The organism is Seonamhaeicola sediminis (genome assembly GCF_004358095.2).
Taxonomy (GTDB): domain Bacteria; phylum Bacteroidota; class Bacteroidia; order Flavobacteriales; family Flavobacteriaceae; genus Seonamhaeicola; species Seonamhaeicola sediminis.
Genome location: NZ_SMZJ02000010.1, coordinates 1 through 57,671, shown reverse-complemented (window position 1 = coordinate 57,671; position 57,671 = coordinate 1). Strand labels below are relative to the sequence as shown.

The 57,671-nt window shown below is 32.2% G+C and carries 51 protein-coding genes (1 of these 51 running past the window's edge); 19 read left to right on the top strand and 32 right to left on the bottom strand.

The annotated features are described in order from the left end of the window. Positions 1–910: the 3' portion of an NAD(P)/FAD-dependent oxidoreductase gene (locus E1J38_RS13245; RefSeq protein WP_133357281.1), read on the top strand. It extends 200 nt beyond the left edge of the window; 910 of the gene's 1,110 nt are visible here — the last part of the coding sequence; its start codon lies off the left edge, out of view; its stop codon occupies positions 908–910. Beyond that, on the top strand, positions 911–1,360 hold the full coding sequence (locus E1J38_RS13240) for a 3-oxoacyl-ACP synthase (protein WP_133357282.1): 450 nt from the start codon (positions 911–913) through the stop codon (positions 1,358–1,360). On the opposite strand, the gene E1J38_RS13235 is transcribed toward E1J38_RS13240, so the two are convergent. The 6 genes from E1J38_RS13235 to E1J38_RS13210 form a co-directional block, all read right to left on the bottom strand. Continuing rightward, complete coding sequence (locus E1J38_RS13235; protein ID WP_133357283.1) at positions 1,361–2,275, bottom strand: ABC transporter ATP-binding protein; 915 nt, start codon at positions 2,273–2,275, stop codon at positions 1,361–1,363. 70 nt (positions 2,276–2,345) lie between these two features. Next, the gene (locus tag E1J38_RS13230) at positions 2,346–4,502 is read right to left on the bottom strand and encodes a prolyl oligopeptidase family serine peptidase (protein ID WP_133357284.1); all 2,157 of its coding nucleotides are present in this window, start codon (positions 4,500–4,502) and stop codon (positions 2,346–2,348) included. 81 nt (positions 4,503–4,583) lie between these two features. Further along, positions 4,584–5,573, bottom strand: a complete 990-nt coding sequence (locus E1J38_RS13225) for an aspartate-semialdehyde dehydrogenase (protein WP_133357285.1) — start codon at positions 5,571–5,573, stop codon at positions 4,584–4,586. Positions 5,574–5,707: 134 nt separating this feature from the next. Next, entirely contained in the window at positions 5,708–6,112 is a 405-nt protein-coding gene (gene mscL, locus E1J38_RS13220) for a large-conductance mechanosensitive channel protein MscL (RefSeq protein WP_133357286.1), read from the bottom strand. A 64-nt stretch (positions 6,113–6,176) separates the two neighbouring features. After that, a complete protein-coding gene (alr, locus tag E1J38_RS13215; RefSeq protein ID WP_133357287.1) occupies positions 6,177–7,283 on the bottom strand; it encodes an alanine racemase in 1,107 nt (368 codons plus the stop codon). Next, a complete protein-coding gene (locus E1J38_RS13210) occupies positions 7,276–7,923 on the bottom strand; it encodes a thymidine kinase (RefSeq protein WP_133357288.1) in 648 nt (215 codons plus the stop codon). The genes alr and E1J38_RS13210 overlap by 8 nt, the downstream gene beginning before the upstream one ends. Positions 7,924–8,033: 110 nt before the next feature. On the opposite strand from E1J38_RS13210, the gene E1J38_RS13205 reads away from it, so the two are divergent. From E1J38_RS13205 to E1J38_RS13170, 8 genes are all read left to right on the top strand, one after another. After that, on the top strand, positions 8,034–8,777 hold the full coding sequence (locus E1J38_RS13205; RefSeq protein ID WP_133357289.1) for a DUF8457 domain-containing protein: 744 nt from the start codon (positions 8,034–8,036) through the stop codon (positions 8,775–8,777). A gap of 100 nt (positions 8,778–8,877) precedes the next feature. Further along, a complete protein-coding gene (rsmI, locus tag E1J38_RS13200) occupies positions 8,878–9,552 on the top strand; it encodes a 16S rRNA (cytidine(1402)-2'-O)-methyltransferase (RefSeq protein WP_133357290.1) in 675 nt (224 codons plus the stop codon). A gap of 1 nt (position 9,553) precedes the next feature. Then, positions 9,554–9,898 carry a HopJ type III effector protein gene (locus E1J38_RS13195; RefSeq protein ID WP_133357291.1) on the top strand — a complete coding sequence of 115 codons (345 nt, stop codon included), beginning with the start codon at positions 9,554–9,556 and terminating at the stop codon, positions 9,896–9,898. A 65-nt stretch (positions 9,899–9,963) separates the two neighbouring features. After that, positions 9,964–10,899: a 2-hydroxyacid dehydrogenase gene (locus E1J38_RS13190; RefSeq protein WP_133357292.1), complete on the top strand. Its 936-nt coding sequence runs from the start codon at positions 9,964–9,966 to the stop codon at positions 10,897–10,899. A 55-nt stretch (positions 10,900–10,954) separates the two neighbouring features. Beyond that, on the top strand, positions 10,955–11,410 hold the full coding sequence (locus tag E1J38_RS13185; RefSeq protein ID WP_133357293.1) for a DUF1801 domain-containing protein: 456 nt from the start codon (positions 10,955–10,957) through the stop codon (positions 11,408–11,410). A gap of 95 nt (positions 11,411–11,505) precedes the next feature. Beyond that, positions 11,506–12,270 carry a sulfite exporter TauE/SafE family protein gene (locus tag E1J38_RS13180; protein ID WP_133357294.1) on the top strand — a complete coding sequence of 255 codons (765 nt, stop codon included), beginning with the start codon at positions 11,506–11,508 and terminating at the stop codon, positions 12,268–12,270. 89 nt (positions 12,271–12,359) lie between these two features. Then, a complete protein-coding gene (locus E1J38_RS13175; RefSeq protein WP_116039596.1) occupies positions 12,360–12,779 on the top strand; it encodes an NINE protein in 420 nt (139 codons plus the stop codon). 282 nt (positions 12,780–13,061) lie between these two features. Continuing rightward, positions 13,062–13,688, top strand: a complete 627-nt coding sequence (locus E1J38_RS13170; RefSeq protein ID WP_133357295.1) for an arsenate-mycothiol transferase ArsC — start codon at positions 13,062–13,064, stop codon at positions 13,686–13,688. A gap of 11 nt (positions 13,689–13,699) precedes the next feature. On the opposite strand, the gene E1J38_RS13165 is transcribed toward E1J38_RS13170, so the two are convergent. The 20 genes from E1J38_RS13165 to E1J38_RS13070 all read right to left on the bottom strand — a co-directional run bounded on the left by E1J38_RS13165 (position 13,700) and on the right by E1J38_RS13070 (position 40,450). Beyond that, positions 13,700–16,840 (bottom strand): efflux RND transporter permease subunit, encoded by a 3,141-nt coding sequence (locus E1J38_RS13165; protein WP_133357296.1) that lies wholly within the window; start codon positions 16,838–16,840, stop codon positions 13,700–13,702. A gap of 88 nt (positions 16,841–16,928) precedes the next feature. Next, the gene (locus tag E1J38_RS13160; protein WP_186525870.1) at positions 16,929–18,824 is read right to left on the bottom strand and encodes a transglutaminase-like domain-containing protein; all 1,896 of its coding nucleotides are present in this window, start codon (positions 18,822–18,824) and stop codon (positions 16,929–16,931) included. A gap of 345 nt (positions 18,825–19,169) precedes the next feature. Then, a complete protein-coding gene (lepB, locus tag E1J38_RS13155; protein WP_133357298.1) occupies positions 19,170–20,273 on the bottom strand; it encodes a signal peptidase I in 1,104 nt (367 codons plus the stop codon). 142 nt (positions 20,274–20,415) lie between these two features. Continuing rightward, on the bottom strand, positions 20,416–20,757 hold the full coding sequence (locus E1J38_RS13150; protein ID WP_186525869.1) for a DUF1573 domain-containing protein: 342 nt from the start codon (positions 20,755–20,757) through the stop codon (positions 20,416–20,418). A gap of 16 nt (positions 20,758–20,773) precedes the next feature. Then, a complete protein-coding gene (locus E1J38_RS13145) occupies positions 20,774–21,955 on the bottom strand; it encodes a DUF4934 domain-containing protein (protein WP_133357300.1) in 1,182 nt (393 codons plus the stop codon). Between the two features lie 55 nt (positions 21,956–22,010). Continuing rightward, positions 22,011–22,268 (bottom strand): hypothetical protein, encoded by a 258-nt coding sequence (locus E1J38_RS13140; RefSeq protein WP_133357301.1) that lies wholly within the window; start codon positions 22,266–22,268, stop codon positions 22,011–22,013. A gap of 488 nt (positions 22,269–22,756) precedes the next feature. Next, on the bottom strand, positions 22,757–23,470 hold the full coding sequence (gene lepB / locus E1J38_RS13135) for a signal peptidase I (RefSeq protein WP_255449899.1): 714 nt from the start codon (positions 23,468–23,470) through the stop codon (positions 22,757–22,759). 700 nt (positions 23,471–24,170) lie between these two features. After that, the gene (locus tag E1J38_RS13130; RefSeq protein ID WP_133357303.1) at positions 24,171–25,418 is read right to left on the bottom strand and encodes a DUF4934 domain-containing protein; all 1,248 of its coding nucleotides are present in this window, start codon (positions 25,416–25,418) and stop codon (positions 24,171–24,173) included. Between the two features lie 85 nt (positions 25,419–25,503). Next, positions 25,504–25,836, bottom strand: coding sequence for a hypothetical protein (locus tag E1J38_RS13125; RefSeq protein WP_133357304.1), 333 nt, complete (start codon positions 25,834–25,836; stop codon positions 25,504–25,506). A 280-nt stretch (positions 25,837–26,116) separates the two neighbouring features. Beyond that, a complete protein-coding gene (locus E1J38_RS13120; RefSeq protein ID WP_133357305.1) occupies positions 26,117–26,317 on the bottom strand; it encodes a DeoR family transcriptional regulator in 201 nt (66 codons plus the stop codon). A 12-nt stretch (positions 26,318–26,329) separates the two neighbouring features. Beyond that, entirely contained in the window at positions 26,330–27,844 is a 1,515-nt protein-coding gene (locus tag E1J38_RS13115; protein ID WP_133357306.1) for a TolC family protein, read from the bottom strand. Further along, entirely contained in the window at positions 27,841–30,909 is a 3,069-nt protein-coding gene (locus tag E1J38_RS13110; RefSeq protein ID WP_133357307.1) for an efflux RND transporter permease subunit, read from the bottom strand. The genes E1J38_RS13115 and E1J38_RS13110 overlap by 4 nt, the downstream gene beginning before the upstream one ends. A gap of 16 nt (positions 30,910–30,925) precedes the next feature. Then, the gene (locus E1J38_RS13105) at positions 30,926–32,029 is read right to left on the bottom strand and encodes an efflux RND transporter periplasmic adaptor subunit (protein ID WP_133357308.1); all 1,104 of its coding nucleotides are present in this window, start codon (positions 32,027–32,029) and stop codon (positions 30,926–30,928) included. A gap of 37 nt (positions 32,030–32,066) precedes the next feature. Then, positions 32,067–32,669: a hypothetical protein gene (locus E1J38_RS13100; RefSeq protein WP_133357309.1), complete on the bottom strand. Its 603-nt coding sequence runs from the start codon at positions 32,667–32,669 to the stop codon at positions 32,067–32,069. Then, complete coding sequence (locus tag E1J38_RS13095) at positions 32,669–33,943, bottom strand: DUF4934 domain-containing protein (protein WP_133357310.1); 1,275 nt, start codon at positions 33,941–33,943, stop codon at positions 32,669–32,671. The genes E1J38_RS13100 and E1J38_RS13095 overlap by 1 nt, the downstream gene beginning before the upstream one ends. Before the next feature lie 59 nt (positions 33,944–34,002). Further along, positions 34,003–34,371, bottom strand: coding sequence for a hypothetical protein (locus E1J38_RS13090; RefSeq protein WP_133357311.1), 369 nt, complete (start codon positions 34,369–34,371; stop codon positions 34,003–34,005). Positions 34,372–34,524: 153 nt separating this feature from the next. After that, a complete protein-coding gene (locus E1J38_RS13085; RefSeq protein WP_133357312.1) occupies positions 34,525–36,405 on the bottom strand; it encodes an O-antigen ligase family protein in 1,881 nt (626 codons plus the stop codon). A 337-nt stretch (positions 36,406–36,742) separates the two neighbouring features. Next, positions 36,743–38,566, bottom strand: coding sequence for a GNAT family N-acyltransferase (locus E1J38_RS13080; protein WP_133357313.1), 1,824 nt, complete (start codon positions 38,564–38,566; stop codon positions 36,743–36,745). A gap of 133 nt (positions 38,567–38,699) precedes the next feature. Further along, on the bottom strand, positions 38,700–39,965 hold the full coding sequence (locus E1J38_RS13075) for an aspartate kinase (RefSeq protein WP_133357314.1): 1,266 nt from the start codon (positions 39,963–39,965) through the stop codon (positions 38,700–38,702). Between the two features lie 2 nt (positions 39,966–39,967). Beyond that, positions 39,968–40,450, bottom strand: a complete 483-nt coding sequence (locus tag E1J38_RS13070) for a GNAT family N-acetyltransferase (RefSeq protein ID WP_133357315.1) — start codon at positions 40,448–40,450, stop codon at positions 39,968–39,970. Between the two features lie 126 nt (positions 40,451–40,576). On the opposite strand from E1J38_RS13070, the gene fbp reads away from it, so the two are divergent. Continuing rightward, positions 40,577–41,587, top strand: a complete 1,011-nt coding sequence (gene fbp, locus E1J38_RS13065) for a class 1 fructose-bisphosphatase (protein ID WP_133357316.1) — start codon at positions 40,577–40,579, stop codon at positions 41,585–41,587. 13 nt (positions 41,588–41,600) lie between these two features. Here the strand turns inward: fbp and E1J38_RS13060 are convergent, their stop codons facing one another. Then, positions 41,601–45,089, bottom strand: a complete 3,489-nt coding sequence (locus tag E1J38_RS13060) for a T9SS type A sorting domain-containing protein (RefSeq protein WP_133357317.1) — start codon at positions 45,087–45,089, stop codon at positions 41,601–41,603. A gap of 3 nt (positions 45,090–45,092) precedes the next feature. After that, positions 45,093–45,608, bottom strand: coding sequence for a hypothetical protein (locus E1J38_RS13055; protein ID WP_133357318.1), 516 nt, complete (start codon positions 45,606–45,608; stop codon positions 45,093–45,095). A 113-nt stretch (positions 45,609–45,721) separates the two neighbouring features. Here E1J38_RS13055 and E1J38_RS13050 point away from each other — a divergent pair, with 113 nt between their 5' ends. From E1J38_RS13050 to E1J38_RS13035, 4 genes are all read left to right on the top strand, one after another. Next, positions 45,722–46,312 (top strand): HupE/UreJ family protein, encoded by a 591-nt coding sequence (locus tag E1J38_RS13050; RefSeq protein ID WP_133357319.1) that lies wholly within the window; start codon positions 45,722–45,724, stop codon positions 46,310–46,312. 252 nt (positions 46,313–46,564) lie between these two features. Continuing rightward, a complete protein-coding gene (locus E1J38_RS13045) occupies positions 46,565–46,996 on the top strand; it encodes a deoxycytidylate deaminase (protein ID WP_133357320.1) in 432 nt (143 codons plus the stop codon). Beyond that, complete coding sequence (locus E1J38_RS13040; protein ID WP_133357321.1) at positions 46,996–48,588, top strand: S41 family peptidase; 1,593 nt, start codon at positions 46,996–46,998, stop codon at positions 48,586–48,588. Before E1J38_RS13045 ends, E1J38_RS13040 begins: the two co-directional genes overlap by 1 nt. 118 nt (positions 48,589–48,706) lie before the next feature. Then, positions 48,707–49,165, top strand: coding sequence for a globin family protein (locus E1J38_RS13035; protein ID WP_133357322.1), 459 nt, complete (start codon positions 48,707–48,709; stop codon positions 49,163–49,165). Positions 49,166–49,205: 40 nt separating this feature from the next. Here the strand turns inward: E1J38_RS13035 and E1J38_RS13030 are convergent, their stop codons facing one another. Genes E1J38_RS13030 through E1J38_RS13020 form a run of 3 tightly spaced genes read right to left on the bottom strand, consistent with a single transcriptional unit; the run spans position 49,206 to position 50,600 of the window. Continuing rightward, complete coding sequence (locus E1J38_RS13030) at positions 49,206–49,811, bottom strand: FAD-dependent oxidoreductase (protein WP_133357323.1); 606 nt, start codon at positions 49,809–49,811, stop codon at positions 49,206–49,208. Between the two features lies 1 nt (position 49,812). Further along, entirely contained in the window at positions 49,813–50,016 is a 204-nt protein-coding gene (locus tag E1J38_RS13025; protein WP_133357324.1) for a hypothetical protein, read from the bottom strand. A gap of 2 nt (positions 50,017–50,018) precedes the next feature. Then, a complete protein-coding gene (locus E1J38_RS13020) occupies positions 50,019–50,600 on the bottom strand; it encodes a MarC family protein (protein WP_133357331.1) in 582 nt (193 codons plus the stop codon). Between the two features lie 97 nt (positions 50,601–50,697). On the opposite strand from E1J38_RS13020, the gene E1J38_RS13015 reads away from it, so the two are divergent. From E1J38_RS13015 to E1J38_RS13005, 3 genes are all read left to right on the top strand, one after another. After that, positions 50,698–51,261, top strand: a complete 564-nt coding sequence (locus E1J38_RS13015) for a DUF3109 family protein (RefSeq protein WP_133357325.1) — start codon at positions 50,698–50,700, stop codon at positions 51,259–51,261. 407 nt (positions 51,262–51,668) lie between these two features. Continuing rightward, on the top strand, positions 51,669–52,943 hold the full coding sequence (locus E1J38_RS13010; protein WP_133357326.1) for a ribonucleotide-diphosphate reductase subunit beta: 1,275 nt from the start codon (positions 51,669–51,671) through the stop codon (positions 52,941–52,943). Positions 52,944–52,946: 3 nt separating this feature from the next. Then, the gene (locus E1J38_RS13005; RefSeq protein WP_133357327.1) at positions 52,947–54,740 is read left to right on the top strand and encodes a ribonucleoside-diphosphate reductase subunit alpha; all 1,794 of its coding nucleotides are present in this window, start codon (positions 52,947–52,949) and stop codon (positions 54,738–54,740) included. A gap of 85 nt (positions 54,741–54,825) precedes the next feature. Here E1J38_RS13005 and E1J38_RS13000 read toward each other — a convergent pair whose 3' ends face one another. After that, complete coding sequence (locus tag E1J38_RS13000) at positions 54,826–55,542, bottom strand: DUF6503 family protein (RefSeq protein WP_133357328.1); 717 nt, start codon at positions 55,540–55,542, stop codon at positions 54,826–54,828. A 187-nt stretch (positions 55,543–55,729) separates the two neighbouring features. Here E1J38_RS13000 and E1J38_RS12995 point away from each other — a divergent pair, with 187 nt between their 5' ends. After that, on the top strand, positions 55,730–57,496 hold the full coding sequence (locus E1J38_RS12995; protein WP_133357329.1) for a Na/Pi cotransporter family protein: 1,767 nt from the start codon (positions 55,730–55,732) through the stop codon (positions 57,494–57,496). Positions 57,497–57,671 lie beyond the last annotated feature (175 nt).

The following is a 57,671-nucleotide window of genomic DNA, read 5'->3' as shown; positions in this document are numbered from 1 at the left end:
AAGCGAAATTCTAGACGATTTAAAAATCCATTCTGAAGAAGAGGTTGTTAAACTTTTACAAAAGCGTGTAGATGGTTTGCATCTATTACGAGATACATTGAGCGACTCTAATATCGACTTTCAACAAAACGGAGGCTATGAATTGTTTTTTAAAAATGACGGGTTATTAGATACGTGCCTGTCTAAAAAGGAATATGTCAATGAACTTTTAAAACCTATTTTCAAAGAGGATGTATTTACAATAAAAACCAATAGGCTAGGTTTTAAGAATATTGAGGAGCAGTATATTTTTAACTCTTATGAGGGGCAGATAGATACTGGTAAAATGATGGTATCCCTCCTGAATTTAGCACTTAATAAAGGCATCAAAATACTTAATAGTATATTGGTTAAGTCTTTTTCAGAGGATAGTAATTCTGTCAAAATACAAGCCAATCTGTTTGAGTTTTCCTCATCAAAGTTATTATTAGCAACCAATGGTTTTACATCAGAAATACTCAATGAAAAAGTTACACCTGCAAGAGCACAAGTTTTAATAACCAAACCCATAAAAGATTTGCATATTACAGGAACTTTTCATTTGGATAGAGGTTACTACTATTTTAGAAATTTTAAAAATAGAATTTTACTAGGAGGAGGTAGACACTTGGATTTTAAAGGAGAATCTACAACTGAATTTGGTCAGGCATATCATATTCAAGAGACGTTAGAAAACCTTTTAAAAACAACCATTTTACCAAACACCAATTTTGAAATTGATCATCGTTGGAGCGGTATTATGGGTGTTGGAAATAAAAAGGAAGCTATTGTAAAACAATTAAGCAATAATGTGTTTTGTGGTGTCAGACTTGGAGGTATGGGTATTGCCATTGGAAGTTTAATTGGAAAAGAATTAGCAGATTTAGTTTAAATGAATATCAAACAACAACTATACAAAAAGTGCGAAGTGTTTATTGCAAATAGATTACAAACGGTTAAAAGCACTATTAATGAAATACAAGAATCATTAACTACTGAAACTAAAAGTTCTGCAGGAGATAAGCATGAAACAGGTAGAGCAATGTTGCAATTAGAGCGTGAAAAAGTTGGTAATCAATTATCCGAAATTCAGAAAACACAAGAGGCGCTTACTAAAATAGACATTACTAGAACATCAAATGCTGTTAGTTTAGGCAGTTTGGTTAATACATCAAAATTGAATTATTTTATTGCTATTAGTGCTGGTAAATTAAATATTGAAAAAGAGACTTTTTATGCAATCTCACCAAGTACACCTATTGGAGAATTATTGATGGGTAAAACAGTTGGAGATTTAATAAGGTTTAGAAATCAGGAGTTTATAATCGAGAAAATAGGGTGATTATTTATGAATACTCAAAGCTACTTCTTGCCCTTTTTTAAGCTCTTTATAATATTTGAATAACAGGTTTTGTTCATTCATATTAGCTTCAATTAAATAGTAATTTCCTTTATAGTAGGATTGCTTTACTGTTGCTTTTAGACTAGAATTTTCTACCACTTTAATTTGATGGGAATATACAATACCATAGGGTTCTATAACATTAAATTCGCCAAAAAAGGATGCAATTAATGGTGTTTTAGGGTTATTGTATAATTGCTGGGGTGTATCGCTAGCAATAATTTCGCTATTGTGAAGTACAATCATTTTATCTGAAAAAGATATGGCATCGTCTTTATCGTGAGTAGCAACAATACAAGTGATGTTTTTATTCTTTAGGTATTTGAATAAACTTCGCCTTAAAGATTGCTTTTTAAAGTTATCAATATGGCTAAAAGGTTCATCAAGCAAAATAATTTCAGGTTGTTTTGCTATAGCTCTAGCTAAAGCTACTCGTTGCTTTTGTCCACCACTTAATAGTTTTACTTTGGTATTTGCAAAAGTTGATAATTGAACAACTTCTAATAATTCTTCAACTCTTTTTTGTTTTTCTTCTGGGTAGAAATTAGAAAGAAATTCACCAATATTTTCGGCTACGGTGGTAAATGGCATTAAATCAAACTCCTGAGCGACGTATTTCATGAAGTCATAACCAACAATCAAATTGAATGCTGGACCAAGAATTTTAGTTTTGTTCCAAAATATTTCGCCCTCATTTAAATCATATTCTCCGTACAGTAATTTTAACAAAGTACTTTTACCAGAACCACTTTCACCAATAATAGAGAGATGTTCTCCTGTATTGATTGTAAAGTCTATATTTTTTAGAACTTTCTTTTTGTTGTAACCAAACGATATGTTTTTTACCTGAAGCATAAAGTTGCAAAAATAGTATAAAAAAAATCTGCCCAAAATTTTAGCAGATTTAGGGTTTGCGGTTTATAATTTATCCTTTAATTTTTTTCTTTGGTTTGTATGGTAATACTTCAAAACCCATGTTATACAGTGTGAATCCAAAAATATCAGCATATTGTTCAATGGTTTTACTTACTGGGGTTCCTGCGCCATGACCAGCGTCGATTTCAATTCTTATCAAAGTTGGGTTATTTCCCGCTTGTTTACTTTGTAATTCGGCAGCAAATTTAAAACTATGTGCTGGCACAACACGGTCATCATGGTCGCCAGTGGTTATTAAGGTTGCTGGATATTTGGTCCCCTCATTTATATTGTGCAGGGGCGAATAAGCTTTTAAGTATTCAAACATTTCCTTACTGTCTTCGGCAGTTCCATAATCATAGGCCCAACCTGCTCCAGCAGTAAACGTGTGGTAGCGTAACATATCTAGTACACCCACAGCTGGTAATGCTATTTTAGCTAAATCGGGTCTTTGTGTCATAACAGCACCTACCAAAAGGCCACCGTTAGAACCACCACGAATAGCTAAATATTCTGAAGAGGTATATTGGTTTTCAATTAAATATTCTCCAGCCGTAATGAAATCGTCAAACACATTTTGCTTTTTAGTTTTAATACCAGCATCATGCCATTTTTTGCCATATTCACCACCACCACGAATATTTGGGACCGCATAAATACCACCCTGTTCCATCCAAACAGCCATAGCAATACTAAATCCTGGGTTTAAACTAATATTGAAACCACCATAACCATAAAGGATTGTTGGATTTTTACCATTGAGCTCTATACCTTTTTTATGAGTAATAATCATAGGTATTTTAGTACCATCTTTAGAGTTGTAAAACACTTGATTACTTTCATAGTCATCACTGTTAAACTCTATAGAAGGTTTCCAGTACAATTCGGTTTCACCGGTTTCTAGATTGAACTTATAAATACTTGATGGTGTGTTATAGTTTGTAAAACTAAAGTAATCAATAGACTCTTCTTTTTTACAACCAAATCCATTTGCTTTTCCAACTCCAGGAAGTTTTATAGTACGAATAAAGTTCCCGTTGTAATCGTATTGCATTACTTTAGAAATAGCATCAACCATATATTCTGCAATAATATATTTTCCAGATGTTGATGGTTGTAACACAAAGTTAGTTTCTGGGATTATGTCTACCCAATTTTCAGGTGCTGGGTTTGAAACATCAACCTTCACAATGCGTTTGTTAGGTGCATCTAAATTGGTAACTAAATAGAGTGTACTTCCGTCATTGTTTAAAACAGAAGTATTACTTTTAGTATGATCTAAAATGGTTATCCAAGAACTGTTCTTTTTAGATAGGTCTTTTATATAAAGTTTGTTTCCAGTAGTAGAAATTCTGGGTGAAATAAATAAACAGTTATCGTCTTCCGTTACACCAGCGTAAATATAGCGGTGTTTCTCATCGGGTGTTCCACCAAAAACTAATTTATCATCTTTTTGAGACGTTCCTAATTTATGATAGTAGACTTTGTGCTGGTCTGTTTTTGAAGACAGTTCACTGCCTTCAGGTTTATCGTAACTAGAATAGTAAAATCCTTCATTTTTGTACCATGAAATCTGTGTGAATTTAACATCAAAAATGGTGTCTCCAATATTTTCTTTAGTTTCAGTATCCATTACGATAATCTTTCTCCAATCACTTCCATCTTCAGATATTGAGTATGCAAGGAAACTTCCATTTTTAGAGAAACTAACTGCATCCAAAGAAGTTGAACCATCTTTGGAAAAAGAATTTGGGTCTAAAAATATATCTTCCCCACCATTTTCTTTCTTCTTGTAGAGTACATAATGGTTTTGCAAGCCATTGTTTTTGTAGTAGTAAATATTGTTTCCTTCTTTGAATGGCGCACTAATTTTTTCATAATTCCAAAGTTCAGAAAGCCTTTTTTTAAGTTTATTTTTAAAAGGAATTTTATTTAAATAGTTCTGGGTAACTAAATTTTGAGATTCAACCCATTTTGTAGTTTCCTCACTCATATCATCTTCTAGCCAGCGATATGGATCTTTAACTTCAACTCCAAAATAGGTGTCTACTGTATTAACAGTTTTGGTTTTAGGGTAATTCAGAACAATAACATTTTTTTCTGAAGTTTGATTTTTGCATGCCATTAAAATAATAAGACATAATACAATAATTATTACTCTTTTCATTGATTGATGTATTTATTTTACAAAAATAAAAAGGCCCCTGCGGTCAACAGGAGCCTTTAACAATCTTTTAATGAAAAGTAATTATACTAAATTATTTTCAACTAAATATTCGGCAATTTGAATAGTGTTTGTAGCAGCACCTTTACGCAAGTTGTCTGCAACTATCCACATATTTAATGTATTTGGTTGCGATTCGTCTCTACGGATGCGACCAACAAAAACATCGTCTTTATCATGTGCATAAATTGGCATAGGATATGAATTGTTTGCTAAATCGTCTTGTACTACAACACCAGGGGTGTCACTTAATAGCTGACGTACTTCGGCTAAATCAAAATCATTTTCAAACTCAACGTTTACAGATTCAGAATGTCCACCGGCTGTTGGAATTCTTACAGCAGTTGCAGACACAGAAAATGATCTATCGTCCATAATTTTTTGAGGCTCTCTGGCTAATTTCATTTCTTCTTTGGTATATCCATTCTCCAAAAAAACATCGCAATGAGGTAATGCATTTCTACCTATTGGGTAAGGATAAGCCATCTCACCTTCAATACCAGCAATTTCGTTTTCTAATTGACGAACAGCTTTTACACCAGTACCTGAAACGGATTGGTAAGTAGAAACAACTACACGTTTCATGTTGTACTTTTTATGAAGCGGATTTAAAGCCATTACCAACTGAATGGTTGAACAGTTTGGATTCGCAATAATTTTATCTTCTTTAGTTAAAACATTGGCGTTTATTTCGGGAACCACCAATTTTTTAGTGGGATCCATTCTCCAAGCCGATGAGTTATCAACAACCGTGGTACCTGCTTCAGCAAATTTAGGTGCCCACTCTAAAGATGTATCACCACCTGCAGAAAACAAAGCGATATCTGGTTTCATAGAAACAGCTGTTTCTAAACCAACAACGGTATAATCATTTTCTTTATAAGTAATGGTTTTGCCCACAGAACGCTCTGAGGCAACAGGAATTAATTCAGTGATTGGGAAATTGCGTTCTGCAAGAACTTTTAGCATAACTTCGCCTACCATTCCAGTGGCTCCAACTACAGCTACTTTCATTTCTATCTGTTTTAAAAATTATGGCGCAAAACTAAGTATTAATTGTTGTTTTAAACGAAAAAAAAGACCTTGAATTTTCTAAAACAAGGTCTTTTTAACAACAAATAACAGAATGTTATTTATTTAACAATAAGTTATTTTTTAAGCAAATCTCTAATCTCAGCAAGTAATTCTTCTTGACTAGGTCCTGCAGGAGCTGGTTCTGGTGCTGGTTCTTCTTTCTTTTTCATTTTATTAATGCCTTTTATAATCATGAACATTACAAAAGCCACAATAATAAAATCAATAACATTGGTTAAAAATTCACCCCAAAGCACAGCAACTTCACCTACTACTTCGCCAGCATCATTGGCAGTACCTTGTGTTATAATCCATTTTTGGTCTTTAAAATCAGATTTAAAAATTAGTCCAATTAAAGGAGATACAATACCTCCAGTAAACGATGTTACTACTTGTTTAAAAGCAGCACCCATAACAAAACCAACTGCAATGTCAACTAGGTTGCCCTTCATTGCAAATTCTTTAAACTCTTTAAGCATAATTTATAAGTTATATAATTAGTGAAACACTAAAATAAGAAAAAGTCACTTTGTAATATGTTTTCTAACGAAAAAAGATACGTTTAACCCGTTGTGAAATACCTGTAATGAGTTCATAAGAAATAGTACCAGTGGTTTGGGCTAAATTTTCGGCAGTTGCTTTCGCATCAAAAACAATAACTTCATCTCCTTCTTTACAATCAATATTGGTTACGTTTACCATAATCATATCCATACATACATTACCTAGTATAGGGGCTTGTTTTCCGTTAATGGTTACATAACCTTTCTCATTACCGTATTGTCTACCTATGCCATCGGCATGACCAATGGGTAAGGTAGCTGTTTTTAGACCCCCATCACTTTTATAAGCTCTATTATAGCCAACAGATTCTCCTTTTTCAATTTTGTGTATTTGAGAAATAACTGTTTTTAAACTAGCAATGGGTATTAAATTTTTATTCTCTTTTTCAGAATTCCCAAAACCATAAAGTCCAATACCACTTCTAACCATATCAAAATGAGCTTCAGGATAGTTTAAAATTCCAGACGTATTGCAGGTATGTAGTATTGGTTTATAACCAATGGCTTCAATGAAATTTTCTGAAATAGTTTTAAACGTCTCAATTTGATTTAAGGTAAACGCTTTTTCGTTTAAATCTTCACTTGCAGCTAAATGCGAAAAGATTGAAGTTACCCTTACCGATGAAGTAGCCATTAATTTAGAAACCACTTGGTTTACATCGTTTTTAGAAAACCCCAGTCTGTTTAAACCTGTATTAAATTTTATATGAACAGGGTAAGCAGTTTGATTTTCCTCAATGGCAACTTCAATAAACTCACTTAAAACTTTATGGTTATATATACTAGGTTCTAAGCAATGTTCTAAAATAGTTTTAAAGTTTGATGTTAACGGGTGAAGTACTAAAATAGGAGCGGTGATACCAGCTTTACGCAAATCTACACCTTCATTGGCATAAGCTACGGCAAAATAATCAGCATCTAAATCTTGTAGGTATTTGGCAATTTCAATAGCATCACTGCCATAACCAAAAGCCTTAACAACCGCTAAAAATTTGGTGCTATTGTTTAGTTTAGATTTTAAATGCTTAAAGTTGTGTTTAAGCGCTTTTAAATCTATTTCAAGTACAGTTTCTTGCGCTTTAGGCATTGGAGTTCTTTGATTTTGCAATCACTTCTTCAGCGTCGTTCACTTTCATATTTCTTACTTTGTCTCGCATCATAGCTTTATAAAAAGCAGCCCTACTCAATGGTTCGTATTCATCAATTTCACCAAGCATAACTAAATTGTTGTTTTGTGCTTTGCGATAGCTATATTGTGCTAAATTTCCAGTTCGGGTACAAACAGCATGTACTTTTGTAACATATTCTGCGGTTGCCATCAGATAAGGCATGGGGCCAAACGGATTTCCTTTAAAATCCATGTCTAGTCCTGCAACAATAACTCTAACACCCTTATTAGCTAAATCATTGCAAACTCTTACAATTTCATCATCAAAAAATTGAGCTTCATCAATACCAACTACATCACAATCATCGGCTAAAATAGGAATATTTGCTGCTGCTGGAACTGGCGTAGAGCGTATTTGGTTTTCATCATGAGACACTACCATATCTTCATCATAACGCACATCAATAGCAGGCTTAAAAATTTCAACTTTTTGTCGGGCAAATTGCGCACGCTTAAGTCTGCGGATTAGCTCTTCGGTTTTACCAGAAAACATAGAACCGCAAATAACCTCAATCCATCCAAATTGTTCTTTATGATTTACCGTATTTTCAAGAAACATTTCGTAATTTTAACACTAATATCAAGCAATTTTTCGTTTGTATAAAGGTGGCGCAAATTTTTTTAAAATCAAAAGCCTAAAATAGATTAAATTTTAAAAATTTTGAATTGATGAAGAAGAAGTTAGAATCAGAATTAGTTAGTATTGCCCATAGAATTCTAAAACTAAAGGGGAAAGAAGACATCATAAAAATGCATGCAGAGGTTATGGCTTTATATGAGACACTTACTGTTTTAAAATTTGCTCATGAAAATTTTGATGATGAGATGCCAACTATTGGAAGTGATTCTTCTTTTTTTGGGATGTTAGATACAGCTTTTAATAACAAAGTAAGTGATAATATTGAAGTTGAGGACAGGATTTATATCAACTTAGATGAGAATGAAAAAGAGGCCATTTCAGAGCCACTCATGGAGACCATAAAAGATATGGTAGCACAGATGCCTCAAGAAACCGAGCAGGTTGATGCCTTTTTTGAAGAGTCCATGTCCGAAAGAATTAGCAAGAAACATGATTTAGACGAAATCACCGCTGGTTTTGAAGAAATGCCTGTTTTTGAACCTGTGTCTAAGATAAATGATCATGAAAACAGTGCAAAAAAAACATTGAATGATAAGCTCAAAAGTGGCGGACTTAACATTGGATTGAATGATAAGCTGGCTTTTATAAAGCATTTGTTTGATGGGAAACCAGAAGATTATGATCGCGTAATTTCACAAATAAATACTACAGCTACTTTTCACGAAGCCCATCAATTTATCAATGATATAGTAAAGCCAGACTATCAGGACTGGGTTGGGAAAGAAGAATTTGAGGAACGTTTTTTACAAATCATAGAAGCTAAATTTCAATAATGTTTGGGTGTTCTTGCGCCTTAGCGCAGTCGTGCTTTTCGTTCATAGTTTTGGCTCAATGCTCGTCTCGCCAAAAGCTAACCACTGCAATCACTAACACATGAGTAAACTATACATAGTTCCTACCCCTATAGGGAATTTAAACGATATCACGTTAAGAGCCATTGAGGTTTTAAAACAAGCCGATTTAATTCTTGCCGAAGACACGCGTACTTCAGGTAAACTCTTAAAACATTTTGAAATAAATACACCAATGCAATCACATCATATGCACAATGAGCATAAAACGGTTGATAGTATTATTCAAAAGTTAAAGGCAGGAACTAAAATAGCTCTAGTAAGTGATGCTGGGACACCTGCTATTTCAGATCCTGGATTTTTGTTATCAAGAGCGTGTGTAGAGAATAATATTGATATTGAATGTTTACCGGGAGCAACGGCCTTTGTGCCAGCACTAGTAAATTCTGGTTTGCCAAATGATAAGTTTGTGTTTGAAGGGTTTTTGCCTGTAAAGAAAGGTCGTCAAACAAGACTTTTACTATTAGCAGAAGAAACCCGAACCATGATTTTTTACGAAAGTCCGCATAAATTGATTAAAACCTTAGGGCATTTTTGTGAGTATTTTGGAGAGGACAGACCCGTTTCGGTTTCCAGAGAGCTAACCAAACTGTATGAAGAAACCATTCGCGGAACCGCAAAAGAAGTTTTAGAATATTACACTAATAAACCACCCAAAGGAGAAATAGTTATAATTGTAGGTGGTAGAACTAACTAAAATGGACATAGACGAATTTAAAAATAAACTAAGAAGTAATCCAGAAAAGATTGCCTTTTCTGAAACAATGGATGTCATAGAATTAAACTACGATTTTGTACCAACAGCCTTTAAAAATGGGTCTTTAGAAAATGGCAAAGGACAAAACTCAGGCTCTTGCAAGTTATTTGCTTTTGCCAAAATGCAAAACCTAACTAAAGAAGAAACCTTGGCATGTTTTGGAGAGCATTATTTTGAAGATGTTTTAAAAGACTTCAATGGAACTGGGCATCAAAACATAAGAAACTTCATGAAAACAGGTTTTGAGGGTTTGTTTTTTGATAAAGATCCTTTAAAGACAAAATAACTTATTTTCCTGCATTTGTTTCGGCAACGCATTATTTTTACTTTTGAACCCTTATTTTGTTGTAAATGAAAATTCTCCATCTCGACACCAATCATGAGTTACTAATAAATCAACTAAACGATTTAGGCTATACAAATCATGAGGATTACTCATCTTCAAAAGAAACCATAGAAGCTAAAATTTCAGCATATGATGGGATTGTTATTCGCAGCAGATTTACCATAGATAAACAGTTTCTCGATGCCGCTACTAACCTAAAATTCATTGGTAGAGTTGGCGCTGGTCTAGAAAATATAGATTGTAGTTATGCAGAAACCAAAGGAGTGTACTTAATATCGGCGCCTGAAGGCAATAGAAATGCTGTTGGAGAACATGCTTTGGGTATGTTGTTATCGCTGTTTAACAAACTCAATAAAGCGGATGCTGAAGTTAGAAACGGAAAATGGTTAAGAGAGGAAAACCGTGGTGTTGAGCTAGATGGAAAAATAGTTGGATTGATTGGTTACGGTAATATGGGAAAAGCTTTTGCAAAAAAACTAAGAGGATTTGATGTTGATGTATTGTGTTATGATATTAAGGATAATGTGGGTAATCAAAATGCCAAACAAGCAAGTTTACAAGAATTTCAGGAAAGGGTAGATGTGGTTAGTTTACATACCCCACAAACACCTTTAACATTAAAAATGATTAATGCTGATTTTATAAAGGCGTTTAAAAAACCTTTTTGGTTAATTAATACCGCAAGAGGTAAAAGTGTAGTAACTGAAGATTTGGTTTCAGCATTAAAAACAGGTAAAATTCTTGGTGTAGGATTAGATGTGTTGGAGTATGAAAAAGCATCTTTTGAAAGCCTATTCACTTCAGATATGCCAGAAGCCTTTCAGTATTTAATTCAAGCTGATAATGTTATTTTGTCACCTCATGTAGCTGGTTGGACGATTGAGAGTAAGGCAAGATTGGCGCAAACTGTTGTAGATAAAATTAAGGCTAGATTTCACTAAATATAATTAAGACAATCGTTTTAAGTTTTGATGTACTTCACAAAAAATAAATAGTATGCAATCAAAAGCAATAACACCACAAGAGTACATAGACGAATTACCTGCAGACAGAAAAGAACCTTTTTTGAAATTAAGACAACAAATTTTAGCCAACTTACCTGAAGGCTTTGAAGAATGTATGAGTTATGGTATGTTAGGCTATGTAATTCCTCATTCGGTGTATCCAGATGGGTATCATTGCGATCCTAAATTACCATTACCATTTATGAATTTATCATCACAGAAAAACTTTATTGGGGTTTATAGTATGGGTATTTATGCTAAAAAAGAATTATGTGATTGGTTTACTTCAGAATATACAAAACGCTGCAAGTATAAACTGGATATGGGAAAAAGCTGCATAAGATTGAAACGAATGGACGATATTCCTTATGATCTTATAGGTAAGCTTGCCGCTAAGGTTAGTGCAGAGGAGTGGATTCAGATTTATAAAGATTCGTTAAATAAATAATAACATTGTAGTTGAAAATTTCTCAGGCAAATCCATAACGATGGGAATAAAATAGCATTATGGGAACCATTTAAAACTAGATTTAAACAATTATTTTGGGAATAACCGAGCTTTTTCAATCATACAATCTTTCATCATTTAATTGGTTAGCCGTTGGGTTAGCTGCTTTTGTTTTAGGTATATCTAAATCGGGTATCAAAGGCATCGGCATTCTTATAGTTTTAATTTTAGCCTTTGTTTTTGGTGAAAAGGCCTCTACAGGTATTCTTCTGCCCATGCTAATAAGTGCCGATATTTTGGCAGTAAGTTATTACAATAGGCACACCCAATGGAAATTTATTAAAATGCTTTTGCCTTGGATGATTATTGGTGTTTTGGTAGGTGTTTGGGTTGGTGATGCTATTTCAGAAGTTTTATTTAAACGTGTTATGGCAGTCATTATTATTGGCTCTATTCTTGTTATGTGGTTCTTTGAAAACAGAAAGTCTACAACCGTTCCAGGCAATAAGTTATTTTCCTATTCTACAGGTTTTTTAGCGGGGTTTACAACAATGATTGGCAATTTAGCAGGGCCTATTTCTAACGTATATTTCTTAGCAATGCGATTGCCAAAGAACGAATTTATAGGTACAGCAGCATGGTTGTTTTTTATTATTAATGTGTTTAAGCTACCCTTTCATTTTTTTGTTTGGAAAACAGTATCAAAAGATACATTGATGATTAATTTAGTATTGTTTCCACTTGTGGCTATTGGTTTTTTTGCAGGCGCCAAGGTGGTTAAGCTTATCTCTAATTCTAATTATAGGCGTTTTATAATAATAATAACGGCTATAGGAGGTATCCTTATGCTGTTTAGATAAAACTGTAACAGAATCAAAATTTAACATACTTATAATATAAACTGAGTTTTAATTTATAATTTTATAATCTAACTGTAAAACAATAAAGAATGTCTGACGAGAAAAGTTTAAGCGATGACCTCAATGAAATGCTAGGTGACGCCAAAGAAGGTGCCAAAAAAGCAGCCGATAAAGCCAGTGAAATGGCCGGAGAAGCTAAGGAAAAGGCTAAAGAATTTGCTAGTGAAGCCAAAGAATCTGCTACGGAGTTTGCAGAGAGTGCCAAGGAGTCACTAGGAGGAGAGAATAAAAAGGTTTTAGCTGGAGTACTAGCTATACTTATTGGATCTTTGGGAATCCATAAGTTTATTTTAGGCTATAATAAAGAAGGCATCATTCAATTGATTGCCACATTTATAACTTGTGGTATAGCCGGAATAATACCATTTATAGAAGGTATTGTTTATTTAACTAAGTCTGATGAAGAGTTTTATAACACCTATCAAGTGGGCAAAAGGCCTTGGTTCTAGAATGATAAAATACCAAATCCTTACATTTGGTATTTTTTAACAACTCATTCATTGTTATATTACGATGAAATAATGTTTTTACTTAATTGGGACGCTTTAATTTTACTAGTAAACAAATTACATGGAGTCTTTGTTTTTTAAATTTGAAGTTATGTTTAAATTCAACCGTTGTTTGTTAACGATTTTGAAATACAGAATAAGATTCTAATTCTTAAATTAGCTGCCTCAAAACACACTGGTATACTGTAACTATTAATTAAGCCAAGGGTATTAACAGATAATATGAAAAACGCCTTATTTAAAACTATTTCTAGAACTATAGAAACTTTAGACGTCAATACAATCCCAGAAGAGAGAAAGGATACTCTAAAACCCTTAATAGCATATTTAAAAGTCAAAATTGAAGCTAAAGACCCTATCCGATTAAATTTTATTTGTACACATAATTCAAGAAGAAGCCATTTGTCTCAAATTTGGGCACAAACCATGGCAGCTTATTTTAATATTCCAAACGTATCATGTTATTCTGGAGGGACAGAAGCCACGGCCATGTTTCCAAAAGTAGGAGAGACTTTAATGAATCAAGGGTTTAAAATCGTTAAATTATCTGAAGGCAATAACCCTATTTATAGTGTTAAATATTCACAAAATGAACCTGCTGTGATTGCTTTTTCAAAAACGTATGGAGACACTTTTAATCCTACTTCAGAATTTGCTGCAATCATGACCTGTTCGTCGGCTGACGAAGGTTGTCCCATGGTTTTTGGCTGCGATAAACGTATGGCTATTACCTATGAAGATCCTAAAAAATCTGATGGAACTACTCACCAAACAGAAACTTATTTAAACCGAAGTTTGCAAATAGCTACGGAAATGAAGTTTGTGTTTGAAGAAATAATAAATTCATAACTCTAAAGAAGTTATGAATTACGAAATTTTAAAATAAACAAGGGTAAATACAGGAAAATCCCTAACAGCGAAAAAATCAAACCACCTATAGACCCTACTGCAAAGGAGAACCAAAAGGCTTCGTTTTGCCCATACCATACAAAAGGAATTAAACCTACAATAGTTGATACTATAGTCAAAACAACCGGAATAATTTTATAGTTAAATGCTTTAAAATAAAGTTGTGTTATATTTCTTTTTGGATAGGTGGTTTTCAAATTATTAAAGTCATTAACAATATATAGTGCTGAATTAACACTAATACCACAAAGGAGAATAAAAGAGGCATAACCTCCTTGGTCGAAATTAAAATTGAATATATAAAACGTCAGGAATACACCTACAAAAGATATGGGTATCATACCTATAATTGCTAATGGTTGTTTCAAGGACTCTAATAAAATACTACAGATAAAAAGGATGATACCCACTACAATAAATAAGTAGTAATATTGACTTTTATCTTTTTTATTCCACCGGTTGTATTTTTGTTGAAAGATTTTGTAGCCTAAAGGCAATTTTGGTTCAAAATCTTCAATAGCTTTTTCCCTTACTTTTTGCGCCAGTTGTGTTGAACCCAGAAAATCATAAGCTACAGTTAATGTGTATTGCTGATTGTTCTTCTTGATTGTATTGCCTGTTTTCTTTTTTTCTATTGAAGCCAGTTGGTCTAACTTACACGTTTTGTTACGGATAAAGATAGGTATGTTTTTTAAATCCCAAGCAGTAAAATATTGATATTTATCAGAAACTAATTTCACATGCTGTAGTTCATTATTTTGGATAACAGAGGAAAGGTTTCCTGAATGCACCTGATTTTTTAAATACCCATAAAGTTGTTGCTGTGATACATTGGCCACTGCTAACTTATAATCATTAAAGTCTAAGTAATATTCGTAAAGAGCTTCGTCTCTCCATCCGCCACTGGTTATTTCTACATCCTTAACTCTTGAGTTTGAACTGTCAATAAGCTGCGTTTTCAGTTCTTCTGCGTAAGCATAAAGCTTGTTGTAATTGTAACCTTCCAAAACTATTCTGTTTTGTTTATAGCCATTGCCCAAAGCATTAGAAAAGCCCCTGCCTACACCACTCACTGTCCAATCTAAACCTCCTAAACTAGTAACCTTAGATTCTAATAAATTTTTTAATGTATGGGGAAATCCAGAAAACTCAAAACCTTCCTTAAAGAAAATGGAAATGTTAGAATTTTTATAACTGGATATTCTGGTTTCAAAAAGTTCAATTTCATTAAACTGACTCAAGTAAGATTCCATTTTTAGAATAGCCTCATTCAATTGTTCCATCGTACAGCCTTCAGGCATAGTACCGGTGACGCGTAATGTGGTGCGTTCGGGTTCGGAATAATAAGCATTTTCAAAGACATCTTCGGTAAATAAGCGTAACGAACCACCAATTACTTTTTCTAAAGTGGGTTTAAGAGTACTAGTAAACCATTCTGAACCAATACTTTTATTATATAAATTAGCTAAAGTATCTTCACCTTTAATTTTATTTGGCAACAAATGAATTGGTAAGCCGAATCCCAAAATGAAAAACACAATGAATAGCCACTTTACCCTTGGCCTATTCATGAAATAAAAAATGGTGCTGTAAATATTTGTAAACTTTACAATGCGTTTTTTTCGCTTTCTAGAAAAACGTGTTTGTTTTTTAGAAAGTTTCATTTTATTTAAAAGCGCTGGAATGTAATACATAGACACAAATAGTGACACTCCTATGTTTACTGCAATGACTAATGCAAAGTCCAATAAATCGGCTTGTTGGTTTTCATCTAAAAATATAATGATTAGTAAAGCCCCAATAGTGGTTAAAGTAGCCGCTAGAATGGCTAAAAAAGCTTTCTTATTACCTTTATTTCTAATATGATCTATCATTATAATGCTATTATCGATAATAATACCGAAGGAAATAGTAATACCTGCGAAAGAGTATAGTTGTAGTTCTACATTAAACAAATAATAAAAGATTACTGCTATTAACAAATTTGTAATAATGCTTAGAAATAGTATTATTAAGTATTTAAAACTTCTATTAATTATTAGAATCAGCAATAATAAAATTAGTAACGCATACAAGGTGCGTTTTTGTATTTTTTGTAGTTCCTCAACAATATATTCAGTACTATCTTGTGTGAGTTTTATACTATAACCCGTATCCAATTGTTTACCCAAGCCAACAACTTGAGCTTTAATAGATTTCGCCAAGTCTATGGTATTAACACCTTGCTCAGCGTAAACAGTCATATTAACAATATTTAAACCGTTTATTCTATAATACCCTCTTGGTTTAGCCTCTTTATAATCAACATTTGCAATATTTTCTAAATAAATTATTCTAGTTCCTACTTTTTTTATAGGTATCTCCTTCCAATTTATTGTTTTTTCAAGATTGAAAGTTAATTTGAGATTTATTTCGTTATCTGCTTTATTTAAAGTTTGAACTAAACCATTTCCTAGTTCCTGTTCTCTCAAATAACTATCTATGGCATTTTCTATATCACTTACAGATAAATTTAATTCTAGTAATTTATTTGAATTGTAAGTTATAACCCACTCAAAAGGAGCTGCACCATAAATGTTAACGTTATTAACCCCTTTTATAGTTGAAAGTTTGGGTAATATGTGCTTTTCGGCGTATTTTTTTATGTAGTAGGGGCTTTCGTTGGCGTGTATGCTATAAGACAGAATAGGCGACTTATTTTCATTAGTAGCGCTTAAAGACAAGTTGGGATAGCTAACGCCATCGGGTAATTTAGAATACGACTGTCTTATTAGGTTTGCTAGCTCAAACCGAACAGCATCCATATTTGTATCGTCTTTAAACTTTAAGCTTATACTTCCCGTTCCTTTATCAGAGCTAGAGCTAATATTTTTAACACCTTTAACTGTGTTAAAAATACCTTCTAACTCCGAAGTGACTTCTTGTTCAATAACCTTCGCTGAGGCATCTTGCCATCTGTAATTCACATGAATGGTAGGTAAAGACTCAGAAGGTTTTAGCTGTACACTTAACAATGGTACTAGGCTTAACCCTATTATTGAAAGGCATATAAAAACAGTAAGTATAGAAAATGAAGACAACTTAAAAGTCATATATCTTAAACCTGATTACATTTTTAAATCTAATTGATTAGCAATACTATTTTTTTAGCAATAGTTTAAAGCAACAAATAATTTAAATTTACAAAAATGAGTCATCATTTTCATATTCTGAGCACCCTACCCAAAACTGATTTCCATTTTCGTCAAATTTAAAGACAAATTCTTCCTTGCCTCTTGAGTTATTCTTTAGTAGATATAATAAATTTTTTGGAATTTTATTATATACCAAAACAGTATCATCTGCTTTTTTCACTCCTAAAGACATCCATTTTTTATCCCAATAATGCAACTCGTAATTATCTCCAATATTAACATGATTCTGGTCATTTCTAGCTTGAATTTCGAAACCATAAACTTTCTTAGGTTTGTTAAAGGCATAAGTAATCGATAAAAATTTTCGTTCTACGTATGATAATTGATTATTATCAACAATGTTAGTATAATCCTCTGGTTTTTCTTCATCGTTAATTAGTATATTACTCCAATCTGTTGCGACTTTTCCCGTCTTATCCTCTATTAACTTAAGAGTAGCAATACTAACTTTTCTACCATATCTCTTGGCTTTAAATCGATAAAATTTATACGCACAGGGGTTTTCAAAATAAATTTTAATGCTTTGTGTACTTTTAAAGGCGGTAATTTCATCAATATCAACGGAATGTTCATCAGCATCAATATTCGAACCTTGAATTAATATGCCATTTAAATCTTCAATTCTTTGAAGCTTTTTCATTTTATTTATTACCATAAAGGGCGGAAACTTTCTTAATACTATGGCTTTATCGAGGATAGTAGTTGTATCATTAAAAAACACAGTTTTTCCTTCTTTTGTAAGTTGAAAAGGGTAGTTAATTGGTGTATTGGCACTTTCTACATAAGGGAAGTAAATAATATTATTTCCCATATTTTTAAAAAATGCGCTGTTATTGGTAACTATTTCTGCTGTAGCAATCTTAAATAACGATTTACTTTTGTCGTAAATACCCAAAAAAACATTGTCGTTACCAAGTTTATCTAAATTCCAAATAGCCGGAATAGTTACATCAAACACATCTCTATATAAATGGGTTACATCTAAAGCTGGTGCTGTTTTTTGATGGTACTGCTGCCTAAATATTTTTGGAATACTACTTATTTTATACAATGGTTCTAAATCGGCATACACAGGGCCACTATTTAGAGACCTTTGCTTACCATTATTTAAATAAAACACCCATGTATGTGCGCCACCACTGTTGTTGTCTGAACCTCTTTTTATAGTATAATCAACACCCGTTGGAATGCCTATGGCTCTTAAAATAGATACAATGTAATTGGTTATATCAATGCATCCGCCTATTTTAATTTGGTCCATTTGAGTTAAGGAATAGGAGTAATTATAAAGTGAATGACGCTGTGGTACTACTCTAAATCTATTAATATCAAATATTTTCTTAACAACTTCATCTAAAGAATTTGTTTTTAAGGAATCATAAACCCATGAGTATTCTTTAAATAGTTCTTTTCTTTTATTGGCCTCAATGGGTTCTTGTCCAACTCTATAGGGTAAAACATAATGTAAAAATTCATCAAAGTTCTTACATAGTTTTATTGGCATTTTTTTATGAGCCGTAAAAGCTAGTTCAATATTGTCAATAAGATATTGTGCATCCAGATATCTTACATCATAATTCAAAACTGGTGATTTATCTAAAAATTGATTTGCCTTTGATATGGAATCTAATAGCTCCCCTAGTTTCGTGTGTGTCGAGTCTTTCGGATTTTTTTCGCGAGGATATTTTTTGATTTGTCTTTTGCGTTCTTTACCCGCTTGCAAAAAGGCTTCATCAAATATTTTGTGACCTTTTAAAAAGGAATGATAGGGCATATTGGCTATTAAATAATAAGCCGATTTTAACTTTAAACTGTCCTTAGGGTCTTTATTATAGGTGTTAATTACTTTTAATAATTCTCTTTTATTCTCTTCAGCTAGCATAAGAGATTTTTCTACTTCTTCAGGAAATTTATTTTTATTACAAGAAAATAAGATTAAACTTAATATAGTGACAAAAGATAGCTTTTTAAATATCATGGTTGTAGTAAATATTATCTGTTTTATTTTATGTTTTGAGGTGTTATAAATTGAAAATTTTTACTGCTATTTAGTATTCTAACAACTATCACTTTCTTGACTACTAAACTGAAGTGGTTATCTAATCGTGTCAATGAAATGAAGAATCTTGTATCTATTCAAATTATGAAACGTAATAATATAAGATTCTTCGCTACGCTTTAGATTGCACTGGCAAGAAACTTTATAATTAAACATAGACATGTGTTTTTAATTTACAGATTTTAAGAAACGGTCCCAATTAAACGAACCACCATAATTAGAAAACAAAACATAGTCTACCTTACCAATTATGTTGTCTTGGGGTACAAACCCCCATGCTCTGGAATCTGCGCTTTTAGACCTATTATCTCCCATTAGAAAGTAGTAATCTTTAGTAAATGTATATTGTGTTGCTATTTTATCATTAATATAACATGTACCCTCAACCCTTTTTATAGTTACGCCTTCACAGCTATTTATGGCTCGTCTGTACTTAAAAAAATTAATCAAACTCAATTCAATAGTCATTCCTTTTTTAGGTACTACAAATGGCCCCATGTTATCAATGGTCCATGACAGTATTTTTGTTCTGTCAAACGTTTTTGTTTTGCGTTTATTAATTATTGTGTCTTGTACGAATTGAATTAAATCACCTTTAGTTAAATTATCCAATTGTTGTTTGGTTAAAAACCCTTTTACAAAAGCAGTACTATTAAAATTCAAATCTAGTTGTAAACTATCTGTTAGTTTTTTTAAATCAACATTTTCATCTTTAAAAATAAAACTATATTCTTTTTTCACAGTGGGTGATTCTTTAGATATTTTACCGTTTACAAAAACAGTGGACTGTTTTATCGTTAAAGTATCACCTGGTAACCCCATACAACGTTTCACCAAAATGAAATCTTTTTTCCAAGTAGAGTTAAATACCATCATGTCTCCTTGTTGTATCAAAGAAGTACCTGACAATCTCTTGTATGGCCACCAGTACTCTTTTTTTCTATCTTTTGCGATTTGACTAATATTACAAATTATATTAATTAAAGGTATGTCAAAAGGTGAACGTGGTAACCTAGGACCATATTTTAGTTTGTTAACTACAATTATATCACTAGTAAATAATTCATTCTCCATGGAAGAGCTAGGGATTTTATAGATATCAACGAGCAATAATCTAAAGGTAATTAACAGATAAAATACTAGATAAAAAAAGAAAAAACATCTTATAGTTTTTTTTATCAGAGGTTTTTTGATTTTAGATAACAATTTCAATAACCTATATCCTCCAATTATATAAATTAAATTAAGTACAACTAACCATGTTATAATCATAAACTGAATTTGTTAAATTATTTATCTAATTTTTGGGGCTGTAAGACTTAATTTATATAGGTCAAACATATACGTTCTGATTGAAAAATAGCCTGAAGACATAATTTCTTACAAATACCATACTTATTACTCTGAAAAAAAATTAATTCTCTCTTATAACGGTTCCCTTTAAAATTAACAACTCTTCATTCTTCTGGGAATTGGAAAAAACACTTATTAATTGTTCAAAATAACCATATCCTCTACTGTGATAACTTATTTTTATTTCACCCTTTCTGTTTGGTTCAATTCTTTTCACATAATCTTTTGGAACCGTACAGTGACAATCTGTGGTGATTCTTTTAATAATTAAGATTTCTTTTCCAATATTTTTAAATTTAAAAGAAACATCAATGATGGTATCTCTTTTAATTTCACCTATATCAATAATTTTTTGAGAAAACGAAATTTCAGGATAATCGCTATTGCAACCGATCAGAATCAATAGAAAAAAACCAATTTTATTTAATATCTTTAACCTCATAGATTAATAAATAAGGGTTGTCATTTTCAGAGAAACCTTTAAGGTTATCATTAATGTACTGATAAAATTCCGGATTGGAATCCTTGAATAATTGGGCTTCCTTTGAATTTATTAGAAATTCGTACAAAGGATAGTTTAAGGCAGAAATAAAACTTTCCGTTTTAATACCAATTTCATGGGATAATAGACTGTATAGAAAGGAATCTTTGAGGTTATATGGAGATGCTATAAATTTATGACTGTTTTTAAAATAATAACCTTTTCTATAATATTTTCCTTTTTTAAATCTAAATGCAAGTACCTCATTATTGTCGCAGTAGAAGTTTATTAAATGTGATATATTGTGCTGCTTTCGCTCTTTCACAAACTTGTCCAGATTATATCTATCCTCTTCTTTCCAAGTGTCCTCACCAAAATTGAATTGATATTTAGGGGTTAAATAGTCCTCGACTTCGTATACTAAAGAGGAGGTAGCTTCAGTAAAATAATTAGATATTCCTTGCTTGTGAATACCTCCGGTATAACCAAAGCTTTTTATTTTAATATCTTCAGGGAAGGGCACATCGTATTGAATCACTTTTCCATTTAAATCGGTTCTTGTTAGTGTCATTTTAGTTTTTGATGAACGTCCAGACATAAATACTAAGTTATCGTTTTTGGTTAAGACAAAGCCATGAACAAAAAAATCTAAACTTATTCTTTTTATAAAGTCTCCTTTTAAAGAATATTTAAAAAAAGCTCGATTAGGTTCAGATAGAAGTAAAATTTGATTCCTTTTCGAATCTATTTCAAAATCAGTAATTTTAATGTATTCCCCAGGTCCCCTTCCTCTTTCCCCTATTTTATTGATGAAGACGCCAGCTTCATTAAATACTACAAGGTTAGAGGTTTTTTTGTCTAACACATAATACATGTTGTTAAAAAACTTGACTTTATCTATGTTTGCCAGTTTTATATTCGTAAATAATTTTAGAATTTTGAAATTCTTAATGTAATCAACTAGTTCATCTTTTTTTGATGATTCGGTTAGATTAATTTTAGTAGGGTCTGTTGCGTGTTTAATGAGTGTTTGTTCTTTCTTACAGGAACTGACAAAAAGTATTAAAAGTAATGAGTTAATGGCTATTATTTTGTTAAGATATCTCGAGGTAGTTTTCATTAGAAAATTTTATATTAAAAGAAGGTAGAAAACTTTTCTACCTTCTGAATTTGAATTAATTACAATCTGTTGGGACGCATGTTATGTCGCAACCATTGATGCAATTTATATAAACACCGACTACTTCCTGTCTCAAGTTAAGGCAGTCCTCTTCTGATGATTCATAAACACCAGGACCTTCACACTCAGCATTCGCACTATTGAGTTGGAATAAATTAGTGATATTTGTGTTTGAACCATTAGTAGAACTAGTACTAAAGAACATAGCCATTGCAACAAAAGCTGTTCCGGCAACTCCGATTACTTTTTTCATTTTGTAAATTTTAATTTTTAAATAAATATATAATTTTTAAAAAGTCTCTTAGGAAACACTACTTTTGTGGAATGTTAAATAACCTGTTATCCAAATAACTTATTTGGTTTTATATGAAAACCTCCTCTGGGTATTTTTTGTTTATGTCATTGGCATGAATTTTTAGTTAAACAATTTGTGATTATATGTTTTAACCTAATGCTCAGAGGTTTTTGTATTTATATTACATAATTATCCTACAAAGTAAAATCTTTACAGGGACAAATTCTGTCCCTTTGCTATTTTTTTAGAAGATATCTGTAGTTTTTGGTTTTTCAATTACGATTTTCACGTAATTTTTGTTAAAGTGTAGCATGTTACTATCTTATCATTAATATAACATGTACCCTCAACCCTTTTAATAGTTAGGCCTTCGCAGCTATTTATGGCTCGTCTGTACTTAAAAAAATTAATCAAACTCAATTCAATGGTCATACCTCTTTTAGGCACTAAAATGGCCCCATGTTATCAATAGTCCACGCTAAGGTTTTTGTTTTATCAAACGTTTTTGTTTTACGTTTATTAATTATTGTGTCTTTCACGAATTGTATTAAATCATCTTTAGTTAAGTGCTCCAATTGTTGTTTGGTTAAAAACCCTTTTACAAAAGTCGCATTATTATAATTTACATCTAGCTGTAAACTATCTGTTATCTTTTTAAAATCGACGTTTTTATCATTTACAATAAAACTATATTCTTTTTTTACAGCATTAGTTTCTTTATATTCCTTACCATTTATAAAAACAGAAGTCTCTTTTATTGTTAAGGTGTCCCCTGGTAACCCTGTACAACGCTTTACCAAAATAAAATCTTTTTTCCAAGTAGAGTTAAATACCATAATATCTCCTCGTTGTATGGTGGTGGTACCTGATAATCTCTTGTATGGCCACCAGTTCTCTTTTTTACGTTTTTTCGCGTTTTTGTTAAAATGACAGCCTATATTGATTATGGGTATATCAAAAGGTGAACGTGGTAATCTTGGTCCATATTTTAATTTGTTTACTAAAATAACGTCATTAGTAAATAATTCATTTTCCATGGAAGAGCTAGGGATTTTAAAAATATCAAATAAGAATATTTTACTATATAAGAATAGCACTGTGAATATGATTAAACTTACATGTCGTTTTTTGAATTTCTGCAATAAAAATGTAAACAGCATTATAAGAGAGATAAAGCTCGCAGCGAACCAAAAAACTTGGGAAAACATGTATGTAATAAAAAAAAGGCCCGAAGAGATTAGTATAAAATACTTCCTATTCAACATATTCCTTAGTTTACCTGAAATTAATTATTTGGAAAAATCATCTGTAATACTATTCAAATAATTTATAGTCCTTTGGTTTATTTGTTTTATTGGAATAAAAGTATTTTCTATGTTCAATTCACTATTTAATACAAAGAAAACAGGTACTGACAAATTATCTAATTTGTTAATTCCCAAAGAATCGTTGATTGTATTATATATTTTAAAATTTGTTAATTCATTAATTCGTTTGAATAATAATAAATGCCTTGGGTTTCGGTAAAATGTAATCAAAACTAAATCGTTAATGTCCAATTTATTGTTCTTTATTTTAGTTTTCAAATTCTCAAGTTCGACCATGACACAGCTGTCACAATTGAGCTCGCTAAACCTAAAGATTAACTTCTTTCTTTTAGTAATTAGACTTGAAATCAGTACAGTATCATTATTCTCACCAATCATTTTGCAATCTTTGATAGAAAGATTATTTATTTCATTCTGAATTGTTGCATACTCCTTTTTGAGACTACCATATGGATCATCATTCCGGGGATGTTTTTTAGACAAATTAATGTAAAGTAAGCACGAGATTAGTAATGCTATCAGTATTATAATACTAATTTTGTTTCTTAAATTCATACACAAATAATACAGGGTTGCTATTCTCGTTTGTATTAATCATAGCGTTATAAAATTCGGGTTTATTTGTTTGAAAATGGTGTTTTAGTCCTTCATTAGAAGCCATCATTTTTCTATTAACATCTAGAAGATAAGGGTCTATAACTTTTACAAAGCCATCATTGATATAACCATTTGGGAAAATTTGCTCTTGGTGTCCTACGACTTTTCCTTTTTTTAGTTTATGAAAAAGATAAGTCTTTTTGCTATTAGAGTCATAAAACATAGTGTAGTATTTTTTCTTATAGGAAAAAGCAAAGTTCAGAATACCATTATCTTCCCTGATTAGGTCGATATTTTTAACATATAAATCACTTTTAACATAGGATTTCTCTTGATCCTTTAAGAACTGTTTTTTTAGATTCTCTGGGTATTTTTTGTCTTGAAAATCAATATAAAAAGAGGGCCTTAAAGTATCGTTTCTTATTGTATAGATAGTATCATTTAAATATTCATTAAAATAAACAGTATTATCAAATTTAGATATGGTTCTAAAACCTAAAGAATGTCTATCTTTTTCGTAAGGATTTATAAAAAAAATCCTACTTTTCACTTCTTGCTTTTTATTAACAAGTATTAGTTTATAATTTAAATCAGTGTTAACTCCAAAATTTAGAGTATATACCAAATAATTTTCTTTATCGTACAGCGCCATTTCTCTTCCGTAAAAACCCAGATAAAATTCTGACTTTGCTCTGCCCGTTTCAATATCTAGACTAATGACTTTATAAGATTGAGAATCAATTAAATCAATTTCACCAGATTCTTCATTTATAATAAAATCTGTAAGTTTTGCATATTCTAATGGTCCCTTACCTTTTGATTTAAATACCCATAAAAGCTCTCCTTTTATGTTATAACAATAAAACATTTTAGTGTTATGTTTATCTAAAACAAATATTTTTTCCTTGAATTGTCTTATAAGAGATATTTGTCCAATTGGCACGCTATTATCAAGGAAAATGGCTTTTTTAAAATCAAAGTAGTCATCAAAGTTTCCTTCAATAATTTCGTCAAGATCGACTCGAATATTTGTAGGGTGACTTTCGTGTTTGATGATGCTGTTCTGCTGGCTTTTTAGAGACGCTACAACTTTTCCATCGTATTCTTTGCCATTTTTACTTTTTTTAGCGCAATTAAATACTAAGAAACAACAAATACTTACAGTATATAATTTATACATCATAATTTTTTTAAACTCATTTAAATGTTATACCCATCCAATAATTTATGTTTAATTATGAGGATGGGTGTCTTTAAAAAGATCTGTTTTATCTGCAACCGTGAGGCTGGCACCATATACCCCAAGCATCACAATCATCTAGAGTTCCATCTTCCATACATGCCTCTAAAACGTAAAGTTTGTTGCCATATTGATCATAATCTCCATTCCATACAAGTTGGTAGCTTTCATACTGGCATGCCTCTGGTGTTGGAGCATCCCAATAACCATCTGTAGCTGTCCAAGGATCATCTTCGCTCTGAGCGTTTGCATTACTAATCAAATTATCTAAGGTTAACTTGCTTGTTAAGTTATTAGGAATATTATTCGCATTTATTGATGCCATTATTGCAATAACCATTGCTCCAATTATTTTTTTCATTTTATAAATTTTAAATATTATTTTTTATTAATTTAATTTTTCAAAAGTCTTAAAGGAAATACTACTTTTGCAGAATATTAAATAGTTTTAGTCTTGAAAACCATTTAGCCAATAAAATTAAAGACTTCCTCTGGGTATTACGAGTCTACATCATAGGCTTTTTTTTTAGTTAAACAATTTGTGATTATATTTTTAACTTGATGCTCAGAGGTTTTTGTATTTATATTACATAATTATCCTACAAAGTAAAATCTTTACAGGGACAAATTCTGTCCCTTTGCTATTTTTTTAGAAGATATTTATTACTTTTTCTGCAATAGGTTATGGTTTTGCCTTCATTTCTTAGGTTTTGTAGCATTCGTTTTATGGTTCTAACACTACAGCCATAATTATTAGCTACTTTTTCAATGTCGATTAATCGTTTCTCCTCAATTAAATACAACAAATGTTTTTCCTTTTCCTTTCTCTCAGAATATGTCATAGCTATATGGTTTTAATCTTCTAATATGTTGTCAAAATCTTGCGTTAAAGGGGTGTCTTTTATAAAATTATAAAGGGTTAACTGCTGTACTTTATAATACAAATTCCAATAGTTTTGCAATGTTCTTATATAATTTTCGTTGGCCTGTTGCCATGCTCTACGGGAGGTAGTGAGATTTAAAAAGTCTACATTGCCAGACAAAAACCGTTTTTCTGTAAGGTTATAAGATTCTTTCGCGAGGTCTCGGGAGCGCAAGGCATCATTGACCAACTGTTTCTGTAAATTAAAGTCTAATACAGTTAAGGTAACCTCCTGCTTATAACTTTCTTCATTTTGTTGTAATTCTATATCTATTACCTCCTTATTCATCTTGGCCGTTTTAATATTGCCCCTGCGCTCTCCCCAATCTAAAATGGGCATATTGAATTGTATAGATACCATTTGTTGGTCCAAAAACCGGCCATAGGCATCAACAAAGGTGTTTGCTTGCTGATTTAAACCAAAACTAGCACTTAGCGAGAGATCAAAACGGTTGTCTTTTATAGCTCTATCTAAATCTCTTAAAGCTTCTACTTTTTTTAGCTTTAAGTTCAAAATATCTGGATTGTTTTGGTAGGCCAACTCAATAGCCTTATTAATATCTATGGTTAAATTAGAAACGAGTTCTGGTAATTCTGGTAATACACCTTGGGGCAATTGATCTCTTAAAAACAATTGCAAAGCTGCCTCTGCCTTTTGTAAGGCCTGTAAATTTTGCGTTAAGGTGGTATTGGCGTTATAAACGTCTAACTCTAAGTTTAAAAGGTCATCGCGCTCAATGGCAATCACATCGTAGCGTTTTTTGCCTATATTAAATAGTTTTTCTGCTGTTGTTTTATTTTCTCTAACAATGGCAACTTTCTGACTTGCCAGTGCCCATTTAAAAAATAAATCGACCGCTTTTATATTAATGGTTTGCAGTTCTGATAAAAAATCTTGCTTGGCCTTTTGATACTCTAAAGGGGCTGTTTGCTTTTGCCATTTAAAGGTATTAAATGCCATTATAGGTTGTGTTAAACCTATTCTTACTGGAGTTGCGTTATAGGTTTCTAGTTTTGTTAACCCAAAATTCTCTAACCTATTAAAACTGGAGTTTATAAATAAGCGCGTTCCTGTGGCACCTATATTTTGAGATAAGGATAAATTGGCAAACGTGTTTATGGTTTGCTGTTGTCTAAACACATCTATATTTAACTCTGAATCATAACGTTCTACCAAAGCACTATTATAGGTAAATGGTCTAGCTTCGAAATCTATTTTGGGCAAGAGACTTGATTTAAAAGATCTAAACCGCCAGTAATTTACACCGTATTTACGTTTGGCTTTAAAAACATCTAAAGAGTTTTTACTCGCCAAATTAATAATGTCTTGCAAAGTAACTTTATTTACATTAAGCCGCTCACGTTGCTCTTGTGTAAAGCCTATGGTGCTAACAAAAAATAGGCTTGCTATAAGCATTGTTCGTTTTATGTAGAGGTGTTGTTTCATCTTTTTTTAGTAAAATGGTAATAACATAAGGGTATAAAATACAAACTAACTAGTGTGCCTAAAAGCATACCGCCAATTAAAGCTACGGCCAACGGCGCTTGTAATTCTGCACCTAAACCACCAGAAAACAATAAAGGCACTAAGGCTAAAATGGTAGTTAAACTGGTCATTAGGATAGGCTTTAAACGTCTTTGGCCGGCAACTAAAAGTGCTTTTATTAAGGAGTAACCTTGGCGTTTTAATTGAATGATGGTATCTATCTTTAAAATAGAATCGTTTATAATAATACCACTCATTACCACAATACCTATCATAGACATCAGGTTGATACTCATATCAAATAGTTTTAAAAACAAAAAGGCTCCTGCTAAATCAATGGGCACTTCTAACAGAATAATTAAAGGCAGCACAAAGGATTCAAATTGAGAAGCCAAAATAAAGTATAGTAGCAGTAAAGATATGAGTAGTACAATTTTTAACTCGTCCATAAGTTGTAGATTAGAGAAAAAACTACCCGAAAAACTAACATCGTAGTTGGTGTTTTTGCCTACAATTTGCTTTACGTTACTTATGGTATTTTCTATCTCAGTATCACTGACATTAAATGGCACTGGAAAATACTCTCCTTCTACTCCACCTGAAATACGCTTTAAATCTTGAGCTTTAACTACTTTTATAAAGTCTTTAATCTGAAAAAATGTACTATCTTGAGAAACCACCATAGTTTCAGTGAGAATGTTATCAATATATTTTTTAGTCCCACCTAATACAATAGGTACAACCTCTTGGTTGTCTGCAATAGACAAAATGTCTTTAGCATTAAAGGCTGTTTTTAAAGTATTAAATAAGGTGTTTATATTAATGTTATAGGTCAATAGTTTTTCGGTGTCTGCAACCAAGGTCATGTAATCCTGCCAAGCAATTGGTTTTAAATGTAAATTTTCATTACTACCGTCTAGCTGATACCACAAATTCTTTAGCTGCTTATTTTGAGCACTTCCTAAATTTTCAATATGACGTAACCTAGCGACTATAGGTGCTTCTTTACTTGAAAAAATGAGACTAAAAATATTATCTACATCATTATAATTATAAACAGCCTCTGGATACTGCTCTACCAAATCTTTGGCTAATCTCAGTTTAACATCGTAAATATCAGTCTCTGAGGTTCCGTTTAGGTAAATTATGGTTTCAGATATCTTTGTATCTGCATCTTTATCCAAAATAAATTGTTGGGTGCCTACCAAAGCCGTTTGGTTTGCTAATTGGGCTTTTATGGGTTGTAATAATGCTAAGGTGCGTTTTTTGTTTTCTTCCACATTAATTTGTTCATTCCAATCAATTTTTAGCAAGGTTTCGGTAGTTGTTATTGCAGGCATTTGCTTCTTTGGTAATAAACTAAATAGCACTACAGACAATAGCAAAAACAGTAGACATAGAACCCAAGAGAGTTTTTGTCTTCGCATGATCAAACGGAATCCTTTTTCGTAGAGCGCTTCATAGTTAAAGCGATTTGCCTTCTCTAAAAAACGCGTTATCCTACCAGAGCGTTTTCTGTCTTTTAAATGAAATAATCGATATAAGGTCGGCAGCAAGGTAACTGATACTAAAAGCGATATAAATAAGCCGATGCTTACCGCCATGGCTTGGTCGTAAAATAACGAACCACTAATGCCACTTAAAAACACTAATGGAATAAACACGGCGCAGGTGGTTAAGGCAGAACTTAATAAAGGTTTTATAACTTCATTGGTTCCCAAAACACAAGCTCTAGATAATGAATAACCTCTTTCTCTGTATTGTCCAATATTATCTATAACAATAATAGAATTATCAATCATCAAACCAATTCCTAAAACCAATCCTGATAATGAGATGATATTTATTGAAATATTTAAAAGATGAAAAAATAACAGCGAGACTATTATCGATGTAGGTATAGTAACACCAATAAGTAACGGCGACTTTACATTTTTTAGAAATAAAAACATGACGCCAAATGCCAAAAGCATACCCCATAGTAAACTTTGAAATAAGTTATTGATGGCGTAATCCAGTAATTTGGTTTGGTCACGAGTAATTGAAAAATTAATGTGCGGATAATCTTTTTTAAAAGCATCCATTAATTGGTTAAGAGATGTTTTTAGGTCATTCATTTTAGCATCACTTTGTTTAATAATGGCCATAGTCACCGCTTCATCGCCTTCCGATAACACTAAACCTGTCCTGTTTTGAGGATGCTCAATTACGTCTGCCAATTCTTTTAGTTGAAATACACGACTGCCCTTGTTTATATAAATAGATTCAATGTCTTTAATATTGGTGAGTGAAGTTCCCAGGCGAATGTCATATTGATACTGGTTGTCTTTTATTAGTAGGCTTCCTACATCAAGGTCGTTGTTCTTTATTGCAGATTCTAAATCATATAACCTAATGCCTAAAGCGTTCAATTTATTTTGATCTGGAATAATTAATATTTCGGAAGACACCAAACCGTTGATATCTACCATGGCAACTTCTTCAACTTGTTCAATCCGCCTTTTAATGACTTGGTTTACAAACCTGTTGAAGTCTACAAATTCTTGAGAAACAGGAAAAAGATCATTGGTTTTATCATCTACCTTTTTAGGTTCTTTGATAGTCATGCTTAAATAAAAGACAGGAATATCTGTGGCGCTGGCTTTTATAACTTTCGGGCGGTCCATAGTTTTGGGTAAACTATTTACTAGTCTGTCTATCTTTTCATTAACTTCTATAAACGCATAGTCTATGTTACTTCCATGTGTAAAACTCAGTCTAATAACACCATATTCATTACTAGCCTCACTATTGATATCTTTTAAATGACTTACCTGCATTAACCTAGAGCGCAATGGTTTTACCACGGCATCCTCCATTTGTCTAGCAGACATATTATCTGCCTGCACCTGAACCGTTATTTCAGGTATATCTATATCTGGCATTAAGGACACAGGAATAAAACCCAAGGCGTAGGCTCCTAGAATAAGTACTCCTATAGCAGTCGTTAAAACAGCAATAGGTTTATGTATTAAAAATTTCACCATAAATTCTGCTGTATACTTAGTTTTTTATTTTTATGGCAACCTCACTGTCGTGAGCTAAATTCAAATTGTTCGATACAACAATGGTATCACCAACTTTTAAAGTAGCACTACTTTTATCGGGGTGTGGTATTACAGCGTATTGTTTACTATTTTCGTAGATGGTTTGTACATAGGTCCAAAAGGCTTTGCCTTGTTGTACTTTAAACAATACCTCATGGTTGTCTCTTAAGACTACGGCTGCTTTTGGTACTACAAACTGGTTAGGTACATCTTTTTGAATAAACACTTTTACATTCATCCCTTCTAATAAATTGCCATCATTTTTAACTGTGGCGCTAATCAAAATGGTACCATCTTTTTCCACCTGTGGGTTAATGGTTGTTATTCTCCCTGTATAAGCGTTAGTTGTCGCAAAAGGCTGAATGGTAATAACATCATTTACATTAATATCATTTAATTCTGATTCTATAACCTGAAACACAACCTCAAAAACAGTATCGTTAATTAGAGTTAAAAATGGTTTATTTGAATTTACTTGTTCATGAATTTTGGTGTCAATATTGGCGACTTTACCATTAAATGGGGCTATAAGTTTGGTGGCACGTAAATCAAATTGCGCTGTTTCTAATTGGTGCTTGCTGTTTTTATAGCCCGACTTTATAGCCATTTTATCATATTCCTCTTGGGGTATGTTATCTGGCGTATTTGGATTAAAACCTCTACGGATTTGTAAATCTTTAAAGTTCAGTGTAGCTTGTTTTAAATCCAACTGGGCCTTGTTAACTTTTTGCTGAAATGTGTAATTGTTTAGACTTGCTAAAACTTGTCCCCTTTTTACATAATCACCATTTTTAACGTAAAGCTGTTGTAATTCCTCACTTACCTTAAACTTTAAATTACTCTTTTCTAATGCTACTAAACGCCCATTACTAACAATTTCTTTCTTAAAACCACCTTGATTGAGTAGAAGGATGTTTACCTCGTTTTTATCTGGGAGGTATTGTTTTTTGTTTGTAGTTTCTTCTTCATGCTTTTTAGCTCCATTATCACAACCTGATATCGTGATAAAACCAAGTATTAGAAAAATACATGTTGTGATATTTTGAGATCTTATATTCATTATTCAGATTATAACTATTGTTTGTGATTTACTAATTTTAGTATTTTAGGCGACTTAGTTGTTCAAAATATCTAACCTCTAAAATTGAGGATGATTTTATTGGGAAAAATATATTTGAAACTTCTAGATTACTATTTACAGTAAAATAATATGGATATTGCACTTCATCCATTTTGTTAAAAAAAGATAGCTCAGTATTGGTTAGCGAATAGATTTCAGTACTTATATTTCTATTTGTCTGCATTAATTTTAATTCTCTTAAATTAAAGTCTTTTGAAATAATCACATACTTAAATTCTGGATGTTTTTTTAAATAGTTTTCAACTTTATCAATAGCATCATTAATACAAGAATCGCATTGATTTGAATTTATATATAATACAAGATTTAATTTTGAAAATACTGTTGTAAAATAATGTAAGTCGCCTTCAATAGTTTTAAGCTTGTTGTTTTCAGGTATTTTAATGAGACCAGAATAACGGGATTGTAATAAAACTCTCGATCTTAATCCCTCAATTTCAGTAGAACATTGAGCCGATTGTTCTTTCTTATTTCTTATTAAGAAAAAAAGCATTAAACCTAAAACAAACATCATCAAAAGGAAACCCCTAAAAACTATATGTTTTTTATGGTACTTCATTAAAAATCTTTAAGTTTATAAGTAACAATTAGTGGATTATCCGTTTCCTTAATGTTTTTTATTATTTCCCAGTATTCTGATTTGAGACCGTTTTTGAATGTTCCGTCTTCAACAGCTTGTCTATAGTGAAATAACTCTATTGCATCTATTTTAGCAACAAATGAATTGTTTTCTCCAGCGCCAATAGGTTCTCTATATAACATCATCGAAGGATTGTCATTTGTGTATTTAAGCCCTCTTCCATACATTAAATTTTGTGATTCAAGATTTAAAATTATACTTGATACTTTACCACTTGAATAGAATTTAAAAAAGCCAAAATTATCAGATATTAAAAAATCTCCCGAGAAATGCACATGTTTATCCTTAAGGCTTCTTAATTCTTTAGTGCTAATTTGTTGTTTCCATACCTCATTAGGAAAGCCATTTTTTTCAAACTCAAACTTTATTAGGGGGATTAAATTACTATACTCTGCTTTCCATATGCCGTTTGAAAAAGGTTGATGATAATAAATACTATTATTAAATTTACGAAGCGGTCTTGTGGTTGCATAAACAAATGAATTCTCAGGTGTTTTAAAAGCTAAACCCAAGGGCACATAATTAGTATCCGCTACTATTAACCTGTAAGATTCAACTAATGGGATGTTTTCGTTTTTTTGGACTATGGAGGCACCAAAAACCAAAAAATTATTTCCGTACTCATGTTCAGAAACCATATAGTAAAACGGTTTTGAATCTATGAATTCACCTGAATAGCGATACCTTGATACTTTTCTTGACTTAGAATCTAAAATTGAAATAAACTTCTTTTCTGCGTTAATGGCTACATCTCTTATACTAAGTAACTCTTGAGGCCCTTTCCCTATTGCTCCAATTGAATTTAAAAACTTTCCATTTTCATTAAACCGTAGTAATTTATTATTCCTCTTATCGTGGATGAAATAAAAATTTGAGTCATACAATATGTTATGAATTCTACCTATAAGACTTTCTGAAGTAGTTTCTAGAGGAGTCAATTCAATATCATAAATTATGTCATTCAAATCCATACTGGAATTAAAGATATCTGAGGGTATAATAACTTTTGTAGCATCTACATTGTTTACATTTAAGAGTTTTACATCCTCATTTTTTGTCTCTATCTTTTCATTTTTACCACTTGAATCAATACTTTTTAATGAAATATTATTTTTTGATTCATTAGCACAATTAAAGAATAATAAGGTAAAAGCAAAAAATGAAAGCTTAATTAAGTTTTTTTTATTGTTCATCTTTTTTATTTATAATACCATAATAACCCTGAATTTTAGGGTTATTATGGTTAATTGTTTTAACAAGGATATTCAGGCTCACAAGAGTCCCAAGGACCCCATGCAGATTCACAATCGGATCCAGTAATTATTATTGGCTCATATTCAATATGTCCGATTAAATCATACTCATTATTATAAACTCTGATTGGTTTGCTATAGTCTGGGCATGTGTAATCTACTGGTACCGGTTTTTCAGCATACGGTTGTGGATCATCACACAAAGACGGTGGTATCCACGGTGGACACTCTGCATTTGCTGAGTTGATCGATATGGCATCTGTTAAATTAAAATTTACAGATTTACTGGTTTTAATTTTATTAGTATTTAGAAACATGGCTAACACAAACACTGCTAGAAGCCCTAATACTTTTATTATTCTTTTCATTTTATGAAATTTTAAATTTATACTTGTTATTATTAAAGTCTAAAGAGGCATACTACTTTTGGAATATTTAACAGACCAATCTATTAGGCTATTAAAATCTTTTTAAAGACTCCTTTGTTATTAAGAAATACTTTATATCATTAGCATTTGGTTTTAGTTAAACAATTCATTTTTTGTGATTATATCTTTCATTTCCTGCTTTATTTCCTTTATAGCCGTAGAAGGCACTTTTATTTCTTTTTCCAAAATAGTGTTTGCCATAGCTAATGCGTTTTCTATTTGTCCGCTTTCATCATATAATTTAGCTAACAAATACAAAGGGTAAAATCTAGAGGGTATCATGTTAGCAGCATTTTTATAAGCGTCTTCGGCTTTATCATAGCGTTTTAGATTTTTGTAAGTATCGCCCAGTGCGGTTTCAATTATTGTTGTGTTAAGATGTGCTTTAGCTTGTTCTAAAACTTTTACAGCTTCCCTGTCTTGATTATTGACAGATAAGGCTTTTCCATAATTCATTAAAAACTCGCCGTTGTTTTTTAAAAAAGGATATGCTTGTTGATATTCCTGAATAGCTGTTTCGTAATCACCATATTGGTAGCTTTCCAAGGCTAGTTTCCATGTTTTTATACTTTGCTCAAGAGCCTTGGTATATTTAAAACCAGTAATAACCACCATTAATACACCTATAGCCATTACAGGTTTTAATATTGCATTTAATTTAGTAGATTTTATATGGACATTAAATTTATTACTATCAAAAGAAGCTAGGGCAGCTAACAAAATCAAAATAACCAATTTAATGGGTAGAATTTCCATAGGATATGAAAAGAAAGCAAATACAGCAATACTTAAAAGTGTTGCAAGTACTACTAACTTTAAATGCTTAATTTTAATAAATACCTTTAAAATTTGATAAAAAACAAGTAGTAATAATAACAGCCCAACAATCCCATTTTCAACCAAAAACTGAATAAACTCATTAAAGCCGTAATACGAATTATCTGCAACAAAAGCCTCTTGTGTTTCTCCATTAACCCTGAAATAGCTGGCTTGATAATTCATGTAATGTGCTTTAAACTTATCAAAGCCCACTCCAAAAACTGGATAATCCTTTACAATATCAGTAGATACTTTCCAAATAAACAGTCGGCCGTCTGAAGACCCTCTTTTGAACTGGTAGATACTAAAAAGGCCTCCCCATAAAATTAGAATGGTTGCAAAGGCCACAACGGTTTTTTTTATAGTTGTAGTTCGTTTAATAAATTTTGAAACTGTTTTATATTTGCATTCAAAAAGTAGACCACTACTTACAATTAAAGCCAACCATGCTCCTCTGGACTGTGTGGCAGGAATTACAAGGAGTATTGATATAACACCAATAATGGGAATAAATTTTAAAGCAAGTTTAACAGATATGTACACGAGATTTGCTTTTGAAGAAACTAGATTCAACAACGTATCCTTAAATAAGTACAAACCCAAAGCCACTGGGAATACTGCAGCTAAAAAACCGGCATAAGGACCTGGGTTAAAAAAACTACCTGTTAATTTAAATCCAGAATGGTTAGACGCATAATAACCCAATAATTGAAGATTACCGTAAATCGCTTGTGTTATGCCAGCACCAATTACTCCAAAAAATAATAAAATATAACTTTTTTTTGGTATGTTTCGTAAAATAATATAAAACCCACCAAGGGCAATTAAATCCAGAAACCTTATCGAAAAACTATAGTTAGTATGAAATAAATATCTGTTGCATATTTGATAAATTATTACTTGGAACAGTGTAATATCTATTTTTGAAAATTTAATATTTAAAGTATTGCTCTTGATTAATAAGAAATTGATAGACCATAATACAAGTGCCACTAAAATACCTTTAATGAAAAATAAAGTTTTTGAGGTAATAGTAGGGTTGGCAAGAGCAGCATAATGTATTACTGGTGTTGTAAACAATAGTATGCCCAAACAAGGAACCAAACTAAATGCTATAAAAGATTTATAAATTGTGTAATATTTTGATTTCTTCATACGAGAAATTATGCCTTGAGAAATAATATAATTATTATCATATTTAAATATAAATCTTACATAAGCACAATTTAATTTCTTAATAAACTTGTAGTCATTTCAAACATAAAAAAAAAAAAAATAGACACATACAAGTTTTTGTGTGTTATTTTTTACATTTTACTGTTTTTAGGGAAAATTGATGTGGAAAAACCGTAAATAATACATCCTGTTATTTAAAACAGGCGTAACGAGGTCAATAATCTGCTTGATTTACTTTTGTTTATTAAAGCTATAACAATAGACAATAGTTACTAAAGTAGTTGTATAATCATTTTTATTATATGAAAGACTTCTGTTATCTACAATCGAAAGATTTTCTTTCTAACTCGGCTTGGAACTCCTCCATTACAGGGCGTACAGTGCTTTCGGGTAGATCGGCAATTTTAATATACATAAGCCCATCTACCGAGTTATTGAATAACGGATCTACGTTAAAGGCCACCAAACGCGCATTTTGCTTTATGTATTTTTTTAATAGCACGGGAAGCCTTAAGGCCCCTGGTTCTATTTCATCAATTATTTTATCAAATTTGTTTAAATCGGCTTCGGTTTCATCAAAAACAAAATCTTTATCGGCATCTTTTAACTTTACTTTAAATTCTTTTTTAGGGCGAACAAATTGTGCTAAGTAAGGATCATAGTAATGCGATTTCATAAACTCAATCATCAATGATTTAGAGAAATTTGAAAACTGATTGCTTATACTTACACCACCAATTAAAAAGTTATGTTCTGGATAACGTAAGGTAGTATGAACAATACCTTTCCAAAGCAAAAATAACGGCATGGGTTTTTGTTGGTAAGCTTTAACAATAAATGCACGACCCATCTCAATAGATTCACTCATCATTTTGTAAAGTTCTGGCTCAAACCTAAACAGATCTTGCAAATAGAAACCATTAATGCCATAACGTTCAAATATTCTAGAGCCCAAGCCCATACGATAAGCACCGGCAATAAGTTTACTCTCATTATCCCATAAAAACATATGGTGGTAATAGGTGTCAAATGTATCTAAATCTATGGCTTCATTGGTGCCTTCGCCTACTTCTCTAAAGGTAATTTCACGCAAACGACCAATTTCTCTTAGTATGTTAGGTATATTATCAGCTTCAGCTAAAAACACCTCATAGTTTTTGCTCTCTAGTAATCTAGAATTGTTTTGTCTTAGTGCTTCAACTTCATTTTCCATAACACTGGTTTCAATAGGTGTTACGATGCGTTTTGGCGGTTTAGGCGTTTTTAAAGTTGAAGAAATATTATCAAGTATTTTGGATTTTTTTTCAAAAGAATTTGAAAGCATGTAGGTTTTCTTTCTCAGGAATTCTGTAAAATCTTCTAGAGTTTTGTGCTCCTTTTGATCATTTACAGTAATAGGTCTTCCTATTCTAACTTTTATAGTTCTGCGCTTTTGAGTAAGTAATTCAGAGGGTAGTTTTGCAGTTCTAAACGTATCACTAATTTTAGAGAGCTTGTAAAAAAGTTTACTGTTTTTAGCATGAAAATATATAGGAACTATTGGAACTTCTGCCTTTTTAACCAATTTCATGGCTGCTTCCTCCCAAGGTCTGTCAACAACCAACTTGCCATCCCTATATGTTGATACTTCTCCGGCGGGAAAAATGCCCAAAGGATGCCCCTCACGCAGATGTAAAATTGAATTTTTAAAACCAACAACACTAGAGGCAGCGTCTTTTCTGTCCTCGAAAGGGTTTACGGGCATGATGTATGGCTTCATAGGTTCAATACGATGAAGCAAAAAATTAGCGATAATTTTAAAATCTTCACGTTGTTCAAGCATCAGCTTTAAAAGTAAAATACCATCAATTCCCCCAAGGGGGTGATTAGAAATAGTAATGTAAGCCCCTTCTTTTGGTAAACGTTTTAAGTCTTCTTCAGGGATTTCAAATTTTATTTGAAAATCTCCCAGAATACCGTTTAAGAAATCTAAATGACTTAAATGCTTATTGCGTTTATAAATTTTATTGAGTGTAGAAATTTTAAGAACCTTCATCAAAATCCAACCTATGAAAGTGCCAATAAAGCCATATTTTTCTAGTTGAATGGCTTTGGCTACTTCTTTGGCGGTTACCAAACCTAAATCCTGATGTTTGTTCATGAGCGTAAAAGTACATGAATTTTTCCATTTTTTATTTCAAAAAAGTGAAATGAAAAAATGTGTATCGACTAAATTAAAGGTTGTTAATTAAATAATAAATAGTGTATCTAATACAAGAAAAAATACGCTTAAACTATTTGGTGACTATTTGAACGGTTTCTTGAGTTAATTGCTTTAATAAAATAGTTTTGCCTTGTTCTAATTGCTTTATAACTTGATCATTATAATGTGTAATAGTATACAAGCACACCTGCTCGTAACAGGTAACACTAAACTTAGCTCTTAACTTTTGTAACAATTTTTCAAGATTGTTATAAATATTCTCTACGCATACTGAAAAACTAATGGCTGAATTTTGTATAACATCTACTTTCATTTTATAAGTATGTAGTAAACTAAAAATCTCACTAATATTATCTTCTACGATGTATGAGAAATCTAAGGATGATAATGAAATTAATATCTGATTTTTCTTTACAATAAAACAAGGAATTAAAGGTTTTAGAGCAACACCTTTTCCTACTGTTGTACCAGATTCTTTTTGATTTAAAAACGATTTTACATGTAATGGAATTTCTTTTCTTTGAAGTGGCTGTAATGTTTTAGGATGTATAACCGAAGCACCATAAAAAGCCAACTCAATGGCTTCTCTGTATGATATTTGATGAAGTAATTGTGCGTTTTCAAAATATCGAGGGTCTGCATTTAATACACCAGGAACATCTTTCCAGATTGTAACATTTTGAGCATTTAAGCAATAGGCAAAAATAGCGGCAGTATAATCACTTCCTTCTCTGCCTAGTGTAGTTGTAAAGTTGTTAACATCACTACCTATAAACCCCTGTGTTATATTTAAAATACTCGTATTTAATTTAGTGCTTATTAGGTTTTGTGTGGTTGCCCAATTTACATTAGCGCGTCTGTAATAGGCGTCGGTTTTAATTAATTCTCTGGAGTCAATCCATTGGTTTTTAATGTTTATAGAGTTTAAATATTCACTAATAATGGTGGTAGAGACCAGTTCACCAAAACAAACCACTTGGTCATACACAAAATTAAAGTCAGGGGATTTATTAGTTCTAAGAAATATGTTAAGCCCGTCAAAAAAAGATTTTATTTTTTTGAAAACAGCGTGATTTTCGTCCCCATATCCATCAGGATCGAAAAGATCGAATAAAATATCATTGTGGTATTTAATGACTTCCTGAATTGAACTTTGAAGTTCTGTTTTATTATTGAAATAATTTGAAACAACTAGTTCTAAGGCGTTTGTGGTTTTACCCATGGCAGATACTACAACCAGAGTGTTTTTATAGCCTATGCTTTTTAGAACCGATGCAAGATTTTTAACGCCACTAGCATCCTTAACAGAAGCTCCACCAAACTTATATATTTGCATTACTAAGTTAGTTTTGCTATGTATTTTTTGATACTGTCTTCACTCATTTGAACCACATCCCAATCACGCATTACATTAGCACCTTTACTTTCATAAAAGTTAATAGCTGGTGTATTCCAGTCTAAAACTTCCCAATTTATACGTTTAACTCCAAGTTGGTATCCATGCTTTACAAATTCATCAAATAGAGCCGAACCTATACCAGAACCCCTCAAATTTTGGTTTACAATGAGATCTTCCAAATGAATAGTTCTTCCCTTCCAGGTAGAGTAACGGTGATACCCAAGGGCAATACCTTCTACTTTGTTGTTTACTTCAGCAACATAACAAAAAAAGGCAGGGTTTTCTCCAAAACCATCTTTTTCTAAATCTGTAATAGTTACTTCAACAGCATCAGGTTCTTTCTCATATTCTGCCAATTGTTTGATTAATTTTAATACTGCTGGCATATCTTTTTTTGTAGCTTTTCTAATTGTGAAATTCATTGTAAATCGAATATAACTTCAAATATAAGCTAAAGTAAAAAGAAAATCATACATTATTCTAGTACGAAAACGTTGTAGGTCTGTTAAAATTAATAGATATTTGTAGCAAATTAAACTAACATAACTATGTCTCACAAAAAACAAACCCTTGGGGAATTTATTATTGAAAACCAAACCTCTTTTCAATATTCCTCAGGAGAACTATCGAGCTTACTAAATTCAATCAGACTAGCGGCTAAGATTGTAAATCACGAGGTGAATAAGGCAGGTTTGGTTGATATTATAGGTGCTGCTGGTGACACTAATATTCAAGGAGAAGATCAGCAAAAATTAGACGTTTATGCTAATGAAAAATTTATTCAGACTTTAACTAAAAGAAATATTGTTTGTGGAATAGCTAGTGAAGAGGAAGATGATTTTATAACAATTAACAGCCAAGATGAAAATCATCAAAATAAATATGTGGTTTTAATTGATCCATTAGATGGTTCTTCAAATATCGATGTCAATGTTTCAGTGGGAACCATCTTTTCAATTTACCGAAGAGTAACACCTGTTGGAACTCCAGTTCAGTTAGAAGACTTTTTGCAAAAAGGAAGTGAGCAAGTTGCTGCTGGTTATGTGGTTTATGGTACCTCTACTATGTTAGTTTACACTACAGGTGATGGCGTTAATGGGTTTACTTTAAATCCAGCCATTGGTTCATTTTATTTATCTCACCCTAAAATGGAATTCCCAGTAGATGGTAATATATATTCTGTAAATGAGGGCAATTATTTTGATTTTCCTCAAGGTATAAAAAATTATATCAAGTATTGTCAAGAGGAAGTTGGTGATAGACCATATACTTCTAGATATATAGGTTCTTTAGTTTCAGATTTTCACCGTAATATGATTAAGGGAGGTATTTATTTATATCCACAAAGTTCTAAAAATCCTAATGGGAAATTACGTTTATTATATGAGTGTAATCCCATGGCTTTTTTAGCAGAACAAGCCAATGGTAAATCAAGTGATGGTTTTACAAGAACTATGGATGTACAACCCACGGAATTACACCAGCGTGTACCGTTTATTTGCGGTAGTAAAAATATGGTTGAAAAGGCTGAGGAGTTTATGAGGAACGCTCAAAAATAAACTAACTTTAATACTATTTCAATAGTAATTTCTTTGTAGCAGTACCTATTTCTGAATTAATATTTAAGAAATAAATACCAGACGCATAACCACTCATGTCTAACTTATAAGAACCATTTGTGTTTTTAACATGGTACTTTTGCATGATAGTTTTCCCAGTAATGTCTGTGACGTTTAAGTAAAACGAGTTGATATGTTTAACACTGATGTTAAACAGATTATGAGCAGGGTTAGGATACACATAGACAACTGATTGTAAAGGAGTTTCGTCACTACTTAAAGTACCTTCTATACTAAAATCGTCAATAATTACCCCTTCGTTAGTTGTAAATTCGTCTGAATGAAATACAAATCTGAAAATTATATTGGTTTCATTGTTTAGTGCCGAAAGATTATAACTGTACTCTTTCATGGTGGTATCAGCGCCTGTCCATTGAGCTCCAGGACAATTGTAGCAATTAGACCCTGGTAATGTACTACTGTTATACCAATTAACATCATTGGCGGTTCCTAAAATCTGCCAGTTTAAACCATTATCTATGCTGTATTCTACATACATAATGTCATAGTTAAGCTCTAAATCAAAGGCCATGTAAAATTTAAGCAAGGGATTTGTGAGTATTGACAAATCATAACATTTAGAAACCAAGTAACTTTTTAAGTTATTCCCGTACGCTCCCGATAAGTTGGTTCCGTATACATTAGTACCCGATTGTGTCATGTTTAGAAGAGTTCCAGTGGGCTCACCTCTTTCCCAATAGCCTGCACAAGTACTATTATCATCAAAAGTTACTAATTCATCAGAGGTAGATTCAAATTCATTAACCACGTTTAATAAACCAGATTCATTAGAGTAAAAGGAAGTAATTAGTTCATTGTTACTGGAGAATGTGTCTCCTGAAGTTGTAGCATTGACCTTTACCTCCTGTAAACCTGTACCAAATAACACCATAGATGGAATATCAATAAATACAGAAGAATCAGGAGATAAACTCCCATTCCAAATGGTGTTGTTTGGGTTTCCATTTAAGGAATAGTTTATTGTAATAGAACTTACAGTATTAGTGCCTCTATTTTTTACCAAAGCTTTAGCACTACTTGAAGAACCGCAAGCAACCACTTCATGAATGTCACTTAATGCTTCCAAGCTTATTTCATCAGAAATGGTTTCAGTTGGAATAGTTGTTTGCCAAACCCCTCTTCCATAGGTGGCTGCTGTTATATTGCCATCGTTAATATTTATCTCTAAATCTGTTACAGAAACGTTAGGTAGGTTATTTTCAAAGGCTTCCCAATCTCCAACGGTATCATCATATCTGTAAACACCAAGGCTGGTTCCTAAAAATAAAGGGTTTTGGCTGTGTAAGTTTTGATGTTTAATAATGTTTTTGGTGATGTTAGGAAGCGAGCCCGTTATATTGCTAAAAGTTAATCCTCCGTCAATGGACTTATAAACGCCTCCAGTTGATCCTGAAGTGGTTACATACACAATATTGTTGGTATTATTATTTACTTCAATAGACGTGATATTGGATGAGAATGATTCAATATTGGTAAATGAACTTCCTTTATCAGAACTTTTATGTAGGTCATTATTTAGAGCAATGAAAATATTATCAGGGTTTACTTCATCTATTTCTAAGACGTCAATATTGTTATTGCTTCCAAAGTTAGATGAAATTCTAGACCAATAGCCTCCACAAAGTTCATATAAACTTGAATAAGCTGCATACAAGTTACCATCCCTATTCATCATTAAGGGGGTTACCCAATTACCGCCTTGATCACTATTCTCTTCGTCCACCTCGTCAGCAGGAGCATCAATAACTAAATTTCTACTATTACCACCATTGGCAGAACCATATAGACCACTACCATATTGAATAAAGCCGTACATTAAATTAGAGTTATCAGGATTGATAGCAGTATCCATACCATCAGCACCATAGTAGTTTAGCCAAGTATTGCTATTGTTATAGGCGTAACCACCATTATCTTGCAAACCTCCAATCATTTTTTCTGAGGATTCTTTAGAAACAGTGAGTCTGTAAAATTGTCCAATTTGCAAACCAGCAGTTAAATCTGTAAAATTAGTACCACCATCAGTTGTTCTATAAAACCCACCATCAGTTCCGGCAAAAAGAGCACCATTATAAAATCGTAAAAGATGAATATCGGCATGAGAATAAGATGCTGTACTTGGTTGATGCCATTCATTTACTTCTTCAAAATTATCACCCCCATTTGTTGATTTCCAAATATTAAGAACACCAACATATACTTCGTTTTCATCAGAATCGGCTACAGCTAAAGCCATATCGTAATATGCTTGTATACTATGATCAAAAAGATCATCATTATAATCTGGATATTCAGTTTTCGTAGCAGGAACCATTGCATCCATTTCAATAAAAGTTACTCCAGAGTTAGTTGATTTGTAAAGTCCCTGAAAGCTATCGTCTGAGGCACTACTTAAAACATAAATGACATTATTGTTGTCTGGAGTAACATCAATAACTAAGCGGTTGGAAGATAATGGTAAACCTGCTCCAAAGCCAGAGTTGGTAAATGTTTCTCCAGCGTCTGTTGAAATATAAAACGTATTGGTAGTTACAGCGTAAATAGTATCAGGATCTCCAGGTTTAAGTTTAATATCTTTGATGTTTAAATTCTGGGTGCCATTAATATTACTCCAGTTAACACCTGCGTCAATCGTTTTATATACACCTCGGCTTGTGGCAACCCATAAAATATTTGAATTTGAAGGATGTATATAAATATCGTTCATTAATAACTGCTCACTTGTGATTGCAGACAAACCAGTTGTATTCCAAGTAGTGCCACCATCTGTAGACTTCATAACTCCTATGCTAAAAGTGTCTCCATTATCATCATCACCAGTAGCTATATAAATAATATCAGAATCAGAATAATCAATCGCAATACCTGAAACTCCAATCTGAGGTAAATTATCAGATAAAGGAACCCATGACGAACCAGAATTAATTGATTTCCAGATGCCTCCAGCTGGTGCACCTGCGTAATACGTGTTGGAATCATTGGGATCTACAATGATAGCATTAATCCTTCCAATACCTGAGCTCCAAGAACCTGTATTAATAAAATCTGTAGGACCAATAGGTTGCCAATTACTTAGGTCTGCATTAAGGCTACTCTGCTTATATTCTTGTGTTCTTATCCATACATCCCATAATTCTCTTGAATTTGGAAGCGTTCCATCTTCTTTTACAAAATTTTTCCAGTAGTTTTCCCATCTTTTAAATGGTTTGTGTCCACTTCCCTTTTTATTAGCATCTTTATCTTTCCAAAACGTGTCAAATGCACTAACAATTTCGTTAAATGTCAGAGGGGAACCAGTCCTTTTGGAGAGTGATGCTTTGCTTTGGTTTAAAGATTTCATCCAAGGAGCGTCTGGATTATATTGGGCATGTCCAAAGTGGGTAAGAAAAAAAATGGCAACATAAAGTAGGTTTCTTTCCATACTTTAAGGCTTTTGAATATCAAGGTTATCAAACTCTACTTTTTTATTCATTTGTAGGTTTAAGTTAGAGAAAGCTACAAAAAAATCTTTTAGTGCTTTTAAAAGATCTTCCTTTGTGGTTGTGTTTAGATTGTAAATGCTTTCAAGGTTTAACATTTTAGTTTCAAAAGCATTTATTCTGGCACTTATTGAAGGAGAATTTAATGGCTCAGGAATATACAGTTTTAATTCTGTTAAAGTAGAGTCAATAACGGCTCTATTTTTCTGTAAGAAGGATAAATCGCCTTTTTTCACATTGCCAATTATTTCTTGAATTTGGTTGTATTCTATCCAATCAGCAGTATGTTTTTCGGTTTTTTCGTCTAATAAAAACTCTATATAATCAATGTTAGAAATATCTTTTTCTGTTATTTCTTGATTATCCTTATTTATATTAATGTCACCTTCATTTTCTTGAGAGTTTTTGCACGAAAAAACAACAAGAATTACACCTAAGGCACTTAAAATCAATCTACTCATAAAAACGTTTTTTACATGTATAACGCAAATATATGGGAATAGTTTATTTTTTATTCAATTAATAAAAATTCATGTACTTTTGAAACACTCTGAATTTAAATTAAAATAAAAATATGCTTGAAAATTTTTGGTTTAATGTAGAATATGGAATCAACCATGTGCTTGATATAAATGGTTATGATCATGTGCTATTTTTAATGGTTTTAACGGTTCCTTATTTATTTAAAGATTGGAAGCGTGTGTTGTTGCTGATATCTACTTTTACTTTGGGTCATACATTGTCTTTGGTTTTAGCAGCTTATGGCGCAGTGAGTATAAATGGGCAGTTGGTAGAGTTTTTAATACCTATTACTATTTTAATAGTAGCTCTTTTTAATGTGTTTACAGCTGGGAAAGGTGCTCAAAAAGAAAAAGTAGGTGTGTTGTTTTTGTCAACCTTGTTTTTTGGATTGATACACGGTTTAGGTTTTGCTCGTGAGTTTCATATTTTTTCTGGAGATTCAGATAACAAATTTCTCCTTTTATTAGAGTTTGCATTAGGCATTGAAATAGCGCAAATCATCATAGTTTTTGTGGTACTATTTTTAGGCTACATGGGTCAAACTATTTTTAGGTTTTCCAAAAGAGATTGGGTAATGGTAATATCTGCCATTGTAGTTGGGTTGGTTATACCTATGATAATGGGTAGTGACTATTTAGCTTAAAAACGTTAAACTTTTATAAAACTTTAAGTAACTACGTTGTAATTAAAATACTAACCAAGTATATTCGTTGTTATATTTTGTATGAGGTATTAAGGCATGAGTTTCTTTTGTATCTAACTTAAGAGTTTTATGCTCAAAATACGACAAACCGTTATCGAAATATTTATTTCAACGAGTTATTGATTATAGTAATAAATCACTAATTAAATCTGAAATAACGTTTTTGCATAAGGTATAATTATAAACAGATTAATGTTAGAACGTAAGCAATTAAAGTATGATAAAGCCTATTTGAGAATTGCCCAAGAATGGGGAAAACTCTCTTATTGCAAACGCAAGCAGGTTGGCGCCCTAATAGTAAAGGATAGAATGATAATTTCTGATGGGTATAACGGAACGCCATCTGGTTTTGAAAACTATTGCGAGGACGAAGAAGGCTATACAAAATGGTACGTATTGCATGCCGAAGCTAATGCTATTTTAAAAGTTGCAGCATCTACCCAATCATGCAAAGGAGCCACGTTATATATAACCTTATCACCTTGTAAGGAGTGTAGTAAGTTGATTCATCAGGCAGGAATTGTAAGAGTTGTTTATAACAAGGGATATAAAGATGATTCTGGATTGAAATTTTTAAAAAAAGCAGGAATTGAATTAAAGTTAATTGAAGATTTGTCAGCATAATGTCCTATCAAAAAAAATATTTACCATTTGTTCTGGGAATTGCTATTGCAGCCGGTATTTTTATTGGTGGTAAATTAAATTTTAGTGATGCTCCAGATAGATTATTCACCACAAACAGTAAAAAGGATAAACTGAATCGACTTATTGATTACATAGACTATGACTATGTTGAAGACGTTAATACAGATAGCATTGTAGACGTTACTGTTAATGGTATTTTAGATAATCTGGATCCGCATTCGGTGTATATCCCAAAAGAAGACATGCAACGTAGTACTGAAAACATGAAAGGCGACTTTGTAGGTATTGGCGTGAGTTTTTACACTTTCAGAGATACTATTACAGTTATTAAAACTGTAGAAGGTGGTCCAAGTGAAAAAGCAGGTATAAAAGGGGGTGACAGAATTTTGATGGCTAATGGCGATTCACTTTATGGCAGAGGTGTAAAAGATGATGATATTGTCAATAGATTGAGGGGGCCAGTTGATTCTAAAGTAAATTTAACAGTACTGAGAAAGGGAGAGTCAAAACTCCTAAATTTTACTGTAAAGCGCGGTGTAATACCAATAAAAAGTGTAGATGCTGCTTATATGCTCACCGAGAAATTAGGATATATAAAGGTTAATAGATTTGCCGAATCTACATATAAAGAATTTAAAAAAGGGCTTAAAAAACTTATTGATTTAGGAGCTTCAGAAATTGCTTTAGACTTGCGAGGAAACCCTGGCGGATTTTTACATATAGCTGAACAATTAGCAGACGAATTTTTAGGAAAGGATAAGCTTATTCTTTTTACTAAAAATAAGCGGGGTGATGTAGAAAAAAGTTACGCTACTAGAAAAGGTAGTTTTGAAGAGGGTAAAGTATATGTACTCATTGATGAAAATTCCGCATCTGCCAGTGAGATAGTTGCAGGGGCGCTGCAAGATAATGATAAGGGTACTATTGTAGGGCGTAGAAGTTACGGAAAGGGCTTGGTACAACGTGAAATGGATTTAGGTGATGGTAGCGCCGTACGTTTAACGGTATCACGTTACTTTACACCAACGGGGAGATCTATTCAAAGACCTTATGAAAAGAACGGACATAAAGACTATTTTGAGGAGTATTTTGATAGATTAGATAGTGGCGAATTATTAGATCCTAGCAAAATAGAAGTGGCAGATTCTTTAAAGTTCAAAACCCCAAAAGGAAAAACGGTTTATGGTGGGGGTGGTATCATTCCAGATGTATTTGTGCCTATTGATAATAGCTTACATAATGAAACACTGCAATATATTGAGCAATATCAATTTTTTGATAATTTTATTTTCAGACAACTGGATTTAGACCGGCATGCCTATGATGGTATTTCAAGACGTGACTTTATTGATAGCTTTAAAGTTGATGATGAACTTGTTGTAAAATTTCAAGACTACGTTAACACCCAAACCCGAAACAAAATAACTTTTGTAGCTTACAATGACGAAGTGAAACAATACCTTAAAGCAACCCTTGCAGATCAACTCTTTGGTAATGGTGCTTTTGAAGAAGTCTTTAACCAAACTGACATCATGATTGATGAGGTGATTAAGTTGAGTGAAGCAAGATAAAAACCTATTGTTTTAAACCTACGATTAATCATATTTTTAACTGACATTATCCATATTTAATTTCTTAAATAGCTATTAGTTTTGCTCATATTTATTGATTTTAAATTAAAACGAAAATATGGATACCAAAACTATTAAATTAGTACAAGGAACATTTGAAAAAGTTGTTCCTATTGCTGATAAAGCTGCTGAGATATTTTATGATAAATTATTTGATTTAGATCCTACTCTTAAGCCCTTATTTAAAGGAGATATGAAAGAACAGGGAAAAAAATTAATGACCATGATAGGTACTGCAGTAAACGGGTTGAACAATTTAGAAGCTATTGTTCCAGCAGTTCAAAATCTAGGTAGAAATCATGTGGGATATGGAGTTAAAGATAGTCATTATGATACGGTTGGAACCGCCCTCATATATACATTAGAAACAGGATTAGGAAAAAAGAGTTTTACTCCAGATGTTAAAAATGCTTGGGTAGAAGTTTATACAGTTTTAGCAACTACTATGAAAGATGCTGCCAAAGAAGTTGAATTAGTTACTCCTGATGAAGCAAAGCCTTGGTGGAAATTCTGGTAATACTACAGATAATAAAAACAGGTTAATAAAACCTGTTTTTTTATTCTATTTTATCATGAACCTTGGTATGCTTCCCATTGTTCCAATGTGTTAAAATATCGGTTGCCACGTGAGCACCACTTCCAGAAGCAATAGCAAATTGAGAACGCCAGCCAGCAAGAGTGCCAGCTACATAAAGGTTTTCTTCAATCAAATGGTCTATATTTTTTAACCATATACGTTCTTTTTCAACAACATCTCTTGGGTGTGCCTCCACATACTGTTCAAGTCCTTTAATGCGCATTAAATTAGTATAACCTACTGTTACTACTGCAATTTTAGTCTGGTAAATGTTTTTGTTGGTTTTAACCTCAAATCCATAGTTGGTTTTGGAAATTTCTAAAACCTTTTCTTTTTCTATCTGTTCTATATGTGGGTATAAATCAAATAATTGTTGTTTCCCACTTTGTAAGATTGAGGCTCCAGTAGTGCCGGGAGCAAGTCCAAGTACATTATTAAACAGTGCTGTTTGTAAATGCGAAGTTTTTTGGTGTACAATAATACCAATATGTTTATCATTAGCAAAGGCCTTTTCTTTAGCAGAACCTAAAACTAAAGCACACGATAAACCTGCAGCGCCACCACCAATTATTAGAACATCAAACATGTTATTTTTTTTCTTTTACTTTTTGTTCAATACGTTTTGATATTCTTAAAATAAGCATTAAAACAATAGCACATAAAGCCGCCAAAATTGTAATTATAGCAATCATGCTGTCACCTTCAAAAGGTTTTTCAAAATCAATTTTAGTAGCATTGAAAATAGCCATTACTGTAGCTAAAACAATGATAATGGTAGTAATAATTCTCATAACTAGTCAAATAAAACTTTAATATTTTCAGTAAATAACTTTACAGCAATAGCCAATAAAACCACACCAAAGACTTTTCTAATAATACTAATTCCATTAGCGCCTAAAAAATGCTCAATTTTTTTAGAGGTCTTTAAAACAATAAAAATGACAATTACATTTAATATAATAGCAATGATAATGTTTTCAACTCTAAATTCGGCACGTAAAGACAAAAGCGTGGTTAAACTACCTGGACCTGCCATTAGCGGAAACGCTAGAGGAAACACTGAAGCAGTCATGGGGTTAGTTTCTTCTTGTTTATAAAGAGTAATACCCAATATCATTTCCAGAGCTATAAAGAAAAGAATAAAGGCTCCAGCAACCGCAAAAGAGTTTACATCAATACCTATTAGGTTTAAAATGCTTTTCCCAAGGAAGAGGAAAACAATCATAATAAATCCCGCAATGAGGGATGCTTTACCACTTTGTATATGACCTACTTTTTTTCTTAAATCAAGTACTATGGGAATATTACCTACAATATCTATAACAGCAAACAAAACCATAAAGGCTGTAATAATTTCCTTAAAATTAAGTTGCACCATGATTAAAATTTTTGTGCAAAGGTCTGTATTTATTATTAAATCGCAATACATAACAATTTGAAAGTTTATCTTTGTGGGCTAATTTTTAAGTTTCATGTTTCAGTTAGGTAAAACCATTGTATCTGATGATCTCATCAAGAAAGATTTTCTGTGTAATCTATCTGCATGCAAAGGAGCTTGTTGTATAGATGGTGATGCGGGAGCCCCTTTAGATAAGGAGGAAATTGATATTCTTAAAGATATCTACCCAAAGGTAAAACCTTTTCTGCGTAAAGAAGGTATTGCTGCTATTGAAGCACAAGGTACTTATATAACTACTGAAGACGGAGAACTTGAAACACCGTTGATTAATAATGCAGATTGCGCTTATGTTATTTTTGATGAAAATAATGTAGCTATGTGCGCCATTGAAGAAGCTTATAACCAAGGAGAAATTTCATGGAAGAAACCGGTTTCTTGTCATTTATACCCTATTAGGGTTAGAGATTACACCGAATTTTCAGCAGTAAATTATCACAAATGGCAAATTTGTGACGATGCATGTGAGTTGGGTGAAGCATTAGGTGTTCCTGTTTATAAATTTGTAAAGGAAGCACTCATAAGAAAATTTGGTGAAGATTGGTATGCTGAGCTTGAAAAAGTTGCTAAAACATTGTAAACATCTTCAAAAAAACTCAAAAAAACCCAGTAAATTAAAGGGTTCTTTAAAGTTAAGAGTATATTATTTTTTTGTAAACTTTTTTATTTTGTAAAAAACATAAAAAATTGATTATTAATTACTTACATGTTTTTTCTTGTAAACTTCTTAAAAATTAAGCGTTTTTTTCTTTGTTAAAAACTTGTTGAAAACGTTTTTTTATTTGTCTAAAAACGTATCAATCATTTTACAATCTTTGTGAAACTCAATTCTGAGTAAAAAGATACATTAAACAAATTATAATCTTTGTTGGATTATTTTTTAGCAGATTTTTCAACAAAGTTTTTAAAGTGCACGGGATTGCTTCGGTGTATTTTCAGGAATATCCTGCAAGGTTTTGTATGTCAATTTTTAACTAAACCAACAATATGGAAATAACGCATATTATTAAACGAGATTACGAAACGACTCCTTTCGTTTTAGACAAAATCACAAATGCCATTGAAAAAGCAATGCTTTCGGTTAATCATGGATCTAGGCAAGATGCCAGTGATATCTCAGACAGAGTTTTTGAATCGCTCCTAGCCAGAAAAGCTCTGGATACTCGATATATTCCAACCGTAGAACAGGTGCAGGATATTGTTGAGGATAAGTTAATGGATAGTGCGTTTCATGATGCTGCAAAGGCTTATATTCTCTACAGAGATGAACAAGCTAGAAAGAGACAAGCTAATATCTTTGAAAAGCGTATTAACCTGAAGCCTTATGAATATCCAGATTTATATGAGTATGTAAATGCCATTAGACATTCTTATTGGATACATACTGAGTTTAATTTTACAAGTGACATTCAAGATTTTAAAGCGCAGCTTAATTCTGTAGAAAAATCTGCCATAAAAAACACCATGTTAGCTATATCTCAAATTGAGGTAGCCGTTAAAACATTTTGGGGAGACATTTATCAAAAAATGCCTAAGCCAGAAATTGGATCTGTGGGAGCAACCTTTGCAGAGAGTGAAGTGCGTCACCATGATGCCTATTCACATTTGTTGGAGATTTTAGGATTAAATGCAGAGTTTAAGGCGCTTAAAAAGAAGCCAGTAATTATGAGGCGCGTGCATTATTTGGAAACAGCTCTTAAAAATTCTAAAAGTGAAAATATCCAAGAGTATGCAGAATCTATTTTATTATTCTCATTATTTATAGAGCACGTATCATTATTTTCTCAGTTCTTGATTATTATGGCTTTCAACAAGCATAAAAATATGCTTAAAGGTATTTCTAATGTTGTTGAAGCTACTTCAAAAGAAGAACAAATTCACGGTGATTTTGGAATTGATGTTATTAAAATTATCCAAAAGGAAAATCCGGCCTGGTTTGGAGATGATTATGGGGTGAAAATTCAAGAAATATGTAAAGAAGCTTTTAAGGCAGAAAGTGATATTGTAGACTGGATTTTTGAAGAAGGGGAATTAGACTTCTTGCCTAAAGATGTGGTAAATGAATTTATTAAAAACAGGTTTAATAATTCATTAGAAAGCATTGGAATAGATAAGGTATTTGATATCGATGAGGCATTAGTAGCTCAGACCGAATGGTTTGATGATGAGATAATTGGAACCAAACATGGAGATTTCTTTGTGAAAAGATCCATTAACTATAGTAAAAGAACAAAAAGTATAACTAGCGACGACCTTTTTTAAAAAATGAAAATTAACACAGAGCAACAAGACAACCAGACCACAGAACAACAATCTAATTATGACCAATTAATTAATGCCCGTAAGGAGCAAATTAAAAATGTCAATAATTCTAAAGAAGACTTAAAATTTGAATGGTTAACCGAAAACAGCCGTAAGTTTCTAGCGTCTGGATACTTAACAGACGAGGCAACTCCAGAGGAAAGAATTCGAGAAATAGCAGATAGAGCTGAACAAATTCTTCAAATAGAAGGTTATGCAGACAAATTTTATAAGTATATGTCAGAAGGTTTCTTCTCATTAGCCTCACCTGTTTGGTCTAATTTCGGTAAGAAAAGAGGCTTGCCAATAAGTTGTTTTGGATCTAATATCGCAGATGATATGGGTAATATTCTATATACGCAATCCGAGGTAGGGATGATGTCTAAGTTAGGTGGCGGAACTTCTGGATATTTTGGAAACCTCAGACATAGAGGAGCTCCAGTAAAAAACAATGGGGCGTCTTCAGGAGCTGTTCATATCATGCAACTCTTTGAGAAAATGGTAGATGTGGTTAGTCAAGGTTCTGTAAGACGTGGGCGTTTTTCTCCATACTTACCAGTAGAGCACCCAGATATTAATGAGTTTTTAGAAATTGGTACTGAAGGGAATTCTATACAAGAGTTAACACATGGCGTTACGGTTAGTGATAAATGGATGCAGGAAATGATTGATGGCGATGTTGATAAGCGTTCTATATGGGCCAAGGTAATTCAGCGTAGAGGTGAAATAGGCTATCCCTATATTTTCTTTAATGACCATGCTAATAACCAGGCTCCACAGGTTTATAAGGAGAATAACCATAAGATTGTGGCAAGTAATTTATGTACCGAAATTATGCTACCTTCTAATGAAAAATGGTCTTTTGTGTGTGTGCTTTCTTCAATAAATTTATTACACTATGATAAATGGAAAGATACCGATGCTGTTGAAACTATGGTATATTTCTTAGATGCTGTAATTACAGAGTTTATTGATAAACTTGAAGAGTTTAGAGATTCTAGTGATTTAGATGACAGACAAACCTTCATGTTTATGGAGCGTGCTTATAATTTTGCAAAAGCTAATAGAGCATTAGGGTTAGGTGCTTTAGGATGGCATTCTTTGTTGCAATCTAAAATGTTACCATTTGATAGTGCTGAGGCTTATGAATTGAATAGTGAAATTTTTAAAGTAATTAAGGAGAAATCATATAAAGCCTCTGAAGAATTAGCAGAACGCTTTGGAGAACCAGAAGTTTTAAAAGGGTATGGGAGACGTAATGCTACATTAAATGCTATTGCACCCACTACATCTTCAGCATTCATTCTAGGTCAGGTTTCTCAAGGTATCGAGCCAATTTGGTCTAATATTTATGTTAAGGATATTGCTAAAATTAAGACTACCATAAAGAATCCGTACTTATTAAATTTACTTGAAGAAAAGGGAATGAATACACCCGAGGTATGGAAAAGTATTAGAGATTATGATGGCTCTGTTCAGCATTTAGAATTTTTAACAGAGCATGAACGTGATGTATTCAAAACCTATTCTGAAATAGACCAATTAACCATTGTTTATCAAGCGGCAAACAGACAAAACCATATAGATCAAGGACAATCTGTGAACATTATTGTGCATCCTGATATGCCTGTTAAAGATATTAATAAAATTTATGTAACTGCCTGGAAACTAGGCTTAAAGTCATTGTATTATCAACATAGTATGAACGCAGCTCAAAAATTTAAACAGAAAAAAGAATGTACTAGCTGTGAAGGATAGTTAACGAAAACTTTTTAATAGTTTGTTTCTTTTAAAGGGACTTAAATTTCATAAGAAAAAGCATCGTAATTACGATGCTTTTTCTTTAGTTCAAAATATCAACACCTAATAGTTTATCATTTTTATTATAGTACCAAGCTCTATTTTTTGGCATTTTAATACCATTTACAAGTTTTTCCTCAGTTAAAAGAATATACTCTCCAGAATCATTTTTTTTGTTTCCACTATCATCAGTTTTGTAGAATTGATATACTTCCATAGCGTAGGTTTTGGGATTGAAATAAAAATACCAAATATTGTTTCCAACTTTTTCGTGGTAAGTAACTTTTAGAACTAAATAATCTTTTCCTTTAAAGTTTTTCTTTTCAATCTTGGGGTGAATATTGGTTCCAACATCCTTTAACTTCATAGGCAATCCGTACAAATAGGTGTAGTAGTCTTTATAAAGATGGACACGATCACAAATTAGATTATATTTTCTAATGTCTTCCTCTGATATAATTTTAGAATTATTTAAAGCGAAATCACAATGGTTTTTATTAACAGTCATTTGTGTTATAATAGAATCTCTTCTAGTAATAACCTTAAAAAACTCGTTGGGTAAATTTATTTCAATATCACTATACCTTGAGGTTTTCTCGGGTATTTTTGAAGTAATACTTAATTTACCGTTAAAGGTTGCCCAATTACTATTTGGGTCGTGATACTTAATGGTTTTTTCCAATAACTCTGTGTGCGTTAGTGTTTGTTCACAAGAAGGCATAAGTACTACAAGTACTATTAATAGAGGTAATGTTTTCATATACTTTAAATATAAGTATTTGTAAGTTAACCAAATTCTAAAGTTTTATAAGCCAACTTATACAGGGGAGAGTTGTATGGACCGAATCTTTAGTGCTTATTTATATTGGTCTCACAAAAAGTTATTTTTTTTAGAAATTACTTTGCGCTATCTTGAAGCTCACTAATAATTACATAAAATAATTTACATGATTAGAAAGTCTATTTTTTTTGGGCTTTTGCTTGTTTTAGGAGTAATACTTTATTTAAACCCTAATTTTAAAACAATTTCTGCTGGGGTTGCTATTTTGCTTTTTGGCATGATTATGTTAGAAGAAGGTTTCAAGGTTTTTACCAAAGGACCCTTACAGAATATCTTAAAAAATGCCACTAATAAACTATACAAAAGTATTCCAACGGGAGCGGCGGTTACAGCGTTAATTCAATCAAGTTCATTAGTTTCGGTAATCACCATATCATTCATAAGTGCAGGGTTAATATCTCTTGGTGGTGGCTTAGGTTTAATATTTGGAGCCAATATTGGAACCACAGCTACCGCGTGGTTGGTAGCGGGTTTTGGTCTAAAAATTAAAATATCTGCCTTAGCATTACCCATGCTTGTTTTTGGAATTGTGTTTTCTTTTCAGAAAAAAGTGGTTTATAAAGGTATAGGAAATGTACTAGCAGGCCTTGGTTTTTTCTTTTTGGGAATTCATTACATGAAGGAGGGGTTTGATGTGTTTAAAGAATACATAGATTTGTCTGAGTATGCTGTTTCAGGATTTCTAGGAGTGCTTATTTATACAGGTCTTGGTGTTGTTGTTACTACCATTCTACAGTCTAGTAGTGCTACCTTAGCACTTATATTAACCGCACTTTCTGCAGGACAAATTGAATATGAGAATGCTTTGGCATTAGCTATTGGTGCTAATATTGGTACTACAATAACAGCTGTTTTAGGAGCTTTAGGTTCAAACAGTGCTGGTAAACGGTTAGCGGTGGCTCATTTCATTTTTAATGTTGTAACGGGTTTAGTTACAATGGCTTTAATATTTCCATTGGCCAAATTAGTTAACAACCTATCAGAAACACTTCAAATAGCTTCAACAAATTATACGCTAAAGTTGGCTTTGTTTCATACTATTTTTAACGTGTTGGGAGTTGTTTTAATGATACCCTTTATAAGCAGGCTAGAACGCTTTTTATTGCGATTTTTTAAAGAGAAAACCACTAAAGAAGTTGATGAACCTAAATTTCTTAACCCGGCTGTATTAAAATTTCCAGGCTCTGCTATAACAGCTTTAGTTCAAGAATCGCAGTATTTGTACAAGAACACTATTTTTGAGATTGTTGCACATGCTTTGAATATTCATAGAGAAGATGTAAAATCTAAGATGAAACTAAAACAATTGGTAAAGCATTCGCAGGAAGATTTGAAGACTAATGTAGATGAACTTTATTATACCAAAGTAAAATCTATTTACGGAGAGATTATAAGGTTTGCAACTACCGCCCAAAGCAAGTTAAACTTAAATAAAAAGCAAACCAATATGATTGGTGAAATTAAAATAGCCAACAGAAAAATGGTTGAGATTATAAAAGATGCCAGAGAGCTTAATAAAAATGTAACTTATGCAGGTAAAAGTGATAACGTACATTTGCATAATGCGTATGATGACTTAAGAAAAAAAATGGCCAAAGTACTTCGCGTAATTTATCTGTTTAGGAAAGACAGCAATGGCGATAGCAAAAAGTATGAGCAACAGCTTAAACAACTAAAGCAAGATGCCAAAGAGAGTATTAGGTCTAGTAATAAATCTATTGACAAATTAATTAGAAAAGACTTGATTACTGTTGAAATGGCATCCTCGCTTTTTAATGATTATTCTAATGTAAACGATATGATAAAAAAGCTAATTGAAGTCGCCGAATTGTTATATGGAAAAACAGATTCATTATTAGAAAATAGCCAATAAAAAAACACCCCATGAGAGGTATTTTTTTATTATGATGTCTCGTCCTGAAAAAAGTTGACCATAACATTTAGAACAATGGGAAACAAAAGGCAGTTAAGAAAAAAGCAAGAGCCCCCAAGAAATTACAGTGAGAACTTCAAACGTTTGGTTGTATCTGAATACGAGCAAGGTTTTT

What these genes read in the sequence shown, in the direction of transcription:
- E1J38_RS13240 (WP_133357282.1), top strand. Translation starts at nt 911, where the DNA reads ATGAATATCAAACAACAACTATACAAAAAGTGCGAAGTGTTTATTGCA.
- E1J38_RS13235 (WP_133357283.1), bottom strand. Translation starts at nt 2,275, where the DNA reads ATGCTTCAGGTAAAAAACATATCGTTTGGTTACAACAAAAAGAAAGTT.
- E1J38_RS13230 (WP_133357284.1), bottom strand. Translation starts at nt 4,502, where the DNA reads ATGAAAAGAGTAATAATTATTGTATTATGTCTTATTATTTTAATGGCA.
- E1J38_RS13225 (WP_133357285.1), bottom strand. Translation starts at nt 5,573, where the DNA reads ATGAAAGTAGCTGTAGTTGGAGCCACTGGAATGGTAGGCGAAGTTATG.
- mscL (WP_133357286.1), bottom strand. Translation starts at nt 6,112, where the DNA reads ATGCTTAAAGAGTTTAAAGAATTTGCAATGAAGGGCAACCTAGTTGAC.
- alr (WP_133357287.1), bottom strand. Translation starts at nt 7,283, where the DNA reads ATGCCTAAAGCGCAAGAAACTGTACTTGAAATAGATTTAAAAGCGCTT.
- E1J38_RS13210 (WP_133357288.1), bottom strand. Translation starts at nt 7,923, where the DNA reads ATGTTTCTTGAAAATACGGTAAATCATAAAGAACAATTTGGATGGATT.
- E1J38_RS13205 (WP_133357289.1), top strand. Translation starts at nt 8,034, where the DNA reads ATGAAGAAGAAGTTAGAATCAGAATTAGTTAGTATTGCCCATAGAATT.
- rsmI (WP_133357290.1), top strand. Translation starts at nt 8,878, where the DNA reads ATGAGTAAACTATACATAGTTCCTACCCCTATAGGGAATTTAAACGAT.
- E1J38_RS13195 (WP_133357291.1), top strand. Translation starts at nt 9,554, where the DNA reads ATGGACATAGACGAATTTAAAAATAAACTAAGAAGTAATCCAGAAAAG.
- E1J38_RS13190 (WP_133357292.1), top strand. Translation starts at nt 9,964, where the DNA reads ATGAAAATTCTCCATCTCGACACCAATCATGAGTTACTAATAAATCAA.
- E1J38_RS13185 (WP_133357293.1), top strand. Translation starts at nt 10,955, where the DNA reads ATGCAATCAAAAGCAATAACACCACAAGAGTACATAGACGAATTACCT.
- E1J38_RS13175 (WP_116039596.1), top strand. Translation starts at nt 12,360, where the DNA reads ATGTCTGACGAGAAAAGTTTAAGCGATGACCTCAATGAAATGCTAGGT.
- E1J38_RS13170 (WP_133357295.1), top strand. Translation starts at nt 13,062, where the DNA reads ATGAAAAACGCCTTATTTAAAACTATTTCTAGAACTATAGAAACTTTA.
- E1J38_RS13165 (WP_133357296.1), bottom strand. Translation starts at nt 16,840, where the DNA reads ATGACTTTTAAGTTGTCTTCATTTTCTATACTTACTGTTTTTATATGC.
- E1J38_RS13160 (WP_186525870.1), bottom strand. Translation starts at nt 18,824, where the DNA reads ATGCTAGCTGAAGAGAATAAAAGAGAATTATTAAAAGTAATTAACACC.
- lepB (WP_133357298.1), bottom strand. Translation starts at nt 20,273, where the DNA reads ATGATTATAACATGGTTAGTTGTACTTAATTTAATTTATATAATTGGA.
- E1J38_RS13145 (WP_133357300.1), bottom strand. Translation starts at nt 21,955, where the DNA reads ATGAAAACTACCTCGAGATATCTTAACAAAATAATAGCCATTAACTCA.
- E1J38_RS13140 (WP_133357301.1), bottom strand. Translation starts at nt 22,268, where the DNA reads ATGAAAAAAGTAATCGGAGTTGCCGGAACAGCTTTTGTTGCAATGGCT.
- lepB (WP_255449899.1), bottom strand. Translation starts at nt 23,470, where the DNA reads ATGCTGTTTACATTTTTATTGCAGAAATTCAAAAAACGACATGTAAGT.
- E1J38_RS13130 (WP_133357303.1), bottom strand. Translation starts at nt 25,418, where the DNA reads ATGATGTATAAATTATATACTGTAAGTATTTGTTGTTTCTTAGTATTT.
- E1J38_RS13125 (WP_133357304.1), bottom strand. Translation starts at nt 25,836, where the DNA reads ATGAAAAAAATAATTGGAGCAATGGTTATTGCAATAATGGCATCAATA.
- E1J38_RS13120 (WP_133357305.1), bottom strand. Translation starts at nt 26,317, where the DNA reads ATGACATATTCTGAGAGAAAGGAAAAGGAAAAACATTTGTTGTATTTA.
- E1J38_RS13115 (WP_133357306.1), bottom strand. Translation starts at nt 27,844, where the DNA reads ATGAAACAACACCTCTACATAAAACGAACAATGCTTATAGCAAGCCTA.
- E1J38_RS13110 (WP_133357307.1), bottom strand. Translation starts at nt 30,909, where the DNA reads ATGGTGAAATTTTTAATACATAAACCTATTGCTGTTTTAACGACTGCT.
- E1J38_RS13105 (WP_133357308.1), bottom strand. Translation starts at nt 32,029, where the DNA reads ATGAATATAAGATCTCAAAATATCACAACATGTATTTTTCTAATACTT.
- E1J38_RS13100 (WP_133357309.1), bottom strand. Translation starts at nt 32,669, where the DNA reads ATGAAGTACCATAAAAAACATATAGTTTTTAGGGGTTTCCTTTTGATG.
- E1J38_RS13095 (WP_133357310.1), bottom strand. Translation starts at nt 33,943, where the DNA reads ATGAACAATAAAAAAAACTTAATTAAGCTTTCATTTTTTGCTTTTACC.
- E1J38_RS13090 (WP_133357311.1), bottom strand. Translation starts at nt 34,371, where the DNA reads ATGAAAAGAATAATAAAAGTATTAGGGCTTCTAGCAGTGTTTGTGTTA.
- E1J38_RS13085 (WP_133357312.1), bottom strand. Translation starts at nt 36,405, where the DNA reads ATGAAGAAATCAAAATATTACACAATTTATAAATCTTTTATAGCATTT.
- E1J38_RS13080 (WP_133357313.1), bottom strand. Translation starts at nt 38,566, where the DNA reads ATGAACAAACATCAGGATTTAGGTTTGGTAACCGCCAAAGAAGTAGCC.
- E1J38_RS13075 (WP_133357314.1), bottom strand. Translation starts at nt 39,965, where the DNA reads ATGCAAATATATAAGTTTGGTGGAGCTTCTGTTAAGGATGCTAGTGGC.
- E1J38_RS13070 (WP_133357315.1), bottom strand. Translation starts at nt 40,450, where the DNA reads ATGAATTTCACAATTAGAAAAGCTACAAAAAAAGATATGCCAGCAGTA.
- fbp (WP_133357316.1), top strand. Translation starts at nt 40,577, where the DNA reads ATGTCTCACAAAAAACAAACCCTTGGGGAATTTATTATTGAAAACCAA.
- E1J38_RS13060 (WP_133357317.1), bottom strand. Translation starts at nt 45,089, where the DNA reads ATGGAAAGAAACCTACTTTATGTTGCCATTTTTTTTCTTACCCACTTT.
- E1J38_RS13055 (WP_133357318.1), bottom strand. Translation starts at nt 45,608, where the DNA reads ATGAGTAGATTGATTTTAAGTGCCTTAGGTGTAATTCTTGTTGTTTTT.
- E1J38_RS13050 (WP_133357319.1), top strand. Translation starts at nt 45,722, where the DNA reads ATGCTTGAAAATTTTTGGTTTAATGTAGAATATGGAATCAACCATGTG.
- E1J38_RS13045 (WP_133357320.1), top strand. Translation starts at nt 46,565, where the DNA reads ATGTTAGAACGTAAGCAATTAAAGTATGATAAAGCCTATTTGAGAATT.
- E1J38_RS13040 (WP_133357321.1), top strand. Translation starts at nt 46,996, where the DNA reads ATGTCCTATCAAAAAAAATATTTACCATTTGTTCTGGGAATTGCTATT.
- E1J38_RS13035 (WP_133357322.1), top strand. Translation starts at nt 48,707, where the DNA reads ATGGATACCAAAACTATTAAATTAGTACAAGGAACATTTGAAAAAGTT.
- E1J38_RS13030 (WP_133357323.1), bottom strand. Translation starts at nt 49,811, where the DNA reads ATGTTTGATGTTCTAATAATTGGTGGTGGCGCTGCAGGTTTATCGTGT.
- E1J38_RS13025 (WP_133357324.1), bottom strand. Translation starts at nt 50,016, where the DNA reads ATGAGAATTATTACTACCATTATCATTGTTTTAGCTACAGTAATGGCT.
- E1J38_RS13015 (WP_133357325.1), top strand. Translation starts at nt 50,698, where the DNA reads ATGTTTCAGTTAGGTAAAACCATTGTATCTGATGATCTCATCAAGAAA.
- E1J38_RS13010 (WP_133357326.1), top strand. Translation starts at nt 51,669, where the DNA reads ATGGAAATAACGCATATTATTAAACGAGATTACGAAACGACTCCTTTC.
- E1J38_RS13005 (WP_133357327.1), top strand. Translation starts at nt 52,947, where the DNA reads ATGAAAATTAACACAGAGCAACAAGACAACCAGACCACAGAACAACAA.
- E1J38_RS13000 (WP_133357328.1), bottom strand. Translation starts at nt 55,542, where the DNA reads ATGAAAACATTACCTCTATTAATAGTACTTGTAGTACTTATGCCTTCT.
- E1J38_RS12995 (WP_133357329.1), top strand. Translation starts at nt 55,730, where the DNA reads ATGATTAGAAAGTCTATTTTTTTTGGGCTTTTGCTTGTTTTAGGAGTA.